The 57,671-nt window shown below is 70.2% G+C and carries 47 protein-coding genes (2 of these 47 cut by a window edge); 16 read left to right on the top strand and 31 right to left on the bottom strand.

Going from position 1 to position 57,671, the window contains the following annotated elements:
- The 5 genes in view from HQ312_RS19290 to HQ312_RS19270 are tightly spaced (at most 36 nt apart) and all read right to left on the bottom strand, a layout consistent with a single transcriptional unit that may run on beyond the window.
- A protein-coding gene (locus HQ312_RS19290) for a hypothetical protein (RefSeq protein WP_051613634.1) crosses the window boundary here: on the bottom strand, positions 1–87 show its 5' end (the start). The gene continues 1,320 nt to the left of window position 1, outside the view; only the first 87 of its 1,407 coding nucleotides appear in the window; its start codon is at positions 85–87; its stop codon lies beyond the left edge, outside the window.
- Between the two features lie 36 nt (positions 88–123).
- The gene (locus HQ312_RS19285) at positions 124–1,125 is read right to left on the bottom strand and encodes a glycosyltransferase (RefSeq protein ID WP_027506967.1); all 1,002 of its coding nucleotides are present in this window, start codon (positions 1,123–1,125) and stop codon (positions 124–126) included.
- On the bottom strand, positions 1,122–2,507 hold the full coding sequence (locus tag HQ312_RS19280) for a lipopolysaccharide biosynthesis protein (RefSeq protein WP_222640702.1): 1,386 nt from the start codon (positions 2,505–2,507) through the stop codon (positions 1,122–1,124). The genes HQ312_RS19285 and HQ312_RS19280 overlap by 4 nt, the downstream gene beginning before the upstream one ends.
- A complete protein-coding gene (locus HQ312_RS19275; protein ID WP_222640692.1) occupies positions 2,497–3,654 on the bottom strand; it encodes a glycosyltransferase family 4 protein in 1,158 nt (385 codons plus the stop codon). Before HQ312_RS19275 ends, HQ312_RS19280 begins: the two co-directional genes overlap by 11 nt.
- A complete protein-coding gene (locus HQ312_RS19270; RefSeq protein ID WP_222640690.1) occupies positions 3,651–4,733 on the bottom strand; it encodes a glycosyltransferase family 4 protein in 1,083 nt (360 codons plus the stop codon). Before HQ312_RS19270 ends, HQ312_RS19275 begins: the two co-directional genes overlap by 4 nt.
- Positions 4,734–5,205: 472 nt before the next feature.
- Here HQ312_RS19270 and HQ312_RS19265 point away from each other — a divergent pair, with 472 nt between their 5' ends.
- From HQ312_RS19265 to HQ312_RS19255, 3 genes are all read left to right on the top strand, one after another.
- A complete protein-coding gene (locus HQ312_RS19265; RefSeq protein WP_222640688.1) occupies positions 5,206–6,171 on the top strand; it encodes an Hsp70 family protein in 966 nt (321 codons plus the stop codon).
- 79 nt (positions 6,172–6,250) lie between these two features.
- The gene (locus HQ312_RS19260; RefSeq protein ID WP_374198317.1) at positions 6,251–7,255 is read left to right on the top strand and encodes a DUF1839 family protein; all 1,005 of its coding nucleotides are present in this window, start codon (positions 6,251–6,253) and stop codon (positions 7,253–7,255) included.
- Positions 7,252–9,669, top strand: coding sequence for a beta-mannosidase (locus tag HQ312_RS19255; RefSeq protein ID WP_308123934.1), 2,418 nt, complete (start codon positions 7,252–7,254; stop codon positions 9,667–9,669). Before HQ312_RS19260 ends, HQ312_RS19255 begins: the two co-directional genes overlap by 4 nt.
- Before the next feature lies 1 nt (position 9,670).
- Here the strand turns inward: HQ312_RS19255 and HQ312_RS19250 are convergent, their stop codons facing one another.
- From HQ312_RS19250 to HQ312_RS19200, 11 genes are all read right to left on the bottom strand, one after another.
- Complete coding sequence (locus HQ312_RS19250; RefSeq protein WP_027506960.1) at positions 9,671–10,615, bottom strand: amino acid--[acyl-carrier-protein] ligase; 945 nt, start codon at positions 10,613–10,615, stop codon at positions 9,671–9,673.
- A 2-nt stretch (positions 10,616–10,617) separates the two neighbouring features.
- Positions 10,618–11,814, bottom strand: coding sequence for an acyl-CoA dehydrogenase family protein (locus tag HQ312_RS19245; protein WP_027506959.1), 1,197 nt, complete (start codon positions 11,812–11,814; stop codon positions 10,618–10,620).
- A 6-nt stretch (positions 11,815–11,820) separates the two neighbouring features.
- Complete coding sequence (locus HQ312_RS19240; RefSeq protein ID WP_204869916.1) at positions 11,821–12,075, bottom strand: acyl carrier protein; 255 nt, start codon at positions 12,073–12,075, stop codon at positions 11,821–11,823.
- Between the two features lie 155 nt (positions 12,076–12,230).
- Complete coding sequence (locus HQ312_RS19235) at positions 12,231–13,484, bottom strand: YibE/F family protein (protein ID WP_056443987.1); 1,254 nt, start codon at positions 13,482–13,484, stop codon at positions 12,231–12,233.
- A 461-nt stretch (positions 13,485–13,945) separates the two neighbouring features.
- Entirely contained in the window at positions 13,946–14,953 is a 1,008-nt protein-coding gene (gene add, locus HQ312_RS19230) for an adenosine deaminase (protein ID WP_222640684.1), read from the bottom strand.
- On the bottom strand, positions 14,950–16,221 hold the full coding sequence (locus HQ312_RS19225) for a pyridoxal phosphate-dependent aminotransferase (RefSeq protein WP_027506955.1): 1,272 nt from the start codon (positions 16,219–16,221) through the stop codon (positions 14,950–14,952). The genes add and HQ312_RS19225 overlap by 4 nt, the downstream gene beginning before the upstream one ends.
- Before the next feature lie 84 nt (positions 16,222–16,305).
- Positions 16,306–16,953 (bottom strand): hypothetical protein, encoded by a 648-nt coding sequence (locus HQ312_RS19220; protein WP_222640682.1) that lies wholly within the window; start codon positions 16,951–16,953, stop codon positions 16,306–16,308.
- A complete protein-coding gene (locus HQ312_RS19215) occupies positions 16,950–17,528 on the bottom strand; it encodes a hypothetical protein (protein WP_222640680.1) in 579 nt (192 codons plus the stop codon). Before HQ312_RS19215 ends, HQ312_RS19220 begins: the two co-directional genes overlap by 4 nt.
- Before the next feature lie 22 nt (positions 17,529–17,550).
- The gene (locus tag HQ312_RS19210; RefSeq protein ID WP_027506952.1) at positions 17,551–17,823 is read right to left on the bottom strand and encodes a DUF4235 domain-containing protein; all 273 of its coding nucleotides are present in this window, start codon (positions 17,821–17,823) and stop codon (positions 17,551–17,553) included.
- On the bottom strand, positions 17,820–18,191 hold the full coding sequence (locus HQ312_RS19205) for a DUF3618 domain-containing protein (RefSeq protein WP_222640679.1): 372 nt from the start codon (positions 18,189–18,191) through the stop codon (positions 17,820–17,822). The genes HQ312_RS19210 and HQ312_RS19205 overlap by 4 nt, the downstream gene beginning before the upstream one ends.
- Complete coding sequence (locus tag HQ312_RS19200) at positions 18,188–18,628, bottom strand: phage holin family protein (protein ID WP_222633031.1); 441 nt, start codon at positions 18,626–18,628, stop codon at positions 18,188–18,190. The genes HQ312_RS19205 and HQ312_RS19200 overlap by 4 nt, the downstream gene beginning before the upstream one ends.
- A 147-nt stretch (positions 18,629–18,775) precedes the next feature.
- Between HQ312_RS19200 and HQ312_RS22265 the strand changes: the two genes are divergently transcribed.
- Positions 18,776–18,955 carry a DUF2613 domain-containing protein gene (locus tag HQ312_RS22265; RefSeq protein WP_235579024.1) on the top strand — a complete coding sequence of 60 codons (180 nt, stop codon included), beginning with the start codon at positions 18,776–18,778 and terminating at the stop codon, positions 18,953–18,955.
- 5 nt (positions 18,956–18,960) lie between these two features.
- A complete protein-coding gene (locus HQ312_RS19190) occupies positions 18,961–19,977 on the top strand; it encodes a DUF3068 domain-containing protein (protein WP_162246758.1) in 1,017 nt (338 codons plus the stop codon).
- Here the strand turns inward: HQ312_RS19190 and galK are convergent.
- The 4 genes from galK to HQ312_RS19170 are packed head-to-tail and all read right to left on the bottom strand — an operon-like array spanning position 19,968 to position 24,628.
- Positions 19,968–21,125, bottom strand: a complete 1,158-nt coding sequence (gene galK, locus HQ312_RS19185; protein WP_222640677.1) for a galactokinase — start codon at positions 21,123–21,125, stop codon at positions 19,968–19,970. The two genes, HQ312_RS19190 and galK, sit on opposite strands and share 10 nt — an antisense overlap.
- The gene (gene galT, locus HQ312_RS19180) at positions 21,122–22,267 is read right to left on the bottom strand and encodes a galactose-1-phosphate uridylyltransferase (RefSeq protein ID WP_222640675.1); all 1,146 of its coding nucleotides are present in this window, start codon (positions 22,265–22,267) and stop codon (positions 21,122–21,124) included. Before galT ends, galK begins: the two co-directional genes overlap by 4 nt.
- Before the next feature lie 55 nt (positions 22,268–22,322).
- Positions 22,323–23,870: a hypothetical protein gene (locus HQ312_RS19175; RefSeq protein WP_222640673.1), complete on the bottom strand. Its 1,548-nt coding sequence runs from the start codon at positions 23,868–23,870 to the stop codon at positions 22,323–22,325.
- Positions 23,855–24,628: an ABC transporter ATP-binding protein gene (locus tag HQ312_RS19170; RefSeq protein ID WP_222640671.1), complete on the bottom strand. Its 774-nt coding sequence runs from the start codon at positions 24,626–24,628 to the stop codon at positions 23,855–23,857. Before HQ312_RS19170 ends, HQ312_RS19175 begins: the two co-directional genes overlap by 16 nt.
- Before the next feature lie 85 nt (positions 24,629–24,713).
- Between HQ312_RS19170 and HQ312_RS19165 the strand changes: the two genes are divergently transcribed.
- The 5 genes from HQ312_RS19165 (at position 24,714) to lhgO (ending at position 28,807) form a co-directional block, all read left to right on the top strand.
- On the top strand, positions 24,714–25,400 hold the full coding sequence (locus tag HQ312_RS19165) for an SOS response-associated peptidase (RefSeq protein WP_222640664.1): 687 nt from the start codon (positions 24,714–24,716) through the stop codon (positions 25,398–25,400).
- A 69-nt stretch (positions 25,401–25,469) separates the two neighbouring features.
- Positions 25,470–26,099: a nicotinamide riboside transporter PnuC gene (gene pnuC, locus HQ312_RS19160; protein ID WP_037186937.1), complete on the top strand. Its 630-nt coding sequence runs from the start codon at positions 25,470–25,472 to the stop codon at positions 26,097–26,099.
- On the top strand, positions 26,096–27,148 hold the full coding sequence (locus HQ312_RS19155; protein WP_222640663.1) for an AAA family ATPase: 1,053 nt from the start codon (positions 26,096–26,098) through the stop codon (positions 27,146–27,148). Before pnuC ends, HQ312_RS19155 begins: the two co-directional genes overlap by 4 nt.
- The gene (locus HQ312_RS19150; protein WP_222640661.1) at positions 27,145–27,612 is read left to right on the top strand and encodes an SRPBCC family protein; all 468 of its coding nucleotides are present in this window, start codon (positions 27,145–27,147) and stop codon (positions 27,610–27,612) included. The genes HQ312_RS19155 and HQ312_RS19150 overlap by 4 nt, the downstream gene beginning before the upstream one ends.
- Position 27,613: 1 nt before the next feature.
- On the top strand, positions 27,614–28,807 hold the full coding sequence (gene lhgO / locus HQ312_RS19145; RefSeq protein WP_222640659.1) for an L-2-hydroxyglutarate oxidase: 1,194 nt from the start codon (positions 27,614–27,616) through the stop codon (positions 28,805–28,807).
- Between the two features lie 90 nt (positions 28,808–28,897).
- Here the strand turns inward: lhgO and HQ312_RS19140 are convergent, their stop codons facing one another.
- Both HQ312_RS19140 and HQ312_RS19135 read right to left on the bottom strand, forming a co-directional pair.
- A complete protein-coding gene (locus HQ312_RS19140; RefSeq protein ID WP_222640657.1) occupies positions 28,898–29,812 on the bottom strand; it encodes a type IV toxin-antitoxin system AbiEi family antitoxin domain-containing protein in 915 nt (304 codons plus the stop codon).
- A 326-nt stretch (positions 29,813–30,138) separates the two neighbouring features.
- Positions 30,139–33,606 carry a (Fe-S)-binding protein gene (locus HQ312_RS19135; protein ID WP_222640655.1) on the bottom strand — a complete coding sequence of 1,156 codons (3,468 nt, stop codon included), beginning with the start codon at positions 33,604–33,606 and terminating at the stop codon, positions 30,139–30,141.
- Positions 33,607–34,099: 493 nt separating this feature from the next.
- Between HQ312_RS19135 and HQ312_RS19130 the strand changes: the two genes are divergently transcribed.
- Positions 34,100–34,801, top strand: a complete 702-nt coding sequence (locus tag HQ312_RS19130) for an ammonium transporter (RefSeq protein ID WP_222640653.1) — start codon at positions 34,100–34,102, stop codon at positions 34,799–34,801.
- Positions 34,802–34,866: 65 nt separating this feature from the next.
- Here HQ312_RS19130 and HQ312_RS19125 read toward each other — a convergent pair whose 3' ends face one another.
- From HQ312_RS19125 to HQ312_RS19100, 6 genes are all read right to left on the bottom strand, one after another.
- Complete coding sequence (locus HQ312_RS19125; RefSeq protein ID WP_308115504.1) at positions 34,867–35,205, bottom strand: hypothetical protein; 339 nt, start codon at positions 35,203–35,205, stop codon at positions 34,867–34,869.
- Between the two features lie 458 nt (positions 35,206–35,663).
- Positions 35,664–36,908 (bottom strand): S1 family peptidase, encoded by a 1,245-nt coding sequence (locus tag HQ312_RS19120; protein ID WP_222640831.1) that lies wholly within the window; start codon positions 36,906–36,908, stop codon positions 35,664–35,666.
- 228 nt (positions 36,909–37,136) lie between these two features.
- The gene (locus HQ312_RS19115) at positions 37,137–38,240 is read right to left on the bottom strand and encodes a hypothetical protein (RefSeq protein ID WP_222640651.1); all 1,104 of its coding nucleotides are present in this window, start codon (positions 38,238–38,240) and stop codon (positions 37,137–37,139) included.
- Between the two features lie 164 nt (positions 38,241–38,404).
- A complete protein-coding gene (locus HQ312_RS19110) occupies positions 38,405–39,496 on the bottom strand; it encodes a hypothetical protein (protein WP_222640648.1) in 1,092 nt (363 codons plus the stop codon).
- Positions 39,493–41,436: a LuxR C-terminal-related transcriptional regulator gene (locus HQ312_RS22260; RefSeq protein ID WP_222640646.1), complete on the bottom strand. Its 1,944-nt coding sequence runs from the start codon at positions 41,434–41,436 to the stop codon at positions 39,493–39,495. Before HQ312_RS22260 ends, HQ312_RS19110 begins: the two co-directional genes overlap by 4 nt.
- Positions 41,433–43,253 carry an Hsp70 family protein gene (locus HQ312_RS19100; RefSeq protein WP_222640644.1) on the bottom strand — a complete coding sequence of 607 codons (1,821 nt, stop codon included), beginning with the start codon at positions 43,251–43,253 and terminating at the stop codon, positions 41,433–41,435. Before HQ312_RS19100 ends, HQ312_RS22260 begins: the two co-directional genes overlap by 4 nt.
- Before the next feature lie 353 nt (positions 43,254–43,606).
- Here HQ312_RS19100 and HQ312_RS19095 point away from each other — a divergent pair, with 353 nt between their 5' ends.
- The 3 genes from HQ312_RS19095 to HQ312_RS19085 all read left to right on the top strand — a co-directional run bounded on the left by HQ312_RS19095 (position 43,607) and on the right by HQ312_RS19085 (position 52,787).
- The gene (locus tag HQ312_RS19095) at positions 43,607–49,252 is read left to right on the top strand and encodes an IniB N-terminal domain-containing protein (protein WP_222640642.1); all 5,646 of its coding nucleotides are present in this window, start codon (positions 43,607–43,609) and stop codon (positions 49,250–49,252) included.
- A gap of 146 nt (positions 49,253–49,398) precedes the next feature.
- On the top strand, positions 49,399–51,321 hold the full coding sequence (locus tag HQ312_RS19090; protein ID WP_056444035.1) for a dynamin family protein: 1,923 nt from the start codon (positions 49,399–49,401) through the stop codon (positions 51,319–51,321).
- Complete coding sequence (locus HQ312_RS19085; RefSeq protein ID WP_027506933.1) at positions 51,318–52,787, top strand: dynamin family protein; 1,470 nt, start codon at positions 51,318–51,320, stop codon at positions 52,785–52,787. The genes HQ312_RS19090 and HQ312_RS19085 overlap by 4 nt, the downstream gene beginning before the upstream one ends.
- Positions 52,788–52,789: 2 nt before the next feature.
- Here the strand turns inward: HQ312_RS19085 and HQ312_RS19080 are convergent, their stop codons facing one another.
- Positions 52,790–53,347 (bottom strand): hypothetical protein, encoded by a 558-nt coding sequence (locus HQ312_RS19080; RefSeq protein ID WP_222633014.1) that lies wholly within the window; start codon positions 53,345–53,347, stop codon positions 52,790–52,792.
- A 181-nt stretch (positions 53,348–53,528) separates the two neighbouring features.
- Between HQ312_RS19080 and HQ312_RS19075 the strand changes: the two genes are divergently transcribed.
- Positions 53,529–54,824, top strand: coding sequence for a lipase family protein (locus tag HQ312_RS19075; protein ID WP_231476455.1), 1,296 nt, complete (start codon positions 53,529–53,531; stop codon positions 54,822–54,824).
- Between the two features lie 24 nt (positions 54,825–54,848).
- Here HQ312_RS19075 and HQ312_RS19070 read toward each other — a convergent pair whose 3' ends face one another.
- Positions 54,849–55,694: a hypothetical protein gene (locus HQ312_RS19070; protein WP_222640631.1), complete on the bottom strand. Its 846-nt coding sequence runs from the start codon at positions 55,692–55,694 to the stop codon at positions 54,849–54,851.
- A gap of 151 nt (positions 55,695–55,845) precedes the next feature.
- Between HQ312_RS19070 and HQ312_RS19065 the strand changes: the two genes are divergently transcribed.
- The gene (locus tag HQ312_RS19065; protein ID WP_222640629.1) at positions 55,846–56,562 is read left to right on the top strand and encodes an SDR family oxidoreductase; all 717 of its coding nucleotides are present in this window, start codon (positions 55,846–55,848) and stop codon (positions 56,560–56,562) included.
- A gap of 5 nt (positions 56,563–56,567) precedes the next feature.
- Here the strand turns inward: HQ312_RS19065 and HQ312_RS19060 are convergent, their stop codons facing one another.
- Positions 56,568–57,671, bottom strand: partial view of an ABC transporter permease subunit gene (locus HQ312_RS19060; protein ID WP_222640626.1) — the 3' portion only. It continues 24 nt past the right edge of the window; the window shows 1,104 of its 1,128 coding nt (coding positions 25–1,128); its start codon lies off the right edge, out of view; the stop codon is at positions 56,568–56,570.

Here is a 57,671-nt window from a genome sequence, read left to right as displayed (position 1 = left end):
CTTGGCGACACCCGGCACGAACATCGCGGACACGACGAGGGCGACGATGGCCGCAGTGGTGAGCGCGACGGCGGTGTAGGCGGTCACGGCGCGACCCCCGTCGGGCGGCGCACGGCGACGATGTCACAACGCATCGGTCATCTCCCGTGCTCGGTCCACGTAGGCGTGGTGATCACCGACGATCCGCAGCCGGCCGCGCTCCGCCATCTCTCTGGCTGCATCAGGTTCGGTGCGGCACCACGCCAGGATGTCATCGAGTTCGTCCGAACTGGAGAAAAGACGGCAATCCCGTCCGTCCTCCAACAGCGCCATGTGCTCGTCCGTGCGCTCACCGACGAACAGACCGCCGGCCGCGGGCACCTCGAACGTGCGGCACGTGTGGGTGTCGCGGTTGTCCGAGTTCAGCAGGACGAGGTTGGCCAGCACGGCCGACACCGCCACCGAGAACCCCTCGCCGTACACGGCGCCGCCGATGTGAGCCGACGTCGTCCGCAGCGCGGACACCCGTCGCCATCCCGGACCCTGGACCGTCATCGCCGAGCCGTGCGTGCGGGCCAGCTCCACCATCGAGTCGCGGCGGTCCGGTCGGCAGGCACCGATGAAGCCGACGAGGTACTCGGCCGGATCACGACGGGCGGTCGGACGGTGCCAGGCCGGGTCGTACGCGCTGTGGACGAAGAGCGTCGACTTCGCGCCGCGCGACTCCAGCTCGGGCACGTTGTGCCGCTTGGTGGTGACGACGAGGTCCCAGTCGGCCTCGCGGCGCAGGTACTCCGGTGTGGTGTTGTACGGGTTGGACACGTCGTCCGGGCTGTAGTGCACGTGCAGACCCGCCGGCAGAGCCAGCAGTCGGTCCTGGTCGAGATGCACGGTGCGGAACGCGAACAGCATGTCGGGGCGGAACTGTGCTGCCGCCGCCTCGATGCGGCGGTGCAGCGCCTCGAGCACCCAGGGGGCGCGGCCGCGGCCGAGCTTGCTGTACACCCACGGCGGGGACAGCCGGGTCGGCAGCGCGACCGGAGTGGTGTCGACGACGAGCACGGTGTGGCCGGCCTCGCGGAACCCGTCGGCCATGGACCGGGCGTTGCTGCCGATCCAGTCGTCTCCGAGGAACAGGATCTTCATCGACTTGCCTCCCGGAAGCGGCGAACGGCGAGGGGAACGGTGGGGGCATCGGAGGCGACCACGGCCATCGGCACGGTGGGTGCCTCCGATTCCGCGTGCAGCGCATCGTCGTTGCGGCGATGCAGCATGCGCACTCGGAACAGGTACCAGGCCGCGACTGCGACCTCGCAGGTGAGCGTGCCGTAGACCAGCGCCCACACCGACTCGGTGGACAGCGCGGTGGCCAGCGCTCCCGCAGCGAAGACGGTGCCGACGACGGCGCCGATCAGCACTCCCTTGGTGTCCTGGCGGACCGGCAGGATCGCGGTGGTGACGAAAGAAGTGATGGCGGTGAAGGGCAGGATGAACACCTGCACGCGCATGATGTCCACCGCGGACGAGAACTGATCGCCGAACACCAGCGAGATCAGCAGCGGCGCGCTCACCCACAGCACGACGGTGGCCACGACGGCCACACCCACGCACGCGGTCAGTCCCCGCAGTGCGTTCTGCCAGAAGTGGTCCTCCCGGCCGCGGGCCAGCCGCGGCAGAAGGCCGTAGCCGATGGCGTCGAGCAGCGACTGGAACGCGCGGATCAGCCGGTCGCTGGCGGAGAAGATGCCGAGCGACGCCGCGGACAGCGCCACGGAGTAGAAGGTCGCGGCGCCCTGGCCGTAGCTGGTGATGAGCAGCCGCGAGGTCAGGACGGGCACGCCCATGCGGACCATCGCGGTGACGTCCTTCGGCTTGCTCGGCGGGCCGAACTCGCGGATGGTGAGCCGCCAGGTCAGGGCCACGGACACCACCGACGACGCCAGCAGGCACAGCATCGCGACCGCGGCGCTGGGGAACATCGGCAGCAGCGTCACCAGCAGCACGAGGTACAGGATGCGGCCGATGCCCTGGTAGACCACGCCGATACCGAAGCGGGCCTGGGCCACGAGCACCCAGTCATCACCGAACGACGCGAAGCCGCCGGCGAAGAGGCCGAGCAGGATCATATGCAGGTGCACGTGCGCACCCACGGTGAGGCTGGCCAGCAGCCCGGTGCCCATCACGGCGAGCACCGTGGCGCGCAGTGCGAGGTAGTTGCCGCGCAGCTGATTGAGGTTCTCGTCGTTCGCCATCGCCGCGAGGAACGTGGTGATGCCGAAGTCGACCAGCAGCGAGCCGATGAAGTACGCCGACATCGCGATCGCGAGCAGACCCAGCCCCTCGGTGCCGAGGATGCGAGCCGTGAGCGGCAGCGTGACGATCGTGACCAGGTACTGGCCGTACTTGCCGAAGCTGACGAAGGCGATGTCGCGTACCGCCGACAGCTTGTGCAGCGATCCACGGCGGTGCTTCGGGGGCTCGGTGGTGGGGCCGCCGCGCGACCCGCCACGAGTGAGTTCACCGACCATGACGCACGCTCACGGTGTCCAGGACGTCCTCGAGGAAGCTCTCGACGGTGCGGGCCGATTCCTCGATGTCGAAGTGCGCGGCACGGGCCGGCGCGGCGGCGGACAGGCGCGTCCGCAGGTCACGGTCGGCGACGACGCGATCGAGCATGGCGGTGAGGCCCGCGCGGTCGCCGGAGTCGACGAGCATGCCGTTGACACCGTGCTCGACGATCTCCGCGGGTCCGCCGGGCCGCGACGCGACCACGGCGCAGCCGGCGAGCATGCCCTCGACCACGACCTGACCGAACGGTTCCGCCGTCAGGGTGCAGTGGACCAGCACGTCGGACATCCGCATGTAGTCCCGCGGATCGTCGACGTGGCCGGTGAAGGTGACGGGCAGCTCGAGCTCGGCGGCCATGGCCTCGAGCTCTGCGCGGTACGGCTCCTCGCCGAAGAAGGTGCCGCCGACGAGGAAGACGTGCGCCGGCCGGGTGGTCATCGCCGCGACGGCCTCGAGGAAGAGGACGTGTCCCTTCCACGGGGTGAGGCGGGCGACCAGACACAGCACCGTGTCCGCGGGAGCGGACTGCTCGGGGCGGGCACCCACCGGGCGGTCCGCCGACCCGTCGACGCCGGGGTAGGCGACCACGGCAGGCCGACGCCAGGTGGGCAGCGAGGCCAGCGTGGACGTGCTGTTGGCGATGAAGCCGCGGCACGCGGTCCACCCCAGAACGTGGAGGACGGAGGTGAACAGTGTGCCGAAGTACTCGCGGGAGATGCGGTCGTGGGAGTGCCACACCAGTGGCACGCCCGCTCGCCGTGCGGCGATGGTTCCCATGAGCAACGCCTTGGACGACTCGGCGACGACCACGTCGGCACCCGACTCGCGAACGACGGCGCCCACGGCCCATCCCAGCCGGAGCAGGCCGGTGACTCCGCCGATCATGCGGCGGACGGACATGCCCTCGATGGTCACGGAGCGGCTGTCGAACGCGCCGTCCACGACCACGGTGTCGATGCCGTCGGCCCGGAGCTTGTCCACCATCGGACCCGTCTCGGTGAAGACGACGGTGACCTCGGTCTTGTCCATGGCGCGCACCAGGCGGTGCAGCGCGATCTCGGCGCCGGACGGCGCCGCGGTATGGGCGAGGAACAGTGCGCGGGTCATCGCTGGACCAACTCTCGGTACACGTCGACGTGCCGGCGAGCCGAGGACTCCCACGAGAACGACTCGGCATGGGCGCGGCACGCGGCGGCACTCGGCACGTCGCCGCTCAGCGCGGTGGACAGGCGGTGGGCGAGTGCGTCGACGTCGCCGGCGGGCACCACGAGGGAGGGATCGAGGCCCGCGACGGCGTCGGGCAGGCCGCCGCAGTCGGTCACGACGGGGGCGCGTCCGCTGGCGCAGGACTCGAGGGCGATGAGCCCGAAGCCCTCCAGGCTCAGGGTCGGGACCACGGAGACGGTGGCCTCGGCGTAGAGCGCTGCGAGGCGCTCGTCGCTGGTCCGGCCGGTGAAGACGATGGAGTCGCCGGCGGTGGACTCGGCGGCCTGGCTGCGCAGTGCCGCCTCCTCGGTGCCGGTCCCGACGACGACGAGCTGCGCGTCCGGGTGGTCCGCCACGACGGCGGGCCAGGCCGCGACGAGCCGGTCGATGCCCATGCGGCGCTCGAGTCGGCGCACGCAGAGGACGGTGGGGCGAGCGTTGCTCGGTGCCGGGGTGACGGCGAAACGGTCCAGGTCGACACCCGGCGGGATGATCGTGATCGCGGCCGGATCGACGGCGTAGTCCTCGGTGAGGATGCGGGCGGAGTGCCCCGACAGCACGATGAACCGGCGCACGTCGAGGAAGCGCAGACGCTCGACCCAGTACTTGGCGCGCACGACCAGATCGCTCTCGCCGGACATGGCGCTCTCGGCGGCCCAGGGTCCGTGGAAGTGCGCCACCGACGGGTGCGCACCGCGCAGGCCGACGGTGGGGCGTCCGAAGAGGCTGAAGTGGCGGTCGATCACCGTGTTCCTCGGCAGACCGCGATCGGCGGAGAGGGCCGACCAGACGCGCGAGAGCGTGGAACCCGTCGAGGGTCCCCACGAGGACGTGCCGTGGTGGCCGTCGCTCAGATCGGAGTCGCCGAACGCGGACGCGGAGGCGCTGACACCGTCGAGGGTGGAGAGCGCGACGTAGAGATCGGTGAAGTAGCGGTTGAGGCCACCCGGCGAGTCGGCGAACCACTCGGCGCCGGTCATGTGTACCTGCACCGTGGCCGTGCGGTCACGAGTAGCGGGTGCGGGGATCATCGGGGTCGACAGCCTTTCGTCTCGGTCCGGTGCTCGTCGGTGCGTCCACGGCGCCGGGTTTGTGACTCCGAACCAAACTTCTGGATCGGAGCGTCCGGTGCGCCGCGTCTGCATCGGCGAAGCTCGGCCGTGCGCGTCGGCCCCGCTCGACACGCTGCTCGGTGAGGGATTTCTGCGATCGATGTGCCACTGACAGTCGCCCTGGGGCCCTACCTGGCAGTAAAGTGTGCCCGGTCGCATCCACGACCGGTATCGATCTCGCAGTTCCCTATTTCCTCGTTTAACATACCGGAAGATTCTTTTGGGCGCCATACAGCAGGAGCTGTCCGGTTCCTGCGCCCGAAGCGGGTGCGACGTGAACAGAGCTGTGACAAGTGACAACGCAGGGGAATCACCACCCACCGAGAGGAAGCGCCGACGGATGTCCGACACTGAAGCTGTGACGTCGGCCCCTCGGGACGTGGTCGATTCGGGCGTTCTGTCCGGTCTCACCACGGTGTTGCTCTACGACCTGGGCCGTGGCGGCGCGACGGCGAGCCTCGTGGACGTCGACGAGATGGCGGTCCTGGGCTCCGTCGACTCCCCGGTGGCCGGTGGGGATGTCTTCGATCACATCGTGCTCGATCACATCGTCGACCGCGGCATTCTGGAGCGCCCCGCCGAGGGCGCGGACGACACGGACGTCATCGTCTTCTGCCGCCGCGTGAAGGAGTCACTGTCCTCCGCGACCGTCGCGCGCACCCCCGGCGGCGGCACCACACTGATCACGCGTCAGGAGTTCGAGACCGCGGTTCGCCCTCTGCTCGACCTCTCGCTCGACACCGCGGCGTCGCTTCTCGGCGAGCGCGACCTCGACGCGGTGATCCTCGTCGGGGGCGGTTCGCCCATCCCGATCCTGTCGATCGCCGCCGCGGAACGCTTCGGCGTTCCCGTCCTCACCGCGCTGGACCCGCGTGCGACGCGCGTGTCGGTACCTGCGCCGGCGCCCGAGCCCTCGTCCACGGATCGGACCGTCGCCTTCGCGGCCGCCCCCGCCGAGCCGGAACGCGAGCCCGACGCGTCGGCGCCCGCGGACGTCGTCGACGTGGGCGGGGAACCGGTGCCCGATCCGAAGCGCAGCAGGGTCCCCGTCGCCCTCGTCGTCGCCTTCTCGTGCGCCGTCATGGCGGGCGCCGCGGCGTGGGCCTTCACCTCGATGCCCGAGCCGATGGACCCCGCCACGGTCAGCACCCCGTCCGTGGCACCCACCAGCGCGGTGGCGCCCGTCGGGTCGCGTGGGGTCCCGCCGCCCGTCACCACCACCGCCGACCCGTTCGCCGACGAGACCGACGGGGACTTCGGCGGTGGCGGAGACTTCGGTGGTGGCGGGGACTTCGGGGGGTTCTGATCACCTCTCTCGCGGCTACTGTCGTGCGTGATGTGAACGCGTGGGCCGACACCTCGTGTCGACGACCAATGGAGGAGCAGTGACGGTGAATCTCTCGGCGACGCCGGTGGGCGGGTCCCCGTTGCCCGCGGACCTCGATCCCGCGACGTACCGATCGCACTCCCTGCACTCGTCGGAGCGCACGTGGTCCGAGACCAACTGCTACGTCGACCTGTGGATCGAACTGCTGCACGCGATGGGCGCAGATCCGACACCCGCACTGGCGTTCGCCCTCAGCGCGGGGTTCGACGGCCGGCAGTGGGACTTCGTGAAGTTCCAGCCCGAGGATCTCCGCCTCCTCTACGGGGTGGACGTCTCCGAGATGAACATCTGGAAGCCGTTCGGAGAGCACCTGATCGAGAACATGTACGACGGTGTGCTGAGTACGGTCGAGATCGACGCCTTCTACCTCCCCGACACCGACGGCACCAGCTACGGCCGGGAGCACACCAAGACGACGATCGTGCCGACGGCCATCGATGCCGACGCGCGCCGGCTCGACTACTTCCACAACGCCGGTCTGTTCCGCCTCGAGGGTGACGACTTCGACGGCGCACTCGCCCGGTCGCTCGCTCCCGGAACGGTGGCGCTGCCGCCCTACGTCGAACGGGTCGTCGTCGACCGTGATGCTCTGGCCGCCGGTCCGGAGACCGACGATCACGACCTGCAGGTGGTGCGTGCTCACCTCGAGCGCGCCGATGCGGGCAACCCGGTGGAGCGCCTCGGCGAGCGGGTCGTCGAGGACGTCGCGCTGATCCAGCAGGCGGGCCCGGACTTCTTCCACCTGTGGTCGTTCGGCACCCTCCGTCAGTGCGGCTCCACCGCCGAACTCGCGGCCGACCTGGCCGAGTACCTCGAACGCCGCGGAGTCGAGGGTGCGGCGGCTGCCGCCGAGCCCTTCCGGGAGGTGGCGTCCGGCGCCAAGTCCGTGCAGTTCCGGATGGCGCGAGCCGCTCGGGGACGCGACGTCGACGTGCGTGACTCGATGGCCGGCATGGCAGCGGCCTGGCAGCGCGGTATGGACGCAGTGCGTTCGGCGCTGTGACCGCGCCGATCGATCTGCTGGCCGACGCACACTGGACGCTCCTGTCGACCGATGCCGGTGCCGTCGAGAGCCCCGATGGTCTCCCGGACACCGATACTGCTGTGCCCGCACGGGTTCCGGGTACAGTCGCCGGCGCGCTGGCCGCGGCGGGGTTGCCGATCGAGGACCTCGACGGGCGCGACTGGTGGTTCCGCACCGAGGTGCCGGTGCCGGACGGGACGGAGTCGATACGGCTGCATCTCGAGGGCATCGCCACCCTCGCGGAGGTCTGGGTCGACGGGACGCTGACGACCACCAGCACGTCGATGTTCGTTCCCGTCACCGTCGAGGCCCTCGTCGCCGGCACCGTCTCGATCGCGCTGTGCTGCCGTTCGCTCGACGCGGCACTGGCGAAGCGCCGCCCGCGCGGCCGGTGGCGATCGTCCATGATCTCGTCGCAGGGCCTGCGGTGGATCCGCACCTCGATGATCGGCCGCGCCCCCGTGTTCACCGGCGCCCCGGCTCCTGTCGGACCCTGGCGCGCCGTGCGCTGTGTCGCCGTGGACGTCCCTGCCGTGACGGTGCGCGCGCTGGTGCGGGACGGACGCTGCGTCCTGCAGGTCGACGGCACGGCCACGACCGGCGCTGCTGTGCGGATCGAGCTGGGCCACAGCGTGTTCGAGCTCTCGGCCGATGCCGACGGACGAGTGACGGACGAGATCGATGCGGGTGAGCGGGCCCTGTGGTGGCCGCACACGCACGGTGATCCGACCCTCCACGACGTCACCGTGACCGTCGACGGTCACGTCGTGCACTTCCGAGTGGGGTTCCGCTCGAGCGCACTGCGCGACACGACGCTGCTCGTGAACGAGGTGCCCGTCTTCTGCCGCGGCGGATGCTGGGTCCCGCTCGACCCGATCACGCTGCAGAACGATCCCGACCACCTGCGGGACACCCTGACCTCGTACGTCGAGGCCGGGCTGAACATGGTGCGACTCACGGGCACGATGGTCTACGAGTCGGCCGAGTTCCACACGCTCTGTTCGGAACTGGGCATCATGGTGTGGCAGGACGTCATGCTGGCGACCATCGATCCACCGGACGATCCCGCCGTCGAGTCCGCCGTCGTCGACGAGGTCCGGGCGATGCTCGCGACCGCCGGTGGGCCTTCCCTCGTGGTGGTGAGCGGCGGTAGCGAGACGTACCAGCAGCCGACGATGCTCGGGCTCGCCTCGGACGAGTCACGGATACCACTGCTGGACAGCATCATTCCAGACGTGGTGCACGCCTTCTCCGGTGTCGCCTACGTCCCGTCCACCCCGTCGGGCGGCGACCTCGCCACCCACGTGGGCTCCGGCTTCGCGCACTACTTCGGCATCGGCGGCTACCTGCGACCTCTCTCGGACGTGCGGTACGCCCGGGTGGCATTCGCGACGGAGTGCCTGGCGTTCTCCGTGCCCCCGGAGCGGCGCGTCGTCGACTCCGTGTTCGGCTCGGCCCATCCGGCGGGCCACGATCCGCGCTGGAAGGCCACGGTTCCGCGTGATCGGGGAGCGTCGTGGGACTTCGAGGACGTGCGAGACCACTACGTGCGCACCCTCTTCGGCGTGGAGCCGTCCGCGGTGCGCCGCGACGATTCGGAGCGCTACCTCGACCTGGGTCGCGCGGCCGTCTGTGAGGCGGTGACGCAGTCGTTCGGGTTCTGGAGGCAGGTGGACTCGGGTTGCGGGGGAGCGCTGGTGCTGACTCTGCGCGACCTCGAGCCGGGCGCGGGGTGGGGATTCACCGACAGCACCGGCATCGCCAAGGCGCCCTGGTACGCGGTGGCGCGGGCCAGCGCACCTATCACCGTCCTCGTGACGGACGAGGGGATGGACGGGCTTCGTCTCGACGTGATGAACGACGGCGCGGATCCCGTCGCCGGAACACTCACCGTGCGGGCGCATCAGCGCACGGGAGCCGTTGCTGCCGAGGGTGTTCGGCAGCTCGCTCTCGATGCACACTCGTCGTGGACCGGTACCGCGGACGGTGTCGTCGGCAGGTTCACCGACATGACGCACGCTCACCGATTCGGGTCGCGCACCGTCGACGCGGTGAGTGTCGTGCTGGCCGCCCCGGACGGCACCGTGCTCGCCGAGGCAGTGCATCTGGTGGAGAACGGGCTGCTCCCGCTGCAGAACTCGGTGGGACTCACCGCGTCGGCGGCCCCGCAGGGCGACGGCCGGTGGACCCTCACCGTCGCGTGCACGGATGCCGCGCAGTACGTGTGCGTGGACGTGGACGGCTACCGGGCGTCCGACTCGTGGTTCCACCTCGCCCCCGGAACGAGCCGCGCCCTGACTCTGCTGCCACGCTCGGGTTCGACCACGCCGCGAGGGCATGTCCGAGCGGTGAACAGCACAGCCAGGGCGACGGTGACGGTTCTCGAGAGGTAGATCAGCTCAGGCGGAGCGACGCCGGCCACTGTGAGGTGTCGAGGCCGTGAGTACGCACCATCGCGAGGGCGATGCGCTCCATACCGAAACCGACACAGGCACTGTGGGCCTCGTTGCCGTCCGCGGTGCGGATGTCGAAGGTCTGGCCGAAGTGGTCGCGGTGGCAATTGCACGACACCACCGCGGTGCCCTCGTCCAGGTCGCCGTAGAGGCGGACCACGAGCTCGGTCTTGAGGTTCTCGTTGCGCTGGTTCGCGGCCAGCATGCGTCCCGCGCGACCGAAGAACGGGTCGTTGGCGATGACGGGGGAGGCGTCGAGCCCGAGGTCGGCCAGCACCGTCATGCCGCGCTCGATCCACGACTCGCGGTGCTCCACTGCCTGATCGGGCGTGCCGACCTGGACGAACTCGTGCATCCGGAACGCCTGCATGCGAGCAGGATCCACGGCGGGCTCGTGGCGGAAGCAGTACCCGTAGACGTCGAGCATGGTGCCGCCGTCGGGAAGCTGACCGGTGAGCATGGAGTAGGACGGGTGGCACGCGGCCGACACCAGCATGGTGCCGGCGGACTCGAGCCAGTGGTCCCAGTCCTTGCCCTCGGACCGTGCCGCGAGCAGCTCGGCGTGGGCCTTGTTGTCACCGGAGAAAGTGGTGATGGCACCGGTGAGGTTGGGGAACGAGGCGATGTAGTCTGTCTTCTCGAACGCATCGCGCGGGAACACCGGCGGGAACCGGAAGCGGCGCAGCGCATCTCCGTGTGCGGCAGCGCCTGCGGCCTTCACCTTGGAGTCGATGAGATCGATGATGTCCTCGAACTCGCCCGAGCGGCCGTAGAGACCGTCGAGGGAACTGGGGACGAGGAGACCGGCACCGACGAGCTGATCGCGGAAATCGGCGCGGGCGAGATCGAGATCGGAGACCACGTCGCGGTCGAGTGTGGAGGTCATGGTCAGATCCCCTTGTAGACGAGCGAGAGCTGCGCGTTGTGGTTGAGAATGCGCTCGTTGCTCACCATGATCGCGGAACCGTGCGAGTCGCGGAGGTGGCGGCTCATGCGGAGCTCACTGTCCTCGCGGTAGCCGGCGATGCCGCAGATGAGCAGCGCGCGGGCGACGATGTCGATGAGCAGATCGGACGCCGTGACCTTGACGTTGTTGATCTGCAGCGCGAAACCGATGGCGCTGAGCGCAGCCGGATCGTCGGCGATGGAGTCGAACTTCGCGGCGGCCGTGAACACGGTGTCGGACAGCTGCTGATGGACCACGAGCAGCTCGGCGAGGCGCGCGGCGGACGGCGGCGTGACACCGGGCGTCTTGCGGGCCAGCTTCTGCACGGACTTGCGAGCCTTCCGCACCGCGGCGTCGGCGATGCCCAACCAGGCGCCACCCCACAGGACGTGTGCCGAGGGCAGCATCGTCTGGGCCGAGATGTCGCTGTACGTGGCGGGAACGACCCACTCCGCCGAACCCGATGCGCGGAGCATGAAGCCGGGGCTGCACGTACCGCGGAAGCCCATGGTGTCCCACGTGCCGGTCTTCTGCAGCGTGACGTCCTCGCGCTGACACGCGACGAGCACCTGATCGCTGGGCGCTGCGTCGGGGGACCGACGGGCCGTGGCCAGGATGACGTCGGCGTACTCGCCGTACGAGATGACGGGGGCATTCTTGGTGAGCGTGTAGCGGTCGCCGTCGTACTCCACCGCGCACCCGCTGGTGCGGACGTCGCCACCGATGTTGATCTCGGTGGTGGCGGAGGCCACGAGGGGCTGCTCCACGACCATGTTCGCCAGGAACTCCCGGATGACCGGGGACTCCATGCCGTGGCGGGTCAGCGACAACACCTGCGTGTGGTGCATCGCGTAGATCATCGCGGTGGACGCGCACTCGCCACCGAGAGCGCGGCCCACGGTCGCGAGTTCGGTGAGTGTGAGTCCGGCGCCCCCCAGCGACGTCGGAACCGACGCGGAGAGCAGGCCCGCGGACTTGAGCGCCTGCACCGACTCCGTGGGGAAGCGAGCCTCACGGTCGACGAGCTCGGCGTTGCTGCGCACCACGGCGAGCACGTCCTCGAGCGGGATCTGCGCCAGGCCTGCGGGCGCGTCCGGATCGATGGGGGGAAGGGCGGAGGGAGCCTCGAGTGTGGTCATCTCAGATCACGCCAGCTCTGCGACGGCGTCGGCGATGGCCGAGACGCTCGCGAACGTGGCCTTCTGCAACAAGCGATCCGGGAACTCGACGTCGAACTCGTCCTCGAGGCCGATCATCACATTGACGCTCGCGTGCGACGTCAGACCTGCGTCGTACAGATCGGCGTCGTCGGCGACTGCGTCGATGGCGACCGGGAGCTTTCCGTACTTGTCGAGTACCCGGCGGATACGGTCGACGTCCTCTGCGGCCAGAGTGTTCATTGTGTGTCCTCACATAGTCGTCGTGCTCTGCGAAGTTGCGTCAAACAAACGCGCAGGTTCCCGAACCCACTGAAACAATACAGGAGAATGTTTTGTAGTGCCAGTGCATACCTCGTGGCCGAACTCTGTGAAGTTTCCCGATGCGCGGTCGAGCGTCAGCGCGCGGAGTGCCGACCGCTCACGGGGGCGCGTCCGCGGGGCGGCCGGGCGAGCATCACGGCGATCGCGGTGGTGAGCGGAACGGAGAGCGCGAGCGCCGTGCCGCCCACGCACGAGCGGACGATCTCGATGGCCACCGCGTCTCCGGTCAGGACGTTGCCGAACGAGCGGCCGGCGACACTGAAGAGCAGCAGCAGCGGCAGCGCACCACCCGCATAGGCAAGGACGAGCGTGTACACGGTGCTGGCGATGTGGTCCCGCCCGACGCGCATCGCGGACGTGAAGATCGACCGCCGGGTGGCGTCGGGATCGAGTGCCGCGAGTTCGAAGGCTGCCGACGCCTGGGTGATCGTCACGTCGTTCAGCACGCCGAGCGATCCGATGATGAACCCGGCGAGCAGCAACCCGGTGATGCTGACGTGGTCGAGATAGGCCTGCACGTCGGTGTTCTGTTCCTCCGACAGACCGGTCACCCGGGTCAGCCTGATGGCCGCTTCGGACAGTCCCGCAGCGACGCCCATCGACACCACGGTGCCGAGCAACGCCGAACTGGTCCGCAGATTGGGCCCGTGCGCCAGATACAGCACGCCGTAGAGGATCACGGTGCCGCCGACCAGGGCGACGAGGATGGCGGACCGGCCGTCGAGGATCGCGGGGAGCACGAAACCCACCAGCACTCCGAGCGCGAGACCGAGTCCGAGCAGCGCGCGCAGCCCGCGCCACCGCGCGACCACGCAGATGACGACGGCGAAGACCGCGACCACCAGCAGCAGCGGCGTGGTGCGGGAGTAGTCGTCGAACCCGTAGATCGCGGTCCCGCTGTCGTCGGTGCCGCGGACGAGGCGGATCTCCTCGCCGACGCGCAGATCGGGGGTGCCCGGCCCGGGCGTCACCTCGAGCAGGGTGCGGGTGCCCTCGTTCACGCCGGTGTCGATCGAGACGATGCTCCGGTTGCACTCGAAGCCCGAGACGGTGGGCGGAGTGGGGGCGCCGCTGAAGACGCGACCGTTGGACGAACTGCCGCACGGACCGATGTCCTGCGACACCACGGTGCCGTACTCGGTGGCCACGACGCCGCCGGCCGCGCTCTGGAACGGCGCGGGGACCTCGACGGTGCGATCGCTGGGCCACAGCAGCACCACGCCCACGATCGCGGCGATGCCGACGACGGCGAGGATGCCGAGCACCAGTCTCGCGGCGATCTTCCCGATGGGGGCGGGACCGGAGCTGTGTCCGTGGCCGTGTGTCACGACGCCAACACTATCGGTGGCGCGGAGAAGTAAATGGGGGCGCGAGCGGCGCGGGACGAAAGCGGGTGGCGGGGAAGCAGGGGGGGTGTCCCCCGCCACCGACCGAGCGGCCCACCGGGGGGGTGGGGGGCCGTTCGGCGCTTTCGGAACCCCGAAGGGCTCATGTACGAACATACCCGCGAGCGCACGGTTCGATCATCACGGGGTTGAAAAATGTGCCCGAGACGTTGTGTTGTGTCACACAGCGCGGTGTATGGCACTGCGCGTCACACCAAGTGCAGGTCAGGGAGTGTGCCGGCGCTCCCCTAGGGGTTCCGGGTTCTCGTAGGTGTTGCAGCATCCGCGGGAACCTGGAACGCCCGCGGGAATACCGGCACGCCGTGCTGCGCGGGTTCCGTGAGGCGCACACCCCCTGCAGCCTGCGGGGAGGGGTGTGGGTGGCTGGAGGGCGTGCAGCGCCCCTAGGCCTCCGGGATTTCGACCGCCGCGATCTCCGCCCGCAACTGCTCCTTCAGGTCCGCGTCCGCGTACGACGCGTCCACCCCCGCGAGGGCGAGCGAGCGCAGGGCCGACGCGTCCAGCCCCATGCCGTGCGCGGCGAGGTACTCGGTGGTGAGGTCGGTGCCGAACATCGACGGGTCGTCGCTGTTGAGCGTCACCGTCAGCCCCGCGTCGATCATGGCCGACAGCGGGTGCACGTCGAGCGACTCGACGACGCGGGTGCGGATGTTGGAGGTGGGGGAGACGTCGAGCGGGATCCGGTGCTCGATCAGGTGCGCGACGAGCTCGGGGTCGCCGAGCGCGGCGATGCCGTGGCCGATGCGTTCGGCCCCCAGATCACGCAGCGCCGACCAGATGCTGTCCGGCCCGCCGGTCTCGCCTGCGTGGGGGAGCGAGTGCAGTCCCGCCGCGCTCGCCCGCGCGAACACGTCGGCGAACTCCGCCCGCGGCACCTCGATGCCCCCGATGCCGAATCCGACGATCGAGTCGACGCGATGCGCCAGCACGGCGTCGAGGGTGCGGTTCGCGGCGTCGGTACCGAAGTCACCCGGGAAATCGGGGATCCAGCGCGCGACGATGCCGGTCTCGGCCTCAGCACGCAGCCGGCCCTCCTCGACGCCTTCGAACACCGCCGCCGCGTCCACCCCACGCATGAGGTGCCCGAAGAGACTGATGTGCATCTCGGTGTACCGCACGGCGTGCGTCGCCAGCGCGGTGAGGCTGTCGTACGCGAGCCGCGCGAAGTCCTCGGGATCGCGCAGCACGCCGATCGACGTCAGGTACACCTCGATGAAGTGCGGGAAGTCGCGGAACTCGAACCACTCCCGCAGCGCGTCCTCCGTACGCGGGATGGCCTCGACCTGATGCTTGTCGGCCAGCGCCTTCAGCGTGCTCGGCCACATCGACCCCTCGAGGTGGACGTGCAGCTCCACCTTGGGCAGCGCCTCGACGAACGCCCTGACGGTCACTGCCGGTACGACGACAGGAAGTTGCCGAACCGTTCGATCGCCGTGCGCAGATCGCGGGCCCACGGCAGCGTGACGATGCGCAGGTGATCGTGGTCGGGCCAGTTGAAGCCGGTTCCCTGCACCACCAGGATCTTCTCCTGCAGCAGAAGGTCCTGCACCAGCTTCTCGTCGCTGTGGATCTCGTGCACCTCGGGATCGAGGCGCGGGAAGGCGTACAGCGCACCGCGCGGCTTGACGCAGCTCACGCCGGGAATGGCATTGAGTCCCTCCCACGCGACGTCACGCTGTTCGAGCAGCCGCCCACCCGGCAGGATGAGGTCCCCGATGCTCTGGTGGCCACCGAGTGCGACCTGAATGGCATGCTGCGCAGGCACATTGGGGCACAGGCGAGTGGACGCCAGCAGATTGATGCCCTCCAGGAAGCCCGCGGCGTGGTCCTTGGGTCCGGTGATCGCGAGCCAGCCCGCGCGGTATCCGGCCACCCGGTAGGCCTTGGAGAGACCGTTGAAGGTGAGGCACAGCAGGTCCGGCGCCATCGTCGCCATGGACACGTGCTGGGCGCCGTCGTAGAGGATCTTGTCGTAGATCTCGTCGGCCAGCAGCAACAGGCTGTGCTTGCGTGCCAGCGCCGCGATCCCCCGCAGCACCTCTTTGGAGTACACCGCACCCGTCGGGTTGTTCGGGTTGATGACCAGGAGCGCCTTGGTGCGATCGGTGATCTTCGACTCGATGTCCGCGAGGTCGGGGTTCCAGTCGTTCTCCTCGTCGCAGCGGTAGTGCACCGCCTTGCCACCGGACAGCGTCGTCATCGCCGTCCACAGCGGGTAGTCGGGCGCCGGGATGAGGACCTCGTCGCCGTCGTCGAGCAGCGCCTGCATCGTCATCGTGATCAGCTCGGACACGCCGTTGCCGAGATAGATGTCGTCGACGTCGAGGAACGGGAAGCCGTCGACCAGCTCGTAGCGAGTGACGATGGCGCGGCGGGCCGACATGATGCCCTTGGACTCGGAGTACCCCTGAGCCGTGGGGAGCGCGGCGATCATGTCGCGCACGATCACGTCGGGTGCCTCGAAGCCGAACGGCGCCGGGTTGCCGATGTTGAGCTTCAGAATGCGGTGGCCCTCGGCCTCGAGACGGGCGGCGTGGGCGTGCACGGGTCCACGGATCTCGTAGAGGACGTTCTGCAGCTTGACGGACTGCTCGAGCGGGCGCAGCGTGCGCTGGCCGGCCTGGCGCGGCGTCGTGTCTGATGTGCTCACGTCCGCCATCGTCTCACTGTCGGCCCCGTCGAGTGGTCTGCCCCCGAGCAGTCCAGTGACTGTCGGGGGCAGACGGTGAGTCGACGGGCGGTGTCAGCTGTCCTTCGACGCCTCCGCGACGTCCGCCAGGCGTTCGGCGTCGTCGCGCTTCTCGGCGGCGTCCTCGAGCTTCTCCGCCGCGTCCTCGATCTCCTCGGTGCGCGGAGCCTTGGCCTCGGCCTCGCGGCGTTCGACCTCCGACAGCTTCGCTTCACGCTCGGCCTCGGCCGCCGAGATCCGCTTGTCGGCGATGTCGTCGGCGCGCGACTTGCGGTCCTCGAGTCGTGCGGCGGCCTTCTTGCCCGCGGCCACCTTGTTCTCGATCTCCTGGTCGGCCGCGTCGGTCGCCTTCTCCTCGGCGGTCTCGCGAGCCTTCTTCGCCCGCGTCGTCGCCTCGTCGACCCTGTTCTGCGTCTCGCGCGTCGCCTGTGCACGCTTCTCGCGGGCCTGCACCTCGAGACGGGTGGCCTTCTCGAGATCCGCGGCCGCGCTGCGCATCTTCTGGCCGCGCCGCGCGAGGTTCTCGTCACCCAGGACGGCACCCGCGGTGGCGTCGATGCCTCCGACGATCTGCTGATACGTCGCACGGACCGGACCCTCGGCGTCGAGCCGACTGATCACGGTGGACTCGAACGCCTGCAACGGAAGTCGTGCGATCGAGTACTGCAGTCGCAGGATCCGGCGGGGCAGGGACAGGCTCACTTGGTCTCCTCGGTGTCGGTCGACGCGGCCTCGCGCTCGGCCCGGGCGGCGCGCTCGCGTGCCTGCGCCGCCTCCTGCTCCAGTGCGTCGGCCTCGTCGAGCTTCTCGTCGTACTCGCTTCGCGCAGCGGAGATCTCGTCGGCCGCACGGGCCTCCTCCTGCTGCCGCTCGCTGGTGGCCTCGGCGATGCGCCGCTCCGACTGTGCCTCGGCGGCGACGCGACCCTGCTCGGCGTCACGCATCGCGTCGGCCTCCGCCGTCGTGTGCGCACGGAGCCGGTCGTTCTGTGCCGCAGCCTCGGACGCGTCGGTGCGGTCCTCGACAGACTGCCGTGCGACGTCCGCCTCGGCCTCCGTCTCCGCGATGTCCTGCTGCGCCTCCTCGATCTCGAGGGCGGCGGCGGTCTCGGTGGCCTCGGCCTCGCGGCGGCGTTCCACCTCCGCCTGCTCGAGCCGCCCGCGATCGGCGAGTTCGTCGTTGTTGGTCACGGCGCCGGCCACTTCCTTGGCACGGCCCTTGATCTTGTCGACGAAGTCGCTGCGCGCCTCGGCGGCTGCACCCTGGTTCTCGGTCACGAAAGGCTCCTTCTGATGATCGTCACTTGGGGTCTTCCTTGGCGAGTGCGCGAAATCCCTTGGCGCCGGCGCGGTCGACCCCGGCCTTGACCAGCCCGTACACGACACCGTGCAGCGCTGCGGCGATCAGGACCTCACGGTTGGTGCGTGAGAGGTCCTTCGGATCGGGCATCTCGGCGTCGTTCTTGCCGACGCGCTTGTAGATCTGGTTGAAGATCTGTCCGGCGACCAGTCCACCGACGATGCTCGTGGCCAGGGAGAGCGGCTTGTAGAAGGCCTTCGACGTGCTGGTCATCGGCCGGCCAGGATGTCGAGGACGGTCTGCCGGCGCAGCGCCGTGCGCGCGCGGCGGCGGCGGACCAGGGCCACGAGGACCACGGCGGCGAGCGCACCGGCGAGCGAGATGCCCGCGACCTGCGGGTTCTCCTTCACCTGCGCGACACCCTCGTGTGCCTTGGCGACGCCCTGCTGAGCTACCTCCTGCACCTTCTCCGTCGACTCGTGGGCCGCGGCGGAGACGCGAGCGGGCACGTCGACCTTGGCCGCGAGCGCCTCGACGGTCTCGGCCAGCTCCTCGCGCTGCTGCTCGACGGACGGCGGCTCGGCATCGGCCTCGGTACGCAGGGCGTGACGCGGTTCGGACGCGTCCTTCGGGTCGGTCATGAGTGAGCCTTTCGGGCGTTCTGGACGGTCTCGACGTCGCGTTGGACGCTGGCGACGGTGGCGGCAGGTGCAGGCGGAACGGCATTCTTCGCCTTGGTCGCGCCGACCTTGGCGAGGATGCCGCCGACGATCAGCAGGACGACGGCGACGATCAGTGCCGCGAGCCACGGGTCGAGGACCGTCGCCAGGCCGAGGACGGCGGTGGCGACGAGGGTCGCGAGACCCAGGAACAACAGCAGGGCGCCGGCGCCGGAGACACCGATGCCGACCCCGAGCTTGGTGCCCTTCGACTTGACCTCGTCGAGTGCGCTGCTCACCTCGGTGCGCACCAGCGTGCTCACCTGCTGGGTCAGGCGCTCGACCAATTGCACGGTGGACAGATCGGCCGCGGCCGGTGCGTGGCCGCCCGTATCGCTCGTGTGCCGGGTTTCGTTCATGAGCCGGGTTGTACCCGCGACCCGACCGGGCGAAACGGGAGCCTCCAGAGGTCCGCGCCCAGATCGTGGACTGTTCACAACGTCGGGACGGCCTCGGGCGGTGTCCGAAATGACACAGTTGGACGTCGAGGATCGGATGTGGGGGACGTGGCTGTGAGAAGTGTCGTGGTGCCGGCTGTGGCCAGCCTGCTCGTGGGTGGGGTGTTGTCCGCCGGCGCGGTGGTGGGCCTGACATGGTCCGCTGAGGAGACCGTCCGGCCGGAGCCGGTGGTCACCGCCGATCCGTCGGCCTCGGTGCTCGGCGACGTGCAGTACGGGAGCAGGTGACCGACGTGGCGCGACCGACCCTCCTGCGCGGCAGCGCGTGTGTCCTGCTCGCGATCGGCAGTGCGGCCGTGGTGGGGGCGATCATGCTGCCCACCTACGTCGAGCATCGACTCGCGGTGACGCCCCTGGACATCCGCACCACGACGGTCGCGGTCACCGATCCGGGAACCGGCGGCGACGTGCTCGACGCGACGTCCATCACGCGTCCCGGCCCGCTGTCCGTGGCCACCGGGGTCCCGCTGGTGGTGCAGCGCTTCATCACCACCGAGGATCCGAGCGACGCGGATCGCGTGACGTTCCAGTCCGGCGCGACCGTGCGCCGTGCGGACCGGGAGGGCGATGCCGGTCTGCTGACCGCGTCGGTCGACCGGGTCACCGTCGATCGACGCACGTCGCAGCCCGTCGATCCGGTGGCGTCGTTGCAGACCACCGTCGGCAAGCCCGCCATCCCGGTGCCGCGGACCGGATATCAGCAGCGCTTCCCGTTCGACACCCAGCCGATCACGTACTCGGTCTACGACGCGACGGCCTGGACGAGCTTCCCTGCCGAGTTCGTCGAGGAGATCTCGATGGACGGGCTCCCGATCTACCACTTCCGCACGCAGGTCACCGGTGCCGATCTCTCAGAGACGACGCAGTCGCCGATCAACTCGGTGACGCTGCCCGCGTCGAAGTGGGGGCTCGAGGGGCTCGGTGAGCAGTCGATCACCATGAAGCGGTACTACTCCACCGTCCGCGACATCTACGTCGAGCCGCGCAGTGGCAGTCTCGTCGGCGGTCGTGAGCAGCCCTACCAGTACTTCGCGCGCGACCCTGCCGTTCCGGAGGTCACCGTGTTCAAGGCGACCCTCGGGCTCGACGAGGACGGGCAGAAGGAGCAGCTCGACCGCGCCCGCGAGTCGGCCACCAAGTTGATGTGGCTCACCGACCGCGGACCTGTGCTGCTGTGGTCCGTCGGGGGCGTCGGTCTGGTTCTGGGTGCGGCGCTACTCGTCGTCTCGGGTCGGCGTTCTCAGCGCTGACGGTGCGCTGCCCCGGACGGGGTGGCAGTGAGGAAGGTGGGGGTGGGCAGCCCGGCTGCCGATGCCGCCTCGGTGACCGCGTCCGCGATCGCCTCGGTGCGCGTCCGGTCGACCAGGGCGATGGCCGAACCGCCGAACCCGCCGCCGGTCATCCGGGCGCCGAACGCGCCGGCGTCCAGCGATGCCCGGACGGCGGAGTCCAGTTCGGGCGAGCTCACCTCGTAGTCGTCACGCAGTGATCGGTGCGATGCGGTCAGCAGCGCCCCCAACGCCGCGAGATCGGGTGTGGCGTTCAGGAGTTCGGCCGCCTGCTCCACGCGGACGATCTCGCTTGTGACGTGCCGGACGCGTGCCGCCGACACCTGGTCGGTCATCGCGGACGCCGCCGCCTCCGGGTCGAGACCGCGCAGCGTCGACACGCCGAGGTCGGCGCACGCCTTCTCGATCGACGCGCGCCGCCGGCCGTACTGACCGTCGACCAGCCGATGCGGTGCGTTCGTGTCGATGACGAGGATCTCCGCGTCCGGGAGATCGAGCGGAATCTGCCGGGAGGAGAAGTCGAGACAGTCCAGCAGCAGCGCGTGGCCCGGTTCCGCGAGCATCGCGATCGACTGATCCATCCCGCCCGTCGATGCGCCGGCGATCTCGTTCTCGGCGCGGATGCACGCGTCGATCAGTGCCCGCCGGTCGGTGTCGAGATCGAACAGGTCCCGGAGTGCCACCGCCACAGCACATTCGAGAGCAGCCGAGCTGGACAGGCCGGAGCCCACGGGGACGGACGAGTGCACCGCGATGTCCGCGCCCATCGTGAGCCCCAGCGCCCACGAGACGCCGGCGACGTACGCGCCCCACCCGTCCGGGCTGCCGGGAGCGATGGCCGACAGTGCGATACCCCAGTGCATGTCGGAGCCTGTCGACGCCGCCCGCAGTACTGCGTCGTCGCGTCGGCGGGCCGCGACGGCGGTGACGTAGGGCAACGCGAAGGGAAGGACGAGCCCGCCCGCGTAGTCCACGTGCTCGCCGATCAGGTTCACTCGTCCCGGCGCGATCCAGACGCCGTCCGGCTCGCCGCCGAAGGTCGTGCGGAACCGTTCGACGGCACCGTCGGCGAGCTCGGCCTCGTCGACGACCGGCAGCCACGCGGTCACGCGAGCACCTCCCGGAACCTGTCCGCGATGGCCTCGGGTGTGGTGTCGTTGATCCACGCGCCCATGGCGGACTCGGATCCGGCCAGGAACTTCATCCGCCCCGGCGATCGCATCATCGAGAACAGCTGCAGGTGCAGACGCCCGAGATCACGGTCCGCACCGACGGGAGCCTGATGCCACGCTGCGATGTACGGAACCTCGTCGACGCCCTCGAAGAAGTCGTCGACGGCACGCAGCAGAGCGCGATACACACCGGCCAACGCGTCGCGTTCGGCCGTCGACAACGCAGCGAGATCGGGAACGGCACGGCGCGGGGCGAGGTGCACCTCGACGGGCCAGCGGGCGGCCGCCGGCACATAGGCCACCCAGTACTCGGTGTCGACGACGATGCGGCGGCCGGACCGCAGCTCGGTGTCCAGTACGTCGGACAGCAGTGAGCGACCGGTGCGGTCCCGGTGCAGCCGGGACTGCCGGATCATCGCGTCGGTCCTCTGCGGCAGGTACGGGTAGGCGTAGATCTGCCCGTGCGGGTGAGTGAGGGTCACCCCGATCTCCCGCCCCCGGTTCTCGAAGCAGACCACCTGGCGCACCCCCGGGAGGGCGGACAGCGCCTCGGTGCGGTCGGCCCACACGTCGACGATGGTGCGCACCCGGTGCAGGTCGAGCGAGGCGAAGGAGGCGTCGGGGTCGCTGGCGAAACACACCACCTCGCACCGGCCCGTGCCGGCAGCGAGCGGCCAGAGCTCCTCGCCGTCGACGTGCGACGGAAGGTGCTGCGCCGCTGCCGACTGCGCGAGGGAGGGGAAGCGATTCTCGAAGACCACGACGTCGTAGTCGGCAGCGGGGATCTCGGTGGGTGGGCGTCCCGAGCGGCTCGGCGCGAGCGGGGACGCGTCGGGCGGTGGGAGAAACGTGCGGTCCATCCGCTGCGCGGCGATGACCACCCAGTCGCCGGTGAGCACGTCGAGTCGCATCTGCGACAACGACTCCGACGCGGGGAGGGGGCGCGTGTCCACCAGGTCCCGCGTCTTCTCCCCGGACACCCAGGGCTCGGAGTCGTCGAAGTACAGCAACTCTCGACCGTCGGCGAGGGTGGTGCTGGTCTTGCGAACGACGTGCGTCGACGGTTCGTGCATGGTCATGCCTGTGTGTTCCTCGCTCTCGGCTCCCCGGACCACATCGTGCACGGAATCGTGATCAGGCGCTGACGGTTGCGAAGATCTCCGGGCCGCGGCTGGTCACCAGAGCGCCGGCTCGACGCCGGGCCACCGCCACGATGCATCCGCCGAGCAGCAGGGAGACGACGGGCGCGAGCCAGACGAGGACGCCCGGGAGGGCCAGCGCGATCAGGACGCCCGGCAGGCACAGGAGGGCACCCCCGGCCATCACGGCGAGCGTCCACCCGATCGCACGGCCGGTCATCGACCCGCGGGAATTGAACGCGCTCCCCGCGGTCTGTCCTGCGACGACGTACGGGCTGGCCGCCGACTGCACGGCGCCGGCCGCGGCGGTGGCCAGGGACGCGGCCACGACGACGGCGGCCGCCACGGGGAGAGTGCGCGGCGACGGATCGCCGACGAGGCGACCGAGGACTGTTCCGACGGCGCCGAACGCTGCGGCCACCACGGCCGCGATGACGAGACGCGCGTCGATGACGCGTCGCGCCACACCCGGCACCGACGTGACGCGCCACGCCGCTGCGCCGTCGAGGCCGTACGAGTTGGCGAACATGCTGCTCGTCAGCAGGATCACGATCGGTGCGCCGTACTGCAGGCCGTAGATGTCGGTCGAGGTGGCCATGAGCACGACTCCGACGAGCAGGAACACCCCCGGCATCGTCAGCAGTCCCACTCGGCGCGGATCGACCAGCAGCAACCTGCTCTCGGCGGCGATGGCCGTGATCATCGGTCCACGCGCACGGAACGTCGTCGTCCGACGGCGGTCGGTCCGGGAGCGGGGCGGCGTGCTGTCGAGCGCGGCCGACACCGCCGAGGTCCACCACCGCACCACCAGTGCGCCGAGTCCGGCGAGCGCGACGGCGACGAGGACGGGCACCCACCACCTCCCGTCGTCGACTGCCTCGCTCGACACCGCCGCCCATCCCGTCGGCAGGACGCGCACCGCGGTGCGCAGGAAGGTGTTGTCGGCGAACGACGTCGAGACGTTGCCGAGCAGGAGGAAGGCCGCGTACGCGGCCGCGGCGACGACGGTGCCACCGATCGTCGAGAGGATGCGGCCGCGTGGAGTGCGCGATGCCGCATCCAGGCGGAGGACGGCGACACGGGACACGGCGAGCGCGACACCGACGGTGAGCAGGGCGATCAAGGCGGTCACGATGCGTGCCACGGGCGAGACGTCCGGAACCGCGACGGGCGTGAGGGCGAGTCCGACGACGAGGAAGACGGTCACCCCGCTGCGCGCACCGATGAGGGCGAGGGCTCTCCGGAGATCGTCGGCACGCACCGGTAGATGGCGCACGTGCGCCGGGACGAGTCCGCGGTCGCCCACTCCGGTCAGCAGGGGAGCGACGACGGTGAGGACGACCACCACCACGGCGCACAGTGCGGCGAGCGTGGCACGCGCCGAGGGCTGTGCGCTCAGCGTGATCGCGTACATCGCCCCGAGCGACGCGATCGCGGTGATCACGATCGCGATGCGGGCACCCGATCCGGTTGCTGCTCTGCGTATCTCGCGATCCAACGACAGCAGTGTGCGGACCGGCGCGCTGATCATGAGCCCAGCCATGGCAACTCGGCCGCCTGGTCACCACCGCCGACCGCGTCGAACAGCGCGCCCTCGAGGGTGCCGCCGGCACGCACGTCGTCGATCGTGCCGGCGGCCAGCAGAGAGCCGCGGGCGAGAATGGCCACGTGCGAGCACATCTGCTCGATGAGCGGCATGGAATGGCTCGACACCATCGCGGTGCCGCCCCGCGCGACGAAACTCTCGAGAAGGTGCCGAATGGTGCGGGCGGACATGGGGTCCACCGCCTCCAGCGGCTCGTCGAGCACGAGGAGCCGTGGCGAGTGGATCATCGCCGCGGCCAGGCCGATCTTCTTCTTCATACCGGCGCTGTACGTGGAGACCGCGCGGTCACCGGCCTCGGCGATGTCCAGCACCGCGAGCAGTTCCTCGCAGCGTTCGTGCGCCACCGCCGGATCGAGACCGTGCAGCACTCCGACGTAGTGCAGTGCGCGCCGACCGGGCAGGGCCTCGGGGAGGGACGGCCGGTCGGGAAGCAGTCCGACGCGCCCGCGGGCGGCGACCGGATCGGCCCACACGTCGTGACCGTCGATCCACACCTGCCCGGCGGACGGGCGCACGATGCCCGTCGCCATCGACAGAAACGTGGTCTTGCCTGCTCCGTTGGGTCCGACCAGCCCGTACAGCGTGCCGGGCGATACGAACAACGACAGGTCGCGCACGGCCGGTGCGCTCCCGTCGTACTGCTTGCTCAGCCCCCACGACTGCAGCGCGCCGGGTGTCTCGTCCACGGTCGACATGCGATCCCCCTCGTCGGTTGCGGTACTTTCCGACACTGACCAGACCGCCTGGCATGTCGCTACCCGTGCGGGGCAGAATCGAGGGATGTGCGGTCGCTACGCCAGTACCCGGTCCGACGACGACCTGTCGTCCATCTTCGATGCCGCCGTGGCGCTGGGGGAGGCGCCGGAACCGTCCTACAACGTGGCGCCCACGGATCCGGTGCGCATCGTGCTCGAGCGTGGGGAGGAAGCGCGCCAGCTGCGGACGGTCCGATGGGGTCTGATCCCGTCGTGGGCGAAGGATCGCAAGATCGCGAGCCGTCTGATCAACGCGCGATCCGAGACCATCACCGAGAAGCCTGCTTTCCGCAAGGCCGCGGCGAAGCGGCGCTGCCTCGTGCCGGCCGACGGGTACTACGAGTGGGAGAAGCGGGAAGGCAAGAAGGTGCCGCACTTCCTGCACACCGACGGCGTGCTCGCAATGGCCGGTCTCTACGAGCTGTGGCCGGATCCCGCACTGCCCGAGGATGATCCGGGCAAGTGGGTGTGGACCACGACTGTGCTCACCACGACGGCCACCGACGAGCTGGGGCACATCCATGACCGGTCGCCCGTCGTGGTGCCTGCGGACATGCGCGATGCCTGGTTGGACCCGACGCTGACCGATCTCGGCGCGGTGGCGGACCTGGTCCAGTCGATGCCCGAGCCGCACCTGTCTCCGTACGAGGTGAGCACGGCCGTCAACAGCGTGCGCAACAACGGGCCGCAGTTGCTCGAGCCGGTGGCCTGACCAGGGGCCGAGTTGCACTTCGAGCACTTCTGCGCCATGCTTAGCGCATAATCACGCTAAGGAGGCGTCATGACCCTGATCGAGTGGCTCGGATCCACCGCGTTCGTGTCCTTCGGGGCACCCACGTCGTGGGTCGAGGTCGTCGGATTCGTCACGGGCGCCACCTGCGTCGTCCTGGTCGCACGGCAGTCGGTGTGGAACTGGCCCATCGGTATCGCCAACAACCTCGCGTTCGTCCTGCTGTTCTTCGGCGCCGGGTTGTTCGCCGACGCGGCGCTGCAGTTCGTCTACATCGCTCTCGCCGTGTCCGGATGGGTCCTGTGGGTCGGCGGCGGCACGCAGGGGCCGCTGGTGGTCACGTCCACCAGCCGTCGGGAATGGTGGTGGCTCGGCGCCGTCGGCGTGACGGCCACGCTGGCCATGACGTGGTTCCTCGACACCGCGACGACGTCGGTCGTGCCGTTCTGGGACGCGGTGACCACCGTGTTGTCACTGTTGGCGACGTGGGGCCAGGTGACGAAGCGTCGCGAGTCCTGGTTCCTGTGGATAGCCGCGGACGTCGTGTACGTGCCGCTCTATCTCTACAAGGACCTGGTGCTGACCGGTGTTCTCTATCTGGGATTCATCGCGCTGTGCGTTGCCGGGCTGCGAGCGTGGACACGGTCGATGACCCCCGCCGCCGTCGAGGTGCCGGCATGAGGCACGCGCTGATCATCGGCAAGTTCTATCCGCCGCACGTCGGTCACCACGCGATGGTCCGGTTCGCCGCCACGGTGGCCGACCGGGTGACCGTCGTGGTGATGGCAGCCACCGTGGAGTCGGTGTCTCTGCGAGACCGTGTGGCGTGGATGACCGAGTCGCACGCAGGCGACGAGACGGTCACGATCACCGGCATCGTCTGCGACGCACCGATCGACCACGCCTCACGGGCCGTGTGGGCGGCCCAGGTGGCGTGCATGCGCGCGGCCCTCGGGAACGAGCCCGTCGACGTGGTGGTCACCAGCGAGCCGTACGGCGAGGAACTGGCGCGGTGGTTCGACGCTCGACACGTGCCGTTCGATCTGCCGCGCAGCACCTTCCCGGTGTCCGGGACCGCGTGTCGTCGCAACCTCGCCGCCTCGTGGCGCTGCCTCGACGCGCCCGCCAGAGCCGGTCTGGCGACGCGCATCGTCGTGGTGGGTTCGGAGTCGACGGGCACCACCACCGTCGCGGGCGCGCTGGCTGCACACTTTCGACAACGGTGGCCGGACACCGAGTGCGTCGACGAGTTCGGCCGGCAGGACACCCTCGACAAGGTCGCGGAGGTCGGATCGGTCGACGACATCGTGTGGACCGGTGACGACTTCGCCCGCATCGCGCGCACCCAGACTGCCCACGAGGACGCGGCAGCGCGGCGCGGATCGCCTGTGCTGATCTGCGACACCGACGCGTTCGCGACGACGGTGTGGGAGCGGCGTTACCTCGGCCCCGAGTCACACCACGCCGTCGCCGACGATCGACCCGCGGTGTATCTGGTGACGGATCATCACGGAGTTCCGTTCGTGCAGGACGGTATTCGTGACGGTGAACAAGTGCGGGCGGACATGACCGGGTGGTTCCTCGACGCGCTCACGCGCACCGGCCGGTCCTGGGTGTTGTTGACGGGGAGCCGTGAGGAGCGCCTGCAGTTGGCGATCCGGGTGGCGGAGCAAGAACTTCGGCGACGAACCACCTTCACTGCACCGCTCGGCGGCATACTCGAGGCATGACCGCACTCGAGCATTCCGACTCCATTGTGATCGCCGCGTCGCCCGACGCCGTGTACGCCCTCGTCTCCGACGTCACCCGGACCGGGGAGTGGAGCCCGATCTGCCAGGAGTGCTGGTGGAACGACGGTGGCAGCGCCGACGTGGTCGGGTCCACCTTCACCGGGCGCAACGTCACCGCCGACCGCACCTGGGAGACGGTCTCGACCGTCGCCGTCGCCATCCCGGGCACCGAGTTCGCCTGGCTCGTCGGCGACTCGTTCGTGCGGTGGGGATACACCCTCGAGGCGATCGACGAGAACTCGACGCAGCTCACCGAATCGTGGCTGTTCACCGACCAGGGGATCGAGTACTTCCACACGAAGTTCGGCGATCGCGCGCAGGAGGAGATCGAGATCCGCCGTACCGCCGCACTCGACGGGATTCCCCGTACGCTCGCCGCGATCAAGGCGATCGTCGAGTCCTGACATGCACGGTGGGCACGTGGTGGTGGTCGGGGCCGGCATCGTGGGCCTCGCGACGGGGCGGGCGCTGGTGCGCCGCGGGTACCGGGTGACGGTGCTGGACAAGGAGTCGGACACCGCGACGCATCAGACGGGCAACAATTCCGGTGTCATCCATTCGGGTCTCTACTACGCGCCCGGCAGCCTCAAGGCCACGCTCGCCGTGTCCGGGTCCGTGTCGATGCGGGACTTCGCCCGCGAGCACGACCTGCCCGTCGACGTCTGCGGCAAGCTCGTGGTCGCCACCACCGAGGCGCAGGTACCGGCACTGCGAGCCCTGGCCGAGCGCGGCGCCGTCAACGGGGTGCCGTGCCGGATGATCACCGCGGACGAGGCGCGAGAGTACGAACCCGCGGTGCGCGCGGTGGCGGCGCTGCGGGTGGAGTCCACCGGCATCGTCGACTACCGGGCGGTGTGTGCCACGCTGCGACGCGAGATCGAGGACGCCGGCAGTGACGTGGTGCTGGGCGCCGAGGTCGTCGCGATCAGTGGATCGGTCGAGGTGCGCTGTCGCACAGGGCAGTCGGAGACGCTGATCGCTGCCGACCTGCTGGTGAACTGCGCCGGACTGCACAGCGACCGCATCGCCCGCATGGCCGGAGTCACCCCGGCCGTCCGCATCCTGCCGTTCCGCGGCGAGTACTTCGAACTGGCACCGCAGTACAGCCACCTGGTGCGCGGGCTCATCTATCCGGTGCCCGACCCGACGCTGCCTTTTCTCGGCGTCCACCTCACCCGCATGATCGACGGCACCGTTCATGCCGGACCGAATGCCGTTCTCGCACTGGCGCGCGAGGGCTATCGGTGGCGCGACATCGCGCCGCGCGACGTGGCCGATGCGCTGGCATGGCCCGGGCTGTGGCGACTCGGTCGGCGCTACTGGCGCACCGGAGCGCAGGAGGTGGCCCGGTCGGTGTCGTCCGCGCGCTTCCTCGCCAGTCTGCGCGAGCTGGTGCCGGACCTGCCCTCGGACAGCCTCGTCCCCACCCATGCGGGAGTGCGGGCGCAGGCGATCCACCGCAGCGGTGCACTGGTCGACGACTTCTACTACGAACAGCGGCCCGGCCAGGTGCACGTGCTCAACGCGCCCTCACCCGCCGCCACCGCGGCGCTGGGTATCGCGGAGCACATCGTCGGGCAGTTGGAGGGGGCGCGGTAGGGGCGGTCTGTCTTCGGGTGCTGCTTGTGGCGTCGTGCACCGGTTGCGTTGAGCTGCAACCCGTTCCGCAGGCTGGAGGGGGTGTGGATGTCACGTTCGGCGTGCGGATCGTGCCTTGGCGCGGCGGATCCGCCCGATGATCGACTCGGGGAACTCCAGATCGCCCCACGTCCAGCGCGCCATCTCGTACCCCGTGTCGCGGATCTCGTCCTCCCGGAGCTTCTCGCGCCACAGCACGTCAGCGGGAGTGTCACCCGTGGGCACGAGGCGGCCGTACTTCACGCGCCCGTCGAACTCGCCCACCACGTTCGACTCGGGCAGGAAGAAGTCGACGCGATGAGATCGGTTCGCACAGTGCACCATTCGCTGCACCTCGACGACGAAGCCCGACTCGTGGAGCAGTACGCGGCTCCGTGACTCGCCGACACTCTCCGCTCCCGCGTTCATGAACCGAGCCACCCGCAGCGCGCGAGCGTGGCCGTTGCGGGTCGGCCGTCGGGCGAGGACAGCCGCCACCTCCGTGCCGAGTACCCCGAGCCGCCGCGCCGCATCGTCCGCCGCGCAGACCGCCTGCTCGAACGGGAGGCTGCAGGCCAGGTCCGCGATCGTGCGGGCCACAGTGGTCACGCGGAGACCTTCCACCTCGGTGACCTCGTCCGGGTCGTAAGGCGATGCGTGCACTGTGCGGAGCTGTCCGCGGCGACCCCCTGTTCTACGGTTCCGCGTCAGGTGGACGGTGCCCAGCGGCACGTCCCACAGCGTGATCCCGTGCAGCAGGGCGGCACTCGCGTGGCTCGACACGGTGTCGGGGGCGGTTGCGCGCGCCATGGTTGCCCGCACGACGAGGAGGTGCCGATCGGTGTCGGTCAGGTTCTCGATGTCAGGCGCACCCGCGTAGGCCCCGCGGCGCAGGCGGGTGAGGGTGCCGTCGCGGCAAAGTCGGCGGAGCTCGGAGTCGGTGAATCCGTCGGTCAATGCCTGAGAGCGCGTGATGATGCGGGCCATGCGCCGAAGGTTGCCGCACCGGTGGTGCTCGGGCGGGCCTCCGGTGCCGCGCTGGGGATCGCCCGAGGCCTGTGGATGCGTGAGCTGCACAGGGTCCGTGACGCGTACACCCCTCGCAGCACGCTGGACAGGGTGTTCGGTGGTGGCAAGTGGTGTGTGGCTCTGGGGGAGCGGAGCCGCGTGCCGGGTGCTGCCTTCTGCGGTGCGGGGCCTGTGGTGCCTTCTGCGGTGCGGGGACTGCGGTCCCGAGCCGCACACCGCACACAACGCGAACACCCTCCCCAGCACGCTGGAGAGGGTGTTCGGCTACAGCAACGGGTGTTCGGTCAGGACCTCTTGCCCGGCGCCTTCGCTCCCGACTTGAACCCGAGCCCACCGGCCTTCGGCTGCGGTGGCGCCGGGGTGTCTGCGGGCTCCGCAGCACCGTTCGACTCCGCGGCGCCGTTCGACTCGGCAGCACCGTTCGACTCCGGCGTAGGAGCGGCCGTCTCCTCGGGTGCCTGCTCTGCGGGTGCCGCCGACTCCGGTGCCTCCGACTCGGCAGGTGCCGCCGGCTCCGGCGCTGCGGCGGGTGCCGCGGAACCCGGTGCCTTGGCGCCCGGCTTCTTGAACCCGGACTTCACGGCGAGACCCTTCGCCTTGACGGTCGGCATCGACTCGGTCGCCTGTGCCGGTGCCGGTGCAGAAGCCTCAGCGGGAGCCTCGGCAGAAGCCTCGGCAGGAGCAGATGCCTCGGACGGTGCCTCAGACGCCGGTGCGGGTGCAGAAGCCTCCGCCGGTGCCTCAGCCGCCGGTGCGGCCGCGGAACCCGGTGCCTTGGCGCCGGGCTTCTTGAACCCGGACTTCACGGCGAGACCCTTGGCCTTGACGGTCGGCATCGACTCCGACGCCTGTGCCGGTGCCTCGGCAGCCGGTGCTTCGGCGGAAGCCTCGGGAGCGGGAGCCTGGGAAGCGGGAGCCTCGGAAGCGGGAGCCTCGGAAGCAGGAGCCGCAGAAGCAGGAGCCGCTGAACCCGGTGCCTTGGCGCCGGGCTTCTTGAACCCGGACTTCACGGCGAGACCCTTGGGCTTGACCGTCGGCAACGACTCCGATGCCTCACTGGCCGTCTCGGCGGGAGCGTCGGTCGGTTCCGGCTTCTCGGCCGGAGCAGCTGCGGCAGATCCCGGTGCCTTCGCGCCCGGAGGACGACCCTTGAGCTGCAGCCCCTTGCCGCCCGGTGCCTTCGCCTTGCCGGCCATGCCGAGGCCCTTCGGCTTGGACGCGTCGGCTGCGTCGTCACCGTCGGCGTTGGGCGACTCGGCGGGCTCGGCCGGAGCCTTCGCACCGGGTGCCTTGGCGCCCGGAGCCTTGGCCAGGCCCTTCATCTTCAGACCCTTGCCGGGCGCGGGGGCAGCGGGATCGCCACCCGCAGCAGCCGTCTCGATCTCCTCGACGCGACCCTTCTCCTCTGCGGCGGCGACGTCCTCGGTGGCGACGGACTCGGCCTTGGGGGTGTCGACGGGCTCCTCGGCAGGGACGACCACGGGCTTGGCCCGCGGCACCACCTTGATGTTCTCGCCGAGCTGTGCGGAGTCCAGGCGCGTGATCGAGCTGAGGAGCATCTGCGAGACGTCGATGACCTCGACGTTGTCGTTGCCACCGGCCTCCTGGCGTGCGGTGACACCGTCGTTGAGCATGACCCGACAGAAGGGGCAGCCGGTCGCGATCTTCTGCGTCGCGGTAGTGCTGCCACCCAGGGTGTCGAGCGCTTCGTCGACGCGGTCGATGTTGATCCGCTTGCCGATCTTCTCTTCCATCCACATGCGAGCACCACCGGCGCCGCAGCACATGGAGCGCTCGCCGTGACGCGGCATCTCCTTGAGTGTGGAGCCCGACGCCGCCATCAGCTCGCGGGGTGCGTCGTACACCTTGTTGTGGCGTCCCAGGAAGCACGGGTCGTGGTACGTGACGTCCTCTTGCACCGACGCCACCGGCACCAGCTTCTTGGCCCGCACGAGGCGGTTGAGCAGCTGGGTGTGGTGGACGACCTCGTACTTGCCGCCCACCTGCGGGTACTCGTTGCCGAGTGCGTTGAAGCAGTGCGCGCACGTGACGACGATCTTGCGACGGCTCTCGTCGACACCCTCGAACACGGAGTTCAGGGTCTCGATGTTCTGCATCGCGAGCTGCTGGAACAGGAACTCGTTGCCCGCGCGGCGAGCGGAGTCGCCGGTGCAGGTCTCCTCGGCGCCGAGCACCATGAACTTCACGCCAGCGGTGGCGAGCAGTTCCGCGACGGCCTTGGTGGTCTTCTTCGCGCGGTCCTCGTAGGCGCCGGCGCAGCCGACCCAGAAGAGGTACTCGAAGTCCTCGAAGCTGTCGGCGTCCTGGCCGAAGACCGGCACGTCGAAGTCGAGCTCCGAGATCCAGTTGGTGCGGTCCTTGGCGTTCTGGCCCCAGGGGTTGCCCTTGTTCTCCAGGTTCTTGAACAGGCCGGCCAGTTCGGAGGGGAACTCCGACTCGATGAGCACCTGGTAGCGACGCATGTCGAGAATGTGGTCGACGTGCTCGATGTCGACGGGGCACTGCTCGACGCAGGCGCCGCAGTTGGTGCAGCTCCACAGCACCTCGGGATCGATGATTCCGCCGAGACCGCCGTCGAGGGTGGTCTCGCCGACCAGCGGGCGCTCGGCCTCGTCACGGGCGGCCTGCGGGATCTTCGCGAGCTTGGCCTCGTCCGGCTTGCCGTCCGCGTCGACCAGGCCGACCTCGTCGCCCGCCATGTCCTTGCGGCCACCGGCGAGCAGGTACGGCGCCTTGGCGTTGCCGTGGTCGCGGAGCGAAGTGATGAGCAGCTTGGGTGAGAGCGGCTTCCCCGTGTTCCACGCCGGGCACTGCGACTGGCAGCGGCCGCACTCGGTGCACGTGGTGAAGTCGAGCCAGCCCTTCCAGGTGAAGTCCTCGATCTTGCCGGCACCGAACGCGTCGACGTCGGGGTCGGCCTCCTCCATCTCGAGGACCTTGCCGCCGGACATCATCGGCTTGGCCGCGCCGAGCGCGACTCCGCCGTCGTCCTCACGCTTGAAGTAGATGTTGAAGAACGCGCTGAACCGGTGCCATGCGACACCCCACGTGATGTTGCGGCCGACGATCAGCAGCCAGACCATGCCGGACATGAGCTTGACGAAGGCGAAGATCGAGACCAGGACCGCGCTCGCGGGGAGCAGCTTGGCCAGGTTCATGGTGAAGAAGTCGGTCCACGGGTTGGCGTGTCCGTAGGTGGCGATCTTGCCGGCCTTCACGAAGATCATGCCGAGGCCCTCGAGCAGCACCACGAACTCGACGAAGTAGGCGGCACGGAAGTTGGAGCCGGAGAAGCGGGAGAGGCGCTCGGGGGAGCGAGGGTGGTTCCGCTGCCGGATGATCATCAGCGTCACGATGCCGATGACGGTGCCCAGGCCCAGGATCTCGTCCATGAGGTGGTAGATCGCGAGGTCACCGATGAGTGGCCAGTGGAACTCGGGATTGAACGTCTGCCCGTAGGCCTCGAACCACAGGATGGCGCCGAGCATGAAGCCGACCATCACCAACCAGTGCGCCCAGCCGACGGAGCGGAACTTGTTCATCCGGGTGTGCGCAGCGAACTCGATGCACATCTGCTTGAACCGCGGAACGAACGGTCGCAGACGTGTCTTGTCCGGCTGTCCCAGCGCGATGGATCGCACCATCATCGCGGCACCGCGGAAGAAGTAGGCCCAACACACGATGCTGAGCAGGGCACCGACGGTGCCGAGGGTGATCGTCAGGGCATTCATGACGCTGCCTTTCTTCGGCGACGGCCATTCCGTCGCCCTACGCTTCCGGCCGGCCATAGGGGGCGGTCCGACGGTCAGCCCGGATGCATCTGTCCCACTCGAAGTTACCAGCCGGTAACCACAAGGGTTCTACCGATCGGTAACTTAGCATTTCGGTCGACATCACCGCAGGTCGGACGGAGGGCTGGTCCGTCCCGCACACGCGATGAGCCCTACCGTATTACGGCACAGCGACAGGCCTCCCGCACAGGTATTCCTAACTTGCCTCGTGGGTAACTTCGGGCCGCCGAGGAAGTCGCCCCTCATCGCGACCATTTTGTTACCCTTCACGAGCCACCTCGTCCGTGAATGAGGTCACATCGTGGCTGTTCACACGGACAATTCCCGGATCGAGCACTGGAAACGGACCTGATATTCGGTTGTGTCCCTGTCAACCGCTACAGTGCTCGTGTCGGGGTCCGACACCACGAACCTGAACGAACGGAACATCTAGATGACACTGCGTCGACTCGTCGCAACCTCTGCGATCGCGATCGCCTCCCTGGGCGTGGCCACCGGTACTGCGTACGCGCAGCCGGCCACCACCACCCCCTCCGCGACGACCACCGAGAGTGCTCCCGCGGAGAACTCCGAGCTGAACTGGGCATCGCGCGTCGAGGCCGGTGGCGTCGTCACCACCGTCGACGCCGGTATGTTCCGTGCGTCCGACGACGGCAAGGCCGTCGTCCTCGAGGACGAAGAGGGCAACGACGTCCTGAGCCTCCCGCTGTCGTTCAACCTCAACGGCATCGAGTTCCCCTACGGTGTCGAGTACACCGACGAGGGCCGCACCGTGAAGCTCATTCCGAACCTCGCGGCACCGATCGGACCGGCTTCTCCCGTCGCGCTCGAGCAGAATGCGGCATCGCCTGCTGAGAACACCGCTGCTACCCAGGACTTCGCCTCGCAGCTGAGTCTCGCGACTGCAGTCGGCGGCCTCGGTGGCACCATCGTCGGCGGCATCATCGGTGGCGCCATCGGCCTCAGCACGTGCGCGGTCATCGCGCTCGCTTGCTTGGCAACCATCCCGACTGCCGCCACCATCGGTGGAGTTATCGGCACGATCGTAGTTGGCGGCCCGGCTCTGGCCGTAGCCGGCTTCGAGTACCTGAACACGCTGAATGCGGCGCCGGGAACCACGAAGTACGCGAACTAAGATCGACAGCGAAGAAGGCCGCCACCCATCGGGTGGCGGCCTTCTCTCGTTTCAGGCGGAGTGGATCAGAGCCAGGGAACGGCGGCGGCGAGGAAGATGCCACCCGCGATCACACCGACGGCTCCGGTGAGCAGTCCGATGACGGTGTCTGCGCGATCGGCATCGGGAACGCGGGTCGCCAGGACGCCGGCGACGAGCGCGGCGATGCCCAGCAGAACGCCGAAGCCGAAGCTCCAGAACGCCACCACCGACAGCGCGCCCAACAGCACGGAAGCGTCGGCGAGTCGGGGATCGCGGGCAACGGAACTCAGGGCCGCCCGAGCAGACGACATCTTTGCCGCCGTGTAGATCGCGGCGGGGGATTGAGTCTCGCGGGGGAGTGACGAATCGGCGATGTCGGTCACAGCGATACCTCCTTCGGGGAACGGCCGAAGGTCATCGGGTATCGAACGCAGCGCAGCACAGCGGTACACCTCCTCGTGGGATGAACGGAACGGTCGACACTCGGACGTCACCGACGCTGGTGACGGAGTGGACTGCGCGTGTCCCACGATACCACTGTGACCAGAGTGCGTTACGCGACGGAATCCGAAAAGTGATGCGCCCGTGTCATATTGGTTCCCTCCAGAAATGGCGACAGCCCGCCGTCCGAAGACGACGGGCTGCGATCACTGCGCAGTCGGTCAGCTCAGAACGCCGGCATTCGAGACGATCTGCACGATGTAACCGATCACCGTGAAAGCAAGTTCGAAGAAATCCATGTCGGGCCTTTCATGAATGAAACGCACCCACTCGAGGCGCGGAGGCGCCTCGCCTCGACACGTGACATTACCGCACCAAGGAGACCGAACGTTGTGCTATCTCACGATGTGCGGACGGTCGTTCCGGTGGCCGCGGTGACGGCGTCGACAGGTATGCCCAGGCTGGCGGTTCCGCCGTACTGAGCCAAGGCCAGGTTCGCCTCGCCGCAGCTCGGAGCAGCGCCGCTGTTGGATCCGCTGGTGATGCCCAGTGCGAGTGTCCCTGTGACGATGGCGCCGCCGCTGTCACCCGCGAGAGTGCAGGCGGTACTGGCGAATCCACGCACCGTGCGGCTGTCGCCGTCACCCAGGAAGAGCTGCGTCTCGACGCGGTCCGCAGCGACGAGACCACACGTGAAGGACGACGCCTGACCGGACTTGCACACCGGGGCACCGATGACGGGCGAGGCCGTTCCGGTGATCGTGAGGGCGGTGCCGTTGGCTCCCCGCACGGTGGGCTGGTCGAGCCCCGCGGCCACGCCGGCGTCGTTCAGCGCGATGACGGAGTAGTCGAGTCCGTCGCCGCCGCCGACACTCGACGTGGTGAAGTCGCCGACGGGAGTACTGGCGCGGATGTCGTCACGATTGGGCAGGTAGACCGAGGCGGAGTTGCCCGGATCACAGTGTCCCGCAGAAAGACTGACCGGCGTGCCGGCCCCGTCGGTGGCGCTGAACCCGAACGAGCAGATCTCGATGTCCTCGAGCGGCGCGGTGGTGATGTCGCCGGCGGACGTCACGTAGTCGTCGCCGCCCATCACGGCAGGCGGAGGCGTCGGACCGGGAGCGGGTGGGGACAGCTGCACCTGGAGGTTGGCGATGGCGGTCGGCAGATTCAGTGCGCGCCCGATCGGACCGTTGGCGATGTCGACGATCACCCGTCCGCCGAGCACGTCGACAGCCGCCGAATTGATCTGTGACGAGACCTCGCGGGGCAGACCCGACACCCAGCGACCGAAGTCGTCGAGGGACTGCTCGAGCGTGTCCGCCGACACGGGCGACTGGCGGCTGCGGTAGCCGTCCTGCGCCACCTGGCTCGCGGCCTCCGAGGTGGTGACCGCGACGACGGGAACGCCGTCGTCGCCGATCCAGGCACCCGCGAAGTCCGCCGGGCGCTGCTGACGGAAGTCGTCGGCGTAGGTACGAAGCTTCTGCGCCTCGGCAGCGCGGTCGAGGTACTCCTGCGGCGACATGTGCAGATCGCGCTGCACGGCGTCGACCAACTCGGACGGGAGGCGATCCGCGGACAGCTGCTCGGGAGCCGCCGACGCGGGTGCTGCGCCGGCAGTGGCGGTGCCGAGGCTCAGCATCAGCAGCGACGCGCCCACCACCCCCATCACCCGTGCGCTGCGAGATGCGCCGCTCGACTCGGAGTGACTCTGGCCCGTGGCCGCTGTGGCCGCCGAGTTACGCAAGAAGTTCCCTTCGCAGTGGTGACAGTCCGTGGCCCGTCGGGTCCGCACATGGTTCGCAGAGGTACCGATGCCAGCGCACGAGCATAGGGCATCATCCTGAGTGTTTCCGGCGCCCGACGAGCGTCAGGGACGGTTCACAGAACCGGGAGAGGTACGCGAGACGGACCGGGCCGGGGCAGTGGTCTCCGAGGCCGAGGTTTCCGGTGTCGTGGTGGCGATTGTCGTGGACGGTGCCGTCGTGGTGGTGGTGGTGGTGGTGTCTGGAGGGGGTGGGGACCCGACTCCACCGAATATCCCACCATCAGGAAACAGATCGAGCGGCTCCACGATGTCGGTGAGGCCGCTGGGTTCCGGCAGCGAGGGCGGCATCGTCTCCGTGACAGGGTCGAGCGTGTCGATCTCCGGAGCCGGGGCCTCCTGCACCGGAGCCGGTGCCTGCTCCTGGACGGGCAGCGGCGCGGCGGACGTCGTGGTGCTGTCCAACGACGACGTCACGACGGGAGCGGCGGGCGTGATGGCCTGCTGCGAGTTCAGGGGCGCGACCGAGCTGGAGTCGAGGTCGTGGGTGCCCACGGCGCCGCCGACGGCGAGGAACGCGAGAGCCACCGCGGCGACCGAGACCGCCGCGCGCGTGGGTGTTCTCCTATGTGGTCGAGTGTGAGCGGTCTTACCGGTGGCCGAGTCGGACACCATCGCCGCGAATGCCTTGTCCGAGGCCGCCGAGGTGAGCGGCGACGACCGACGTGAGGCTGCGGCGCGAACGGCCGCCGCCGGGCTCTCCGACGTCGCAGGAGTCAGCGAGCAGTCCTGCAGACCGACGTAATCGAGGGCGTCCCGCAACGCGGCTACCGACTCGGCGGACAGTCCTGCTGGGTGGAGCAGCGTGCATCGAGCGTCGGCGGGCAGAGAGTAGAGCTCCGACAGCATGCCCGTCAGAGCGTGGACGAATCCGGCGACGAGATCCTCGGCGCGCACCACGCGACCGTCGGCCAGTCCGAGTCCGCGAGTGTCGCCCACCGCGACGAGAAAACCGCGAACGCCCTGGTCGGAGTCATCGAGGCGCACGCGTCCATCGGGGTCCAGGCCCACCGCCGTCGGGCACTCGAACAGCTCGGTACCACCGTCGATGTCGACCGACACGGCCGTCTCGGCATCGGTCACCGCCATGACGAGGTGGATCGTCTTGTCGACCCGGGGTCCGTCGAACCCCTGGCTGCGCGCGCTCATTCGGACTCGACCCCCTCGGCGAGTTGCAGACACGGTGCCACGTCGACCGCGAGCACCCGTCCGATCACCGTACCGGTCGTCACGGTGAGGGGGTACCCGATGGGCTCCGCCCCCCGTGCGCGCTTCGCGCATCCCGCGGCACGCACAACGCGCACGGGAAGCACTCAGCCGCCGGTCGGCGGGTCGTCCGCGGTCTCGTCCGAGTCTTCGATCGGTGCATCGGGCGACGGTGACGGCGACGGACTGGTGGGCGAGGGCTCCACGACGACGGGCGGGTCGCTCGGCACGGGTTCGGGTGCCGGCTCGGGTGCCGGAGCCGGGGCGGGAGCAGGAGCGGGCGCGGGCGCGGGTGCCGGCACGGGGTCCGGTGCGCGCGGGGGCACCGTCGTGGTGATCCGAGCAGGTGCACGTGTGGCCTCGACGGGCGCGGGTGCGCCGGGGACGACGGTCGGGAAGCCGATGCTGGTGGACGGAGCGGGACGAGTCGTCGTCGGCCGCGCGGTGACACCGGCGGCGTCCTCGACGGCCGGAACCGCGGTGCTGACCGTCCGATCGGACGCGAGGTAGGCGATACCGCCGCCCACGATCAGCAGGGTCGCGACTGCGGCCGCCACGAGGAGGGCGAGGGGGCCGCGCGGTGTCGACCTCGATGCACCGCTGTCGGTGGCTGTCGAGGCGGCAGCGGTCGCGAGCAGCGGTGCCCCCGTCGTCGGCGCGAGCCCGGCGGCGGCACGTGCGGCGGCCGCGGCGGCGGCCAGCCGTTCCTCCGACGCGCCGAGGGTGGCGTGGGGATCGGCCGACTCGGGATGCAGCGTCAGCGCGGTGAGTCCGACGAAGTCGAGCGCCTCCCGCAGCGCGGCGATGCGCTCGGGTGACCAGTCGGCGGGATGGGCAGCTCCGGCCGTGAGGACGCGGACGTCCTCGCCGGCGTCGACGGTCTCACTGAGCAGCAGGAACATCATGGTCGCGACGAGGTCCTCGGCGCGCATGGGTACGCCGCGGGACGAGACCACGCCGGACGGGTCACCGACGCGAGCCATGAAGCGATCGACGACGTCGATGTCCGCCGTCAGCGCGTCGGGTCGGTGCAGTGTCGTCGTGCCGTCGGGCAGGAGGTAGAGGACCGTCTCGGCCGTCACCGGCACGCGGACCAGTTCACCCGAGGTCGTCGACACCACGACGGCCGTCGACGTCAGATCGGTGATGTGGATCCCGGTGGCTCGGGTGATCGGTGCGGCGTCGTGCCCGGTGTTCATGCGTGTACCCGTCGTTCCTTGTCCTGTGCGTAGCCGGCCGCGCGGAGCATCGACAGCATCTGCGAGCGCGACTGCGCTCCCAGACGTCGACGGATCCGTGCGACGTGGTGCTCGACCGTCTTGGCCGAGATGTACATCTGGGCGCCGATCTCGCGGTACGTCAGGCCCAGTACGAGATGATGCGCCACCTCCGCCTCGCGCTCGGTCAGCGCCCCCAGCGACGCGGAACCGGGCTCGGTGGGCTCGGCCGTCGCCGCGACGGCACCGATGTCGCGGGCGATCTGCAGCAGGGCGGTGGCGTCGCGGGTGTCGGCGACACGCAGGGCGGCGTCACTGGCGAGCCGCGCCGCGTCCCAGGCGTGCCCGAACTTCTCCAGGGTGCGAGCGGACGTCTCGACCTCGGCGACGTCGGGCTCGCCCTGCAGGACGCGGAGCCATGCTTTGCCGGCGGAGGCGAGTGCTGCGGCGTGCGGACTGCGGTCGGCGAACGAGCCGAGCGCACGAGCGTGGGGGAGCAGGTCGGCCGGGGCGCCGCCGAGGATGGCGGCCTGCACGCCGTACCAGTGCCACGTGGCCGCCCAGGTCGGTGGTTCGCCGAGCGAGGCGACCAGTGCGGTGGCCGCGGAGACGGAGTGCGCGATGCGTGCCGTGTCCCCGAGGCGCACTGCGGCGAGCCACAGTTCACCGAGCGGGATGAGGGAGAAGAGATCGGGTTCGGCCTCCGCGACGGTGCGCCGGGCCTCCTGCCACGCGGACATGAGGGCGCCGGTATCTCCGCGTCGGCGGGCGGTGGCGACGCGAAGTGCGAAGTAGGACAGGGCGTCCCGTTGGGGGAGCGTGGCCGGGTCGACGCCCGAGGTGGGATCGACACCCGTGTCGCCGGCCACGAGTGCCGACCAGGCGAGCAGCAGACGGCACCGCGTGGACACCGCGCATCCCGGGTCCGCGGCAATGGTCTCGGTCAGCACCGCTCGGGCGGTGGCGGGGTCGCCGGTGTGCAGAGCGATCAGTGCCGCGATCACCGCGGGATGTTCCGGCTCGGCCCGGGCGCCCACCGCGGTGTCGGCCATCGAGGCGGCGCGCAGCAGCGAACCCGTTGCCACAGTGGCGGGTTCGGTCAGTGAGTCGAGGAGCCCGCGGGCCACCAGCGTCGAGCGGGCGTTCGCCGACGTGGGCGGGACGGGGCGGAGGCCGCCGTGCGCGCGGACGAACGTCGCGGCGCAGTCGGCGTCCCCCACGGCGAGAAGCGTCGTCACCGCGTACGCCGCATCCGGTCCGATGCGGTCCGGCCCGAGCCACCGGTAGAGGTCGGCGGCGTGCGACGCGGTGCCGCGCATCAGTGCGACCGTGGACGCGACGCGAACGGCTCCGCGTACTCCGTCGGGTGACGGCGCCTCGGCGGACAGCACCGCGTCCACCGTGAGCGCCGCAGTGTCGAGATCTCCGCTCGCGAGCAGGGCGTCGGCGTAGGGCACGGAGATGTCGGTGCCCTGCGCACCCGCCGCGGAGGCCGCGTCCCAGAGTCGTCGTGCGGCGAGACGGTCTGCGGCGGAGGCCAATCCGACCAGGTGCTGTGCGAGATCGGGATCGCGCAGACCCGCATCCGCGAGCGAGACCGCGAGATCACCACCGAGACCGCCACTGTCGAGGTGCACCCGTGCCAGGCGACGCAGCACGCCGAGCATTCCGTGCTCGCCCATCACCACGCGCAGGGCACCGCGCGCGGAGTCCGACAGCAGGCCCTCGTCGGACAGGACCCCGCAGCCCCGGGTGCGCTCCACGGCGGCGGCGGCGTCGGGCATCGGGACGTCGGCGACATCGGCGACGAGATACGGATCCGGGGCCACACCGACCGACGCGAGCGTCACCACCACGAGGGCGGTGTGATCGTGCGCGGACAGCAGAGCGTCGAGGGCCGATCGCTCGTCGGGCGAAGTCACAGTCCGAGGGGACTCGTCAGCGTTCCGACTGCACCGCCCAGACCGGCGCCGACACCGCCCAAGGTGTCACCCACGCCTCCGACGACACCGCCGAGGCCGTCCGTGACTCCGCCGATGACGTTCGGCGGTGTGTACTGCGGCAGCGAGGGTGCGGTGTAGGCCGGAGCCTGGGGCACCTGCGGTACCTGGACCGTCGGGACGCTCGGAGCGGTGAACTGGGGCGCCGGTGCGTTCGGCACAGCAGCGTTCGGCGCGGTGGCGCCCGGTACCGCGGCCGATCCGGTCGAGCCGGGCGCGGTCGCGCCGGGAGCCGCAGCCCCCGGTGCTGCTGCGGCGCCGCTGGTCGGCGCTCCGGCGGCTCCGGTGGTGCGCAGCTGTCCCGTCACGGGGTCGACGCCGGCGGCGGCGGTGGTCGGGGTCGCGCTCACGGAACCGTCCGCGGCGGCCGGGGCCACCGCGCTGCTGGTGGAGGGGCCGGTGTTCTCCGACGATCCGCCGACGAGGCCGGTGCCGACGGAGAGGCCACCCGCGGCCAGCAGGATCACGGCAGCGGCGACGCCACCGATGACGGCGGTGCGCTTACCGCGCGACGGGGCGTCCTTGGCGTGTGCCGAGCGCGACACCGGTGCGGGCGTGGAGGTTCGGGCCGAGGCGGGACGCTCGGTGACCGGAGGGAGCAGGTCGGTCTCGTCGTCGTCGACGGTGGAACCGGCGGCGACGGCAGCGAGTGCCGCTGCGCCCGGGCGGTTCAGTTCTGCTCCGGCAGAAGCGATGTCGGCGGCGAGCAGTGCGGCTCCAGTCGCGGCGGTGGCCGCGGGCTGTTCGCCGACGGTCACCGGCTTGCGCAGCGCGGAGGACACGGTCTCGGTGAGCATGGGGATCGACGCGCCGCCGCCGACCAGCAGCACGCGGTCGACCGCGTCGCCGTCGACACCCGCGGTGCGCAGCGCCTCGCCGAGTACCCGGGTGACGTCGTCGAACGTCTCGCGCAGTAGTTCCTCGATCTCCGACCGCACCAGTCGCACGTCGGTGTCGATGCCGGGCAGGTGCACCGGCACGACCGTCTCGGTGTCGGAGGACAGTGCTTCCTTGGCCGTCGCGCAGTGCGTGCGCAGGGTCGTGAGGGCCTCGACCGTCGCGGGATCGAAGGGATCGAGCGACGAGGAGTCGACGTTGTCGAGCACGTGCGCCAACACGACCTGGTCGATGTGGGCGCCGCTGACGTCCTCGCTGCGCGCACCGCGTCCGAGGATCGCCGAATCGGCACCCGTGCGCACGACCGACACGGTCAGGGCGCTCGCACCCAGGTCCGCGACCAGCACGACGCCGTCCGCCACCGCGTCCGGCGACTGCTGCATCCATGCCGTCGCGGCGAGAGCGTCGGGAACGAAGGTGACGTCGGTGAGGCCGTGGCGGGCAGCCGCGTTGCGGAGCCGGTCCACCGTGTACTCGGGCCACGACGTCGGGTAGGTCACCACGATCGCGGCGTCGTCGTCGGCGCCGGCCGTGCGTGCCTCGCGGACGAGGCAGTCCAGCGTCGTCGCGTAGAGCTCGTCGCCGGTGTAGCTGCGTCCGTCCTCGGTGACCAGCGCGACAGGATCGCCGACGCGGCCGGCGAAACCGGTCAGGGCCGTGGTGTCGACGGTGCCCGGCGCGGCCAGGGCGGGTTCACGGTCTGGCGTGACCGACAGTGCGGTGGATCGCACGACGGTGACGGCGTCACCGAGGTGTCCCGGACCGTCCACGGCGACCGCCGTCGAGGTGCTCGAGCCGACGTCCAGTCCCAGACCTGATGATCGTCCCTGATCCGTTGCCATGGCGCCGACTCCGTTTCCGTGCTCGTCGATATTCGTGCTCGTCAAGGCTGTGTCGGACCTGCTGTCGGGCACGTCGCCGTGACGCCGCAGCTGTCCACCGGCACTGTCGTCCCGATGGTCCGTTTCGTTACAGGTCACAAGAGTAGAGCGGTCCTATCCCCTATGCCCCCTAGTCACCCCGATCTGCCCCGGGGCGACCCCCGGGGTGCAGGAAGGGGGCTGCGCCCCGTTGGGACACCTCACTAGTCGACCTAGTTTTGATCTCAACGTGCCGAGACAGTCGGCCCGACCACCTCGACGCCTGCACACACACCGTCCGCCGACACCGGTTCACACACACCCAGGAGATCCCGATGGCCACGAACGCCGTACTCGACTTCATCCTCAGCCTTCTTCGCGACGACAAGGCCGCCGCCGCCTACTGCGCGAACCCCCAGGCCTCGCTGGACGCTGCCGGCCTGCCCGACGTGTGCCACGCCGACATCGTGGCCGTGGCGCCCATGGTCGCCGAGTCCGGACTGTTCGCCGGCGGATCGCGCCTCGCCTCGATCGTGAACGCGGGCAGCTCCTCCAACGTCGTGAACTCGACCGTCGTGAATGCGGGCAGCGTGAACAACAGCACCGTCTTCGGCGGCAACAACGTCGCCGTCGGCGGCCCCACGTTCGGCAGCAACGCGGTGAACTTCGGAAACAACAACAACAACGGAAATTTCAGCAACAACAACTTCGGGGGCTTCGACCTGGGCGGCTTCACCTTCAGCCCGACCCTCATCGGTGGCGGCCTGGCGATCGGCAGCATCGGCAACATCGGCAACCTGAACCTCGGTGACCTGGATCTGAGCGGCCTGAACCTGGCCTCGCTCGACCTCAGCGGCCTGAACCTGGCCTCGCTGGACCTCGGCGGGATCGGCGACATCGACCTGCTCGGCGGACTCGACCTCAGCCTCATCGACCTGGGCGACCTCGACATCGCGGGCCAGTTCACCACGGTCCTCGCCCTCGTCCTGGCCAACGGACTCTCCCTCGGTGGCGACCTCGCCGCCGAGTTCGGTGCCGCACTGGGCGCGGCGTTCGACGCCTTCCTCGCCCTCGGCGGCGTCCTCGACCTCGACACGCTGGTCGACCTCAGCGCCACCCTGGCCGGTGCGCTCACCGCAGCGCTCGGCCTCGGCGTGGGTGCCGGAGCCCAGCTCACGGCCGCCCTCGACGCCGTGCTCGGCACCGTCGCCGGTCTCGACCTCGACGCCGTAGTCGGTCTGTCCGGCGTTCTCTCCAACGCACTCTCGGTGGGCGGTGTGCTCGGCGCGAACGTCGGCGCCGCACTCGGTGGCGTGCTCGGCGCAGCGGTCACCGCCGGTGGCTCGCTCGGCGCCGATCTGGCCGCCGCCCTCACCGCCGGACTCGATGTCGCCGGATCGCTCGGTGTCGTCGTCGGTGGCGCGCTCGGTGTGACCACCGACATCACCGCTGCTCTCTCGGGTGCACTCGCCGCTGCCGTCGACGTCGCCGGCGATCTCGGCGCGACGCTGACCACCATCCTCGACGCGAACGTCGTCGCCGCGCTCGCAGGCACGCTGACCACCGAGCTCTCCGCGGCTCTCGGCGCAGCCCTCGCTGCCGGCGGAGACGTCGCCGGTGAGTTCGGCGCCTCCCTCGGCGCGCTCCTCGGAGCCGTCACCGGCCTGTCCGGCGCACTCGACCTCGACGCTCTTCTCGGCGTCGGCGGCACCCTCGGCGCGACCCTCGCCGGTGTGCTCGGCCTCGGCGGCGGTATCGGTGCGCAGCTCGGCGCCGCGCTCGACGGTGTCCTGGAGTTGGCCGGTGGCCTGGACCTCGCGGCCGCCCTGGCCGGCGGAGCCGACATCGCGGCCACGCTCGGCGCCACTCTCTCCACTGCCCTCAGCGGCGTGCTGGTCGCCGGCGGTACCGTCGCCGGCACGCTCGGCGCGGCCTTCGGTGCCGCCCTCGGCGGCGTCCTGGGTGCCGACCTCGGTGCTCAGCTGGTCGGACTGCTGGCCGGTGAGCTGGACCTCGGTGCGGCACTGGCCACCATCCTCGACGGCGCTCTCGGCCTCGGCGGCCTCCTGGACATCGGCGCTCTCGCCGATCTCGGTGCCCTGCTCGACGTCGACGGCGCACTCGGCCTCGGTGCCGGTGTCGTGGCCACGCTCGGCGGTTCCCTCGAGGCTCTCCTCGGTGCGGGCGGCCTGCTCGGTGGCGATCTGACCGCACTGCTCGGTGCCGATCTCGGTGCTCAGCTCGCTGCCGCGCTGGCCGGCGCTCTCGCGGTCGGCGGCGACCTGGGCGGCGACCTCGGACTCGCCCTCGGCGGCGTGCTCGCCGGACTCGTGGACGTGGCGGGCGGTCTCGACGTCGACGCGGTGGCCGGACTCGGTGCCACCCTCGCCGCAGCCCTCACCGGCGCACTCGGTGTCGGCGCAGGACTCACCGGTGGACTCGCAGCGGGCCTCACCGCTCAGCTCGGTGCCGCTCTCGACGGTGTCCTCGGCCTGGCCGGCGATCTCGACCTGCTCGGAGGACTCGGCGTGCTGGGCGACCTGAACGTGCTGAACGACCTCAGCGTCCTCGGCGACCTGGACCTCGCGGCCACCCTCGGTACCGCACTCTCCGGCGCTCTCGCCGCCGGCGGCGAGGTGGCAGCCAACCTTGGTGCCACGCTCGGCGCGGCCCTCGGCGGTGTCCTGTCCGGCGACCTCGGCGCCGAGCTCGTCGGCCTGCTCGCCGGTGGTCTGGACCTCGGTGCGGGCCTCACCACCCTGCTGGGCGGTGTCCTCGATCCGTCCGGTGCCCTCGGCCTCGGCGGCGACCTCGTCGCCACGCTCGGCACCTCGCTCGCAGCCGTGCTCGGTGCAGGCGGTCTGCTCGACGCCGATCTCGCGGGCCTGCTGACCGGCGGCCTCGCCGCGCAGCTCTCCGCCGCACTCGCGACGGCTCTCGCGGCCGGCGGCGACGTGGCGGCGAACGTGGGCCTGGCCCTGGGCGACGTGCTCGGCACGGTCACCGCGGGTCTGGACCTGGACGGTGTCCTCGGCGCCGACCTCGCAGCGGCGCTCACCGCGGCCCTCGGCCTCGACGGCGACCTGACCGGTGGACTCACCGCGCAGCTCGCCGGAGCGCTCGACGCCGCACTCGGTGTGGTCGGAGGCGCCGACATCACGGCTGCGCTCACGGGCGCACTCGCCGCCGGTGGCGACGTCGCCGCAGGACTGGGCGCGACACTCGGCACCACCCTCGCTGCCGTGCTCGGCGCCGACCTCGGCGCCCAGCTCACCGGACTGCTGGCAGGCGGCGCCGATCTCGGTACCGCACTGACCGCCGTCCTGGGCGGCGCTCTCGACCTCGACGGGGTCTTCGGCATCGGTGCCGACGCGGCCGCCGGCCTGGTCGGCACGCTCGGCACCACGCTCGCCGCCGCACTGAACGTCGGTGGCCTGACCGACGTCGACCTCACCGCACTGCTCGGCGGCGACCTCACCGCCGTTCTGGGTGCCGCACTCTCCGGCGCTCTGGGCGCCGGCGGCGCACTGGGTGGCGACCTCGGCCTGGCACTGGGCGGGCTCGTCGGTGCGGCCACCGACCTCACGGCCGGCGCCGATCTCGGACTGGTCCTCGCCGGTGCACTCGGTGTCACCGGCGATACCGCCGCCACGCTGTCGGGCGCACTCGACGCGATGCTGGGAGCTGCGGGCGGTCTCGACCTCACCGCGATCCTCGGTGCCGACGCGGACGTCGCCGCCACCGTCGGAGCCGCGCTCAGCGCAGCACTGTCGGCCGGTGGCCCTCTGGCCGCGAACGTGGGCGCCGCCCTCGGCGGCGTGCTCGGGACCGCCCTGTCGGGCGACCTCGGCGCACAGCTCGCAGGTCTGCTGGGCGGCGGCGTCGATCTGGACGCCGCACTCGGCACGGTCCTCGGCGGCGCACTCGGACTCGGCGGGCTGGTCGATCTCGACGGGCTCGCAGATCTGGACGGGCTCGGAGCCGTCGGCGGTCTGCTCGACGCCGACCTGCTGGGCGGCCTGACCGGCGCACTGGACACCGACATCGTCGGTGCGCTCGCCGGCTCGCTCGGCGCTGCCCTCGGCGCCGGCGGGCTGCTCACCGGTGACCTGCAGGCACTGCTCGGCGGCGATGTGGCGGCGCAGCTGTCCACCGCCCTCGGCGTGGCTCTCGGCCTCGGCGGCGACGCTGCCGGTGAACTCGGACTCGCCCTCGGCGGCGTCCTCGCCGGCGTCACCGACCTGACCGCGGGTGCCGATCTGGGTGCCGCCGTCACCGCCGCTCTCGGCATCACCGGTGAGGGTGCGGCCACCCTGGCCGGCGCCCTGAACACGGCGCTCGGACTCGGCGGGGCGCTCGATCTCGACGGCCTGGTCGGCGGAGATCTGGCCGCCACGGTCGGCGCTGCACTCGGCGGTGCTCTGGCCGCCGGCGGCGACGTCGCCGCCACGGTCGGCGCCACTCTCGGTGCCGCTCTCGGGGGCTCCCTGACCGCCGATCTGCAGGCCCAGCTCGGTGCACTGCTGGCCGGTGGGCTGGACCTCGACGCCGCGCTCGGCACGGTGCTCGGTGCGGCTCCGGATCTCGATCTGGACGCCGACCTCGCCGGCCTGCTCGGCGGCGCTGTCTCGACCGGCCTCGGCCTGGTCGCGGGAGTCGGCCTGCCCGACACGGAGCTGCCGGACCTCACGGGCAGCCTGGCCGCGGCACTGGGACTGGGCGGCGCAGCCGCAGCAGGACTGGGAACCGCACTGGGCACGGTGCTCGGCGGCACGGTGCTCGCCGATCTGGATGCGAACGGACTGCTCGAGGGTGACCTCGGCGGCATCGTCTCCGCCGCACTCGGCGACGCACTGAACGTCGGCGGTGTCCTCGACCTGGAGACCGACCCGGTCGGCCAGTTCGGCGCCGCGCTCAACGGGGCGCTCGGCCTCGTCGGCGGCGTGGACACCGGCGCCCTGGGCGACCTGCCCGCGACGCTGACCGCAGCTTTCGGCGTCGGCGGCACGGCGGGTGCGGAGCTCGGCGGAGCCTTCGGCGCTCTGCTCGACATCGCCGGCGGCGGCGATCCGGTGGCGTCCCTGGGAACGGCACTCGGAGCCACGGGTGACCTCACCACGATGCTCGACGCCGCACTCGACACGGCGGTCTCCGCCGGCGGCGCGCTCGACGCCGAGGGTCTGCCGATCAGCGGACTGCTCGACGCGAACACCGGCCTCGACGGCAGCCTCAGCGCACTGACCACCCTCACCGGTGGCCTCGGCGCCGTGGGTGCGGTCGCCGGCGGACTGGACGGCACCCTCACCGGTGTCGGCGGCGCGGTCACCGATCCCGACGCGGTCACCGGTGCGGTGGCGAGCCTGGGCGGCGGCCTCGCCAGCGGCCTCGGGCTGGGCCTGAACAGCGTCACGCAGGGCGGGCTCGAGCTCGGCTCGGAGCTGCAGGGCGGCCTGACCGGCGCTGCGACCGGCGCGGGCGGCGTCTTCGGCGGCTTCGAGATCTCGCCCGACGGCGAGGTCACCGGCGGACTGGACAACACGTCCGAGTTCACCGGCGCACTCGACGGCGGCATCGACGCCACCGCCGACGCGGTGGGCCAGTTCCAGAACTCCACCGACGCCGTGCTCGGCGGCGTCACCGGAGCGACAGACGGACTGGGCCTGAGCGCGGTCACCGACGTCACCGGCGACGCGCTCGGCGCCGTGACCACGGACGGCGGACTCGGCGGCGACATCGCCGGCGAGGCCACCTCCTGGCAGGACGTCGACGCCGAGGGTGCCTTCGACGGCCCCGCGGCGGCGGTCGGCGGAGTCGGCGACGGCCTCACCGACACCGTCTCCGGGCTCGGCGGCGGACTCACCGGTGGCCTGACCGACGGCCTGTCGAACACCCTCGGCGGCGGACTGAGCTCCGCGGACGACGGCCTCGACACCGGCGCTGTGGCCGATGACAACGCGGCCGACGCGGGAGACGCCAACTGATCACCCGCGCTCTGTAACACCGACGGCCCCGTACGCGCTTATGCGTACGGGGTCGTCGGCGCTTACCGTGAGGGTCACACCGCCGCAGATGGTGAATGCTCACAGACGCGCTCGACCCGTTGCCACCGCAGACAGATCGGGACCACATGCAGAACGACGCACCACCCGCCGTGCAGACCGGCGCCGGGAAGACCCCCGCGCCGACGCAGGCGACGCAGCTGGCCGAGCTCCTGTCCCGGATGGGCGAGGTGGCGTCCGGTGCCGGTCGCCGCGACCTTCTCGACCGGTTGACGGCGGCGCGTGAGCGGGTGCTCGATCCGCGCCTGCGCATCGTCGTGGTCGGACCGCTCAAGCAGGGCAAGAGCCAGTTCGTGAACTCGCTGCTGGGCCTCGACGTGTGTTCGGTGGGCGACGACGAGACCACCGCGGTGCCCACGATGGTCGCGTACGCGGAGACCGAGCGGGCGGAGCTGGTGGTCGGCGAGATCGGCGCCGACCCGGTGCGCATCGACATCCCCATGGCGGACATCCATGCCGTCACACCGACCGACCCGCGCGCGGAGGGTCGCGAGATCCTGCGCCTCGAGATCTCCGTGCCCAGCCCGCTGCTGAAGGACGGGCTCGTCGTCATCGACACCCCCGGCGTCGGCGGCCACGGCAACCCGCACGCCAACAGCACCCTGGGTCTGGTCACGTCGGCGGATGCCGTTCTGGTGCTGTCCGATTCGAGTCAGGAGTTCACCGAGCCCGAGGTGGCCTTCCTGCGCCAGGTGGTGACTCTGTGCCCGGCGGTCGCGTGCCTGGTGACCAAGACCGACCTGTACCCGCACTGGCGGCGCATCGTCGAGGCCGATCGCGGGCACCTCGCGCGGCAGGGCATCGACGTCCCGCTGATGCCGATCTCGTCGATGCTCCGCTCGCACGCGCTGCGGCTGAAGGACGACTCGCTCGACAAGGAGGCCGGCTTCCCGGCTCTCTACGACTTCCTCCGCGGTGTGGTGCAGCGTGCCGACGCCACCACTCGCAAGGCCGTCGCTCTCGACGTCCGCTCGGTGTCCGAGCATCTCGCCCTCGCCCTGGGCAGTGAACTCGCGGCGCTTCGCGATCCGGAGACCGCCGCCGCGGCGGTGGCCGGTCTGCAACAGGCGCGGGCCAACGCCGAGGACATGCAGAAGCGCAGCAGTCGGTGGCAGCAGACACTCAACGACGGCATCACCGATCTGGCCGCCGACATCGACCACGACCTGCGAGACCGGCTGCGCGTCATCACCCGTGAGGCGGAGGAGGCGGTCGACGGGGGAGACCCGGGCAAGGACTGGCCGCGCATCGGTGAGTGGCTCGAGGACCAGATCGCCTCCGCCGTGGGGGACAACTTCGTCTGGGCGCACGAGCGGTCCCTGTGGCTCGCCGAGACGGTCGCTCGGCACTTCGCCGAGACGGCCGATGCGCACATCCCGGCGATGAACATCGCGAACGTCGACGGCGTCATGGACCCGGTGACCTCACTGGGGGACCTCGAGTCCGGCCGGATGGGCATCACCTCGAAGGTGCTCGTGGGCATGCGCGGCTCCTACGGCGGCGTGCTCATGTTCGGACTCATCACGACGATGATGGGACTGGCGCTGCTCAATCCGATCTCGCTCGGCGCCGGAGTCCTGTTGGGCAGCAAGGCCTACAAGGACGACAAGGAGGCGCGGGTGCTCAAGCGGCGGGCCGACGCGAAGGTCGCCATCCGCAAGTTCACCGACGACGTCAGCTTCCAGGTGGGCAAGGAGTCCAAGGACCGCCTGCGGCTCGTCCAGCGCCAGCTCCGTGACCACTTCACCGACATGGCCGATCAGACGGTGCGCTCGGTGAGCGACTCGCTGCGGGCCGCGCAGGAGGCGGCGACCGGCGCCTCGTCCGAGCGTGCCGCGCGCACAGCCGAACTGGAGCAGTCACTGAAGAAGATCTCTGCACTGCGCAGCATCGCGCAGAAGCTCGACCCCGAGGCCGTCGAGGCCGCCGAGGCAGACAAGGTCGTCGAGGCGGCTCGTGCGGACCGCACGCAGATCGGTACCGGCTCGTGAGTGTCACGCTCGACCGTGCGCGGGAACTCGTCGCGGCGGCGCAGGCGGAGTACGTGCGGGAGCCGGACGTCCGGGATGCGTTGCGCGTCTGCGCGGACCGGCTCGACGAGCCGCTGCGCGTCGCGCTCGCCGGATCACTCAAGGCCGGCAAGTCGACGCTCCTCAACGCGCTCGTCGGACAGGACATCGCCCCCACCGACGCGACCGAGTGCACCCGCGTCGTCACGTGGTACCGCCGCGGGACGTCTCCCTCGGTGACGGCCCGGTACGACGGGGACCGCTCGATGAGCATCCCGGTGTTGCGTCGGGGTGGTCGACTGTCGTTCGACTTCGGCGATCTCACCGCCGACCGCGTGGACCGCCTCGACGTCGAGTGGCCGGCGCGAACCCTGGCCCGCAACACCATCATCGACACCCCCGGCACGTCGTCGCTGTCCCTGGACGTGTCCGAGCGGACGTTGTCGATGTTGACGCCCGAGGACTCCGCGTCCGGCGCCGACGCCGTGGTCTATCTCCTGCGCACCCTGAGCGCGTCCGACACGTCGTTCCTCACCCGCATCAACGACGCGGTCGGTGGCGACTCCGGCCCCCTCGGCGTGGTCGGCGTCGTCTCGCGTGCCGACGAGGTGGGCGCCGGTCGCATGGACGCGATGATGTCGGCCAAGGAAGTGGCGTCCCGCTTCGCGGTGGAGCTCGAGAAGACCGGTCTGTGCCAGGCCGTCGTGCCCGTCGCCGGCCTGCTCGCCCTCGGGGCACGGACGTTGCGGCAGAGCGAGTTCGGCGCGCTCGTCGCGTTGGCCGACGCTCCGCCCGACGACCTCCAACTGGCGATGCTGTCGGCCGACCGCTTCTCCCGCCCGGACATGCCACTCCCCGTCGATGCGGAGACGCGCGCCGGACTCGTCGACCGTTTCGGGCTCTTCGGCATCCGGATGGCCGTCACGCTCATCCGCATGGGCACGCGCGATTCGCCCTCGCTCGCACGGGAACTCGTCGAGCGCAGTGGACTCGAGGAGCTACGGCACATCATCGACGTTCAGTTCGGCGAGCGAGCCGACCAGCTCAAGGCGCACTCGGCCCTCGTCGCTCTCGATCGCGTGCTGCGCGCCTCACCGGCCGCGGGATCGCGCGCCATCATCGACGAGGTGGGATCCACCCTCGCCGACGTCCACGGGTTCAAGGAACTGCGTCTGCTCGGTCAGCTACGGGCACGCGAGGTGCGGCTGCCCGAGCCGGAGAAGGCGGAGCTCGCTCGACTGGTGGGTGCGCAGGGCACCGAGACGACGACGCGGTTGGGGCTCGATCCGGACGACTCGGTGGAACTGCAGCGCAAGACGGCCTTCGACGCGGTCCGCAGTTGGCGCTCCCGCGCGTCCCATCCGCTGCTCGACCGGTTCACGGCGCGGGCGTGCGACATCGCCGCGCGCAGCGCCGAGGGCATCCTCGCGGAGCTCGACCGCCGCTGAGATCAGCGCCGGACGGGAGCGGCTGCGAGCCATCGCCCGACGGCGGGGACGAACAGCGGAGCGGTGCCCAGCAGAGCGAGGGCCGCGACGACGAACGGCGCATACGTCGTGGGCTGCTCCAGCGCATCGGAGGTCGCGATCCAGAACGCGATCGATCCCGCGGCCGCGACGATGCCGACCACGGTCAGCGTGGATCGTCCGGTGGGGCGTCGGCCGCGGATCTGCAGGATGCCGGCCAGTCCCACCAGGAGAACGACGGCGCCGACGGCAGCACCGGCGACGAGCGTGATGAGGACCGTCGAGTCGATGTCCTCCGCCGAGGTGCCGGGGGCGTCGGCCGAGAGGACGTCGGCGAGGCGCGACCGTAGTCCCTGGTGGTCGAGTCCCAGCAGCGCGCCGGTGGCCGCCAGGACGACGAGGCACAGACTCCACAGGATCACGGCGGCATCGACGGCGCGTGGGCGCTCGTCGGGAACCGGCTCCCGCATGGGCGTCACGTGCACCGACGGGCGGGGCGGCTTCGGGGGTTGCGAGCCTTCGACACTGTCCGACGCGTTCATGGCTTCAGGCTAGAGGGTCTGTTTCCGCCCGACCCTGTTGTGGTCCGGCCCCGTCCGTTCGGGCTCGCAAAGTGATCGAGCACGAAGTCCGCGGTCGGGGTCACACGGGCTTCTCGGAAGTGGGCCCCATCACTTACGGTCAGGGCGGTAGTGGGCCCGCCTGGGCCCCGTTGTCGATGGGATGAATGTGCGGAAACTGCGGTCTGCCGGCGTCGGTCTGGTGATGTGTCTCGGTCTGTTCGGCGCGGTGGTGCCCACGGCGACCGCCGAACCCCCCGGCCCGGCGTCGAGCTTCTACACGCCCCCCTCACCGCTTCCCGCCGGGAACGACGGTGACCTCATCCGTACCGGGCCGTCGAATCTCGCACTGTCGCTTCCCTTGCCGCAGGGACCGATCCCCGGCACCGCGACGCGCCTGATGTACCGGTCGCAGGACGCCAACGACGCGCCGGTGGCCGTCACCGGGACGTACATCGACCCGTCGGCCGAGTGGACCGGCCCCGGTCCGCGCCCGCTCGTGGTGATCGCCCCCGGCACCCACGGCCAGGGCGACCAGTGCGCGCCGTCGCACCAGTTGAACAACGTCCTCACCTACACCCCCGTGCTCGGACTCATGGTCGAGTACGAGCTGCTCTCCACCTACGCGTTGCTGGCCCGCGGCTACGGCGTCGTCATCACCGACTACGACGGTCTGGGCACGCCGGGTGCGCACACCTACGTCAACCGCGCCGCCGAAGCGCACGCGGTGCTCGACGCGGCGCGCGCCGCGCAGCAACTCGGCAACACCAAGGTCGGACCCGAATCCCCGGTCGGCCTCTGGGGTTACTCCCAGGGCGGCGGCGCCGTGGCAGCAGCCGTGGAGCTCGCTCCCGAGTACGCACCGGAGCTGGACATCAAGGGCACCTACGCCGGTGCGCCCGTCGCCGATCTGGCCGCGACGCTGGCACAGGTCGACGGCACCATCCTCACCGGTGTCATCGGCTACACCCTGAACGGTCTGCGCCGGTCCAACCCCGAGTTGGGCCCGATCATCGACGCCTCGACCAACCCGGCCGGTAAGGCTGCGCTGGCGGCACTAGAGAATCAGTGCGTCGTGGAAAGTGCACTCACCGTGGGCTTCCACCGCACCAACGAGTGGATCACCACCGGCGAGTCGCTGTCGGACTACCTGAAGCGAATTCCCGAGGCGCAGACGGTTCTCGCCGAGAACAAGATCGGTAACCGCACACCCACCACGCCGGTCTACATCGACACCGGCACGGGCGACGACATCGTGCCGCACGGCCAGGCCGTCGATCTCGCCGCAACCTGGTGCGGGAAGGGCTCGAACGTCCAGCTGAACACGCAGCAGTTGCCGTTCTTCCTCCCCGGGCTCGCGCTCGGCCACGTCCTGCCCGACTTCATCGGACTCGGCGCCGGCACCAACTGGCTCGACGCCCGGTTCCGCGACGTCCCCACAGCGGGCAACTGCGCCTGACCCGTCACCGCCGAAGCGCCTCGATCACAGTCGATCGAGGCGCTTCGTCGCGTTCCGGACCCTCGAGGTCGACGCGTCCTTCTCCGACGCCGCCTCGGAACGCGCGTCCTGCGCCGCCTCCAGGTCCTCGCGTGCCTTTTCGAGTTGCTCGGTGAGGGCGTCGACCGACTCCTGCAGCTCGTCGATGCGATGGTCGGCCTTCTCCAGCGCCTCGGTCGCACCCTGCAGCGCAGCCTCGGCGTCGTCGAGTTCGGCCTGTGCGCGGGCTCGCTGCTCTTGCTTCTCCCGTTCGGCGGTGTCGTCGGGTTCGGGTTCTTGCGCAGGTTTGTCGTCTTCGGCGGGTTCGGAATCGACGGACACCAGCCCCATAGGGCCGAACCCGCTGTACTCGGCGGCCCCCAACATCCGGCCGCGCCGCACCTCGTCGGCGATGTCCGCATCGGACAGCGCCGCATTCAGGCTCTGCGTCACCTCGCGCCCGACGTCCTCGCCGATCGGGTGACCGCGATCCTCCGCGATCTCCGCAGCCCGGCTCGCCAGCGCGCGCACCGCGCGTTGCCGCTGCTTCGTCAACGTGCGGAGGGTGGCACCCGACGGTCGACCGGCCGGCCTCCGGCCTTCCCGCAGATGTTGCTGCGCCTCACGAAGTGCTTCGCCGAGGTCGAGCAGGTCTGTGACGTCGTCCTCCGCGTCGCGCACCGTCACGTTCAGCACCCACCCGACGATCGTCGGTTTGCGCAGCGCACCGATCTGCTTGGCCAGGTCCTTGTCGCCGTCGGAACGCGCCTGCTTCTGCCGGCCGGTGCGCGCGGCGACGAAGTCGGACGGGTCCAGCCCGTACAGCTCGTCGGCCACCTCGTCGAACGTCATGCTGGTCGATTATGCCGCCACGCTGTGGCCATAGAGAGTATGAATGGCAAGTCTCGGAACTATCGATAGCGCGATGGGATGATGCTGCGGGCCCGGTGCGCTGAACCTTCCGTGGCCGCGAGAGACGGGGCCGCGGAAGGGACACACCGTCATGAGCACCCTGCAGAACACCCGCATCCTTCTCGTCGGCGGCTCGTCGGGCATCGCGCGGCGCATCGCCGAGGACGCGCTCGCCGCCGGCGCGGAAGTCGTCCTCGGCAGTCGACGCCCGGAGGCCCTGGCCGACACTGTCGCCGAGCTCGGCTCGGGCGCATCGGCGGTGCACCTCGACCTCGACGACGAATCGTCCATCGCCGCCGCCGTCACCACGCTCGGACCTCTCGATCACGTCGTGTCGCTCGCGGCGAACCACGCCAACGGCCCGGTCGCAGACCTCGACCGCGCCGCCGTCGAGCGCGCGTTCGCAGCCAAGGTCGTCGGACCGATCCTGCTGGCCAAGCACTTCGCGCCCACGCTGCGGGACGGCGGCTCGTTCGTGTTCTTCTCCGGTGTCGCCGCATGGAAGCCGGCGCCGGGCCTCGCCGTCATGGCCACGACCAACGGTGCTGTCGCATTCCTCGCGGAAGCGTTGGCCGTCGAACTGGCACCGTTGCGGGTCAACGCCGTCTCGCCCGGCATCGTCGACTCGGGTTCGTGGGACGGCATGGGAGACGGGAAGCAGAAGATGTTCGACGCGACGGCTGCCTCCAATCCCGCACGGCGCGTGGGCCGCCCGGAGGACGTGTCGGCAGCGGTGCTGCTCGCCCTGACCAACACCTTCGTCACCGGAACCACCCTCCACGTCGACGGGGGTGGACGGCTGAGCTGAGCGCCTCAGGCGATCCGCACGCCCCTCGGCAAGGTGCGGGCCGGAACGCGGAGTCGGCGCGCGGCGACCGTGAGTCCGAGAGCTCCCAGGATGACATTGACGGCCAGCCCGAGGTACCAACTTTCGCCGACCTTTCCGGATTCGAACGCGACCTGCTCGTCGTAGAAGCTGCGGTTCGAGGCGCTCACGCGGTAGGTCGACACGGTGTCCGCGCAGGTCGGCTCCGTCAGGTACGGGCCCGTGCGCGCCGTCGAGAGCGTCTCGGCTATCGGGCGCGCCACGCTGGGATCGGGTGGCCGCTCGTCCGACGTCCAGACACGTACGCTCGGATTGTCATGTGCGGCCACCACATCCGGGAGAATGAGAAACGGGTTGGGCGCCAACAGCCACCAGATACGCTCGGTGTGCTCGTAGGAGCGCACCGTGGCCACGTCGCGACAGTCCGGAACGGTGTCGAACGAATCGTCCACGTACGTGTACTCGGCGCCCACCACCTCGTGGTCCTCCGCCGTGGTCGAGTAGAGCAGGCCGAACAGTGCCGGGAGGCCCAGCACGAGGAAGAAGACGGTGGCCTGCGTCAGGACGGCCGATCCCGCCGGCCGAGCGGTCAGGGCGGAGTACCCCAGCCCGATCCCGCAGTAGCACAGGAAGATCAGGCAGAGAACGATCACGCCCAGCACCGAGGTGCCGATGCCGTAGGGCGCGGCGACGATGCCCCACACAAGATACGGCGACGCCACGGCGACGAGGGCGAGGCACGACACCCACGACCCGAGAAGCTTGCCGACGGCCAACTGCCAGTGGCTGATCGGCGTCGCCTGCACCACGGCGAGCGTCGCGTCCTTGCGGTCACCGTTGATCGACGTCGCCGTGAGGGTGGGGGCGAGGACCACGCCGAGGAACAGCTCGACTCCCAGTACGACCGCGTAGAGATTGCGCGCCCAGCCGTCGTAGTTCGCATCGGCCTCGTCCACCGACAGTGCCAGATACATCGACCCGAACACGGCCAGCGACATGACCGTGAACGTGACGGCCAGGGTGATGCGCCACCGGGTGGTGCGCAGTCGCTGCCGGAGTTCGAGGCCGATGAGTACGCCGACCACCGACCA

The organism is Rhodococcus sp. BP-316, assembly GCF_019836105.1.
GTDB lineage: Bacteria > Actinomycetota > Actinomycetes > Mycobacteriales > Mycobacteriaceae > Rhodococcoides.
The sequence above is the reverse complement of the archived record's forward strand: the minus strand, read 5'-3'. Positions and strand labels throughout refer to the sequence as shown.

Bases quoted from the DNA above. Each gene is read 5' to 3' on its own strand.
- HQ312_RS19285 (WP_027506967.1), bottom strand. From the start codon at position 1,125: ATGAAGATCCTGTTCCTCGGAGACGACTGGATCGGCAGCAACGCCCGG.
- HQ312_RS19280 (WP_222640702.1), bottom strand. From the start codon at position 2,507: ATGGTCGGTGAACTCACTCGTGGCGGGTCGCGCGGCGGCCCCACCACC.
- HQ312_RS19275 (WP_222640692.1), bottom strand. From the start codon at position 3,654: ATGACCCGCGCACTGTTCCTCGCCCATACCGCGGCGCCGTCCGGCGCC.
- HQ312_RS19270 (WP_222640690.1), bottom strand. From the start codon at position 4,733: ATGACCGGCGCCGAGTGGTTCGCCGACTCGCCGGGTGGCCTCAACCGC.
- HQ312_RS19265 (WP_222640688.1), top strand. From the start codon at position 5,206: ATGTCCGACACTGAAGCTGTGACGTCGGCCCCTCGGGACGTGGTCGAT.
- HQ312_RS19250 (WP_027506960.1), bottom strand. From the start codon at position 10,615: ATGACCTCCACACTCGACCGCGACGTGGTCTCCGATCTCGATCTCGCC.
- HQ312_RS19245 (WP_027506959.1), bottom strand. From the start codon at position 11,814: ATGACCACACTCGAGGCTCCCTCCGCCCTTCCCCCCATCGATCCGGAC.
- HQ312_RS19240 (WP_204869916.1), bottom strand. From the start codon at position 12,075: ATGAACACTCTGGCCGCAGAGGACGTCGACCGTATCCGCCGGGTACTC.
- HQ312_RS19225 (WP_027506955.1), bottom strand. From the start codon at position 16,221: ATGGCGGACGTGAGCACATCAGACACGACGCCGCGCCAGGCCGGCCAG.
- HQ312_RS19210 (WP_027506952.1), bottom strand. From the start codon at position 17,823: ATGACCAGCACGTCGAAGGCCTTCTACAAGCCGCTCTCCCTGGCCACG.
- HQ312_RS19205 (WP_222640679.1), bottom strand. From the start codon at position 18,191: ATGACCGACCCGAAGGACGCGTCCGAACCGCGTCACGCCCTGCGTACC.
- HQ312_RS19200 (WP_222633031.1), bottom strand. From the start codon at position 18,628: ATGAACGAAACCCGGCACACGAGCGATACGGGCGGCCACGCACCGGCC.
- galT (WP_222640675.1), bottom strand. From the start codon at position 22,267: ATGACCATGCACGAACCGTCGACGCACGTCGTTCGCAAGACCAGCACC.
- HQ312_RS19175 (WP_222640673.1), bottom strand. From the start codon at position 23,870: ATGGCTGGGCTCATGATCAGCGCGCCGGTCCGCACACTGCTGTCGTTG.
- HQ312_RS19170 (WP_222640671.1), bottom strand. From the start codon at position 24,628: ATGTCGACCGTGGACGAGACACCCGGCGCGCTGCAGTCGTGGGGGCTG.
- HQ312_RS19165 (WP_222640664.1), top strand. From the start codon at position 24,714: ATGTGCGGTCGCTACGCCAGTACCCGGTCCGACGACGACCTGTCGTCC.
- pnuC (WP_037186937.1), top strand. From the start codon at position 25,470: ATGACCCTGATCGAGTGGCTCGGATCCACCGCGTTCGTGTCCTTCGGG.
- HQ312_RS19155 (WP_222640663.1), top strand. From the start codon at position 26,096: ATGAGGCACGCGCTGATCATCGGCAAGTTCTATCCGCCGCACGTCGGT.
- HQ312_RS19150 (WP_222640661.1), top strand. From the start codon at position 27,145: ATGACCGCACTCGAGCATTCCGACTCCATTGTGATCGCCGCGTCGCCC.
- lhgO (WP_222640659.1), top strand. From the start codon at position 27,614: ATGCACGGTGGGCACGTGGTGGTGGTCGGGGCCGGCATCGTGGGCCTC.
- HQ312_RS19140 (WP_222640657.1), bottom strand. From the start codon at position 29,812: ATGGCCCGCATCATCACGCGCTCTCAGGCATTGACCGACGGATTCACC.
- HQ312_RS19135 (WP_222640655.1), bottom strand. From the start codon at position 33,606: ATGAATGCCCTGACGATCACCCTCGGCACCGTCGGTGCCCTGCTCAGC.
- HQ312_RS19130 (WP_222640653.1), top strand. From the start codon at position 34,100: ATGACACTGCGTCGACTCGTCGCAACCTCTGCGATCGCGATCGCCTCC.
- HQ312_RS19120 (WP_222640831.1), bottom strand. From the start codon at position 36,908: ATGCTGAGCCTCGGCACCGCCACTGCCGGCGCAGCACCCGCGTCGGCG.
- HQ312_RS19115 (WP_222640651.1), bottom strand. From the start codon at position 38,240: ATGAGCGCGCGCAGCCAGGGGTTCGACGGACCCCGGGTCGACAAGACG.
- HQ312_RS19110 (WP_222640648.1), bottom strand. From the start codon at position 39,496: ATGAACACCGGGCACGACGCCGCACCGATCACCCGAGCCACCGGGATC.
- HQ312_RS19100 (WP_222640644.1), bottom strand. From the start codon at position 43,253: ATGGCAACGGATCAGGGACGATCATCAGGTCTGGGACTGGACGTCGGC.
- HQ312_RS19095 (WP_222640642.1), top strand. From the start codon at position 43,607: ATGGCCACGAACGCCGTACTCGACTTCATCCTCAGCCTTCTTCGCGAC.
- HQ312_RS19090 (WP_056444035.1), top strand. From the start codon at position 49,399: ATGCAGAACGACGCACCACCCGCCGTGCAGACCGGCGCCGGGAAGACC.
- HQ312_RS19080 (WP_222633014.1), bottom strand. From the start codon at position 53,347: ATGAACGCGTCGGACAGTGTCGAAGGCTCGCAACCCCCGAAGCCGCCC.
- HQ312_RS19075 (WP_231476455.1), top strand. From the start codon at position 53,529: ATGAATGTGCGGAAACTGCGGTCTGCCGGCGTCGGTCTGGTGATGTGT.
- HQ312_RS19070 (WP_222640631.1), bottom strand. From the start codon at position 55,694: ATGACGTTCGACGAGGTGGCCGACGAGCTGTACGGGCTGGACCCGTCC.
- HQ312_RS19065 (WP_222640629.1), top strand. From the start codon at position 55,846: ATGAGCACCCTGCAGAACACCCGCATCCTTCTCGTCGGCGGCTCGTCG.